This is a genomic window from Buchnera aphidicola (Protaphis terricola), assembly GCF_964059145.1.
Lineage (GTDB): Bacteria > Pseudomonadota > Gammaproteobacteria > Enterobacterales > Enterobacteriaceae > Buchnera > Buchnera aphidicola_BP.
In genome coordinates this window covers 115,343-173,013 of sequence record NZ_OZ060405.1, presented here as the reverse complement: position 1 = coordinate 173,013, position 57,671 = coordinate 115,343, and the positions used below count along the sequence as shown (strand labels likewise).

Annotated in this window: 52 protein-coding genes (2 of these 52 running past the window's edge); 16 read left to right on the top strand and 36 right to left on the bottom strand. The window is 22.8% G+C overall.

The window, feature by feature from the left end; translation table 11 throughout:
* Positions 1-157 carry the beginning of a peptide chain release factor 1 gene (gene prfA, locus AB4W67_RS00825; protein WP_367682686.1) on the bottom strand. It extends 929 nt beyond the left edge of the window, so 157 of the gene's 1,086 nt are visible here — the first part of the coding sequence; it begins with the start codon at positions 155-157; the stop codon falls past the left edge of the window.
* A gap of 189 nt (positions 158-346) precedes the next feature.
* On the opposite strand from prfA, the gene ispE reads away from it, so the two are divergent.
* The gene (gene ispE, locus AB4W67_RS00820; RefSeq protein ID WP_367682685.1) at positions 347-1,225 is read left to right on the top strand and encodes a 4-(cytidine 5'-diphospho)-2-C-methyl-D-erythritol kinase; all 879 of its coding nucleotides are present in this window, start codon (positions 347-349) and stop codon (positions 1,223-1,225) included.
* Between the two features lie 28 nt (positions 1,226-1,253).
* Positions 1,254-2,201 carry a ribose-phosphate pyrophosphokinase gene (locus tag AB4W67_RS00815; RefSeq protein ID WP_367682684.1) on the top strand — a complete coding sequence of 316 codons (948 nt, stop codon included), beginning with the start codon at positions 1,254-1,256 and terminating at the stop codon, positions 2,199-2,201.
* Positions 2,202-2,252: 51 nt separating this feature from the next.
* Here the strand turns inward: AB4W67_RS00815 and AB4W67_RS00810 are convergent, their stop codons facing one another.
* From AB4W67_RS00810 to ndhC, 16 genes are all read right to left on the bottom strand, one after another.
* Positions 2,253-2,714, bottom strand: coding sequence for a CvpA family protein (locus AB4W67_RS00810; RefSeq protein WP_367682683.1), 462 nt, complete (start codon positions 2,712-2,714; stop codon positions 2,253-2,255).
* A 30-nt stretch (positions 2,715-2,744) separates the two neighbouring features.
* Positions 2,745-3,992 (bottom strand): bifunctional tetrahydrofolate synthase/dihydrofolate synthase, encoded by a 1,248-nt coding sequence (gene folC, locus AB4W67_RS00805; RefSeq protein ID WP_367682682.1) that lies wholly within the window; start codon positions 3,990-3,992, stop codon positions 2,745-2,747.
* Between the two features lie 28 nt (positions 3,993-4,020).
* Complete coding sequence (locus tag AB4W67_RS00800; RefSeq protein WP_367682681.1) at positions 4,021-4,965, bottom strand: TerC family protein; 945 nt, start codon at positions 4,963-4,965, stop codon at positions 4,021-4,023.
* 113 nt (positions 4,966-5,078) lie between these two features.
* On the bottom strand, positions 5,079-6,533 hold the full coding sequence (locus tag AB4W67_RS00795; protein WP_367682680.1) for an NADH-quinone oxidoreductase subunit N: 1,455 nt from the start codon (positions 6,531-6,533) through the stop codon (positions 5,079-5,081).
* A 6-nt stretch (positions 6,534-6,539) separates the two neighbouring features.
* A complete protein-coding gene (locus AB4W67_RS00790) occupies positions 6,540-8,060 on the bottom strand; it encodes a NuoM family protein (RefSeq protein WP_367682679.1) in 1,521 nt (506 codons plus the stop codon).
* A gap of 73 nt (positions 8,061-8,133) precedes the next feature.
* Positions 8,134-9,966: an NADH-quinone oxidoreductase subunit L gene (nuoL, locus tag AB4W67_RS00785; RefSeq protein ID WP_367682678.1), complete on the bottom strand. Its 1,833-nt coding sequence runs from the start codon at positions 9,964-9,966 to the stop codon at positions 8,134-8,136.
* A complete protein-coding gene (nuoK, locus tag AB4W67_RS00780; RefSeq protein ID WP_367682677.1) occupies positions 9,963-10,265 on the bottom strand; it encodes an NADH-quinone oxidoreductase subunit NuoK in 303 nt (100 codons plus the stop codon). Before nuoK ends, nuoL begins: the two co-directional genes overlap by 4 nt.
* A gap of 35 nt (positions 10,266-10,300) precedes the next feature.
* Positions 10,301-10,807, bottom strand: coding sequence for an NADH-quinone oxidoreductase subunit J (gene nuoJ / locus AB4W67_RS00775; RefSeq protein ID WP_367682676.1), 507 nt, complete (start codon positions 10,805-10,807; stop codon positions 10,301-10,303).
* A 16-nt stretch (positions 10,808-10,823) separates the two neighbouring features.
* Positions 10,824-11,366, bottom strand: coding sequence for an NADH-quinone oxidoreductase subunit NuoI (gene nuoI / locus AB4W67_RS00770; protein ID WP_367682675.1), 543 nt, complete (start codon positions 11,364-11,366; stop codon positions 10,824-10,826).
* 24 nt (positions 11,367-11,390) lie between these two features.
* On the bottom strand, positions 11,391-12,359 hold the full coding sequence (gene nuoH / locus AB4W67_RS00765) for an NADH-quinone oxidoreductase subunit NuoH (protein WP_367682674.1): 969 nt from the start codon (positions 12,357-12,359) through the stop codon (positions 11,391-11,393).
* Entirely contained in the window at positions 12,356-15,079 is a 2,724-nt protein-coding gene (nuoG, locus tag AB4W67_RS00760) for an NADH-quinone oxidoreductase subunit NuoG (RefSeq protein ID WP_367682673.1), read from the bottom strand. The genes nuoH and nuoG overlap by 4 nt, the downstream gene beginning before the upstream one ends.
* A 62-nt stretch (positions 15,080-15,141) precedes the next feature.
* A complete protein-coding gene (gene nuoF / locus AB4W67_RS00755) occupies positions 15,142-16,488 on the bottom strand; it encodes an NADH-quinone oxidoreductase subunit NuoF (protein ID WP_367682672.1) in 1,347 nt (448 codons plus the stop codon).
* Positions 16,485-16,976 carry an NADH-quinone oxidoreductase subunit NuoE gene (gene nuoE, locus AB4W67_RS00750; RefSeq protein ID WP_367682793.1) on the bottom strand — a complete coding sequence of 164 codons (492 nt, stop codon included), beginning with the start codon at positions 16,974-16,976 and terminating at the stop codon, positions 16,485-16,487. The genes nuoF and nuoE overlap by 4 nt, the downstream gene beginning before the upstream one ends.
* Positions 16,977-16,995: 19 nt before the next feature.
* Positions 16,996-18,792 carry an NADH-quinone oxidoreductase subunit C/D gene (gene nuoC, locus AB4W67_RS00745; RefSeq protein ID WP_367682671.1) on the bottom strand — a complete coding sequence of 599 codons (1,797 nt, stop codon included), beginning with the start codon at positions 18,790-18,792 and terminating at the stop codon, positions 16,996-16,998.
* Between the two features lie 105 nt (positions 18,793-18,897).
* On the bottom strand, positions 18,898-19,584 hold the full coding sequence (locus tag AB4W67_RS00740; RefSeq protein WP_367682670.1) for an NADH-quinone oxidoreductase subunit B: 687 nt from the start codon (positions 19,582-19,584) through the stop codon (positions 18,898-18,900).
* A 28-nt stretch (positions 19,585-19,612) separates the two neighbouring features.
* Complete coding sequence (gene ndhC / locus AB4W67_RS00735; protein WP_367682669.1) at positions 19,613-19,990, bottom strand: NADH-quinone oxidoreductase subunit A; 378 nt, start codon at positions 19,988-19,990, stop codon at positions 19,613-19,615.
* Positions 19,991-20,231: 241 nt separating this feature from the next.
* On the opposite strand from ndhC, the gene dnaK reads away from it, so the two are divergent.
* A complete protein-coding gene (gene dnaK / locus AB4W67_RS00730; RefSeq protein ID WP_367682668.1) occupies positions 20,232-22,214 on the top strand; it encodes a molecular chaperone DnaK in 1,983 nt (660 codons plus the stop codon).
* 101 nt (positions 22,215-22,315) lie between these two features.
* Positions 22,316-23,452: a molecular chaperone DnaJ gene (gene dnaJ, locus AB4W67_RS00725; RefSeq protein ID WP_367682667.1), complete on the top strand. Its 1,137-nt coding sequence runs from the start codon at positions 22,316-22,318 to the stop codon at positions 23,450-23,452.
* 57 nt (positions 23,453-23,509) lie between these two features.
* Here dnaJ and rpsT read toward each other — a convergent pair whose 3' ends face one another.
* A complete protein-coding gene (rpsT, locus tag AB4W67_RS00720; protein WP_367682666.1) occupies positions 23,510-23,779 on the bottom strand; it encodes a 30S ribosomal protein S20 in 270 nt (89 codons plus the stop codon).
* 196 nt (positions 23,780-23,975) lie between these two features.
* Here rpsT and ribF point away from each other — a divergent pair, with 196 nt between their 5' ends.
* The 8 genes from ribF to folA all read left to right on the top strand — a co-directional run bounded on the left by ribF (position 23,976) and on the right by folA (position 35,180).
* Positions 23,976-24,935: a bifunctional riboflavin kinase/FAD synthetase gene (gene ribF / locus AB4W67_RS00715; RefSeq protein ID WP_367682665.1), complete on the top strand. Its 960-nt coding sequence runs from the start codon at positions 23,976-23,978 to the stop codon at positions 24,933-24,935.
* Positions 24,936-24,939: 4 nt separating this feature from the next.
* Positions 24,940-27,753: an isoleucine--tRNA ligase gene (gene ileS, locus AB4W67_RS00710; protein WP_367682664.1), complete on the top strand. Its 2,814-nt coding sequence runs from the start codon at positions 24,940-24,942 to the stop codon at positions 27,751-27,753.
* A complete protein-coding gene (gene lspA / locus AB4W67_RS00705; RefSeq protein ID WP_367682663.1) occupies positions 27,750-28,211 on the top strand; it encodes a signal peptidase II in 462 nt (153 codons plus the stop codon). The genes ileS and lspA overlap by 4 nt, the downstream gene beginning before the upstream one ends.
* Before the next feature lie 72 nt (positions 28,212-28,283).
* Positions 28,284-29,216, top strand: coding sequence for a 4-hydroxy-3-methylbut-2-enyl diphosphate reductase (ispH, locus tag AB4W67_RS00700; protein ID WP_367682662.1), 933 nt, complete (start codon positions 28,284-28,286; stop codon positions 29,214-29,216).
* 18 nt (positions 29,217-29,234) lie between these two features.
* On the top strand, positions 29,235-30,053 hold the full coding sequence (gene dapB / locus AB4W67_RS00695; protein ID WP_367682661.1) for a 4-hydroxy-tetrahydrodipicolinate reductase: 819 nt from the start codon (positions 29,235-29,237) through the stop codon (positions 30,051-30,053).
* Positions 30,054-30,241: 188 nt separating this feature from the next.
* A complete protein-coding gene (gene carA / locus AB4W67_RS00690; RefSeq protein WP_367682660.1) occupies positions 30,242-31,378 on the top strand; it encodes a glutamine-hydrolyzing carbamoyl-phosphate synthase small subunit in 1,137 nt (378 codons plus the stop codon).
* A 13-nt stretch (positions 31,379-31,391) separates the two neighbouring features.
* Positions 31,392-34,619 carry a carbamoyl-phosphate synthase large subunit gene (gene carB, locus AB4W67_RS00685; RefSeq protein ID WP_367682659.1) on the top strand — a complete coding sequence of 1,076 codons (3,228 nt, stop codon included), beginning with the start codon at positions 31,392-31,394 and terminating at the stop codon, positions 34,617-34,619.
* 66 nt (positions 34,620-34,685) lie between these two features.
* The gene (gene folA, locus AB4W67_RS00680) at positions 34,686-35,180 is read left to right on the top strand and encodes a type 3 dihydrofolate reductase (RefSeq protein ID WP_367682658.1); all 495 of its coding nucleotides are present in this window, start codon (positions 34,686-34,688) and stop codon (positions 35,178-35,180) included.
* A gap of 17 nt (positions 35,181-35,197) precedes the next feature.
* Here the strand turns inward: folA and AB4W67_RS00675 are convergent, their stop codons facing one another.
* The 3 genes from AB4W67_RS00675 to AB4W67_RS00665 all read right to left on the bottom strand — a co-directional run bounded on the left by AB4W67_RS00675 (position 35,198) and on the right by AB4W67_RS00665 (position 38,259).
* Positions 35,198-36,019, bottom strand: coding sequence for a symmetrical bis(5'-nucleosyl)-tetraphosphatase (locus AB4W67_RS00675; RefSeq protein ID WP_367682657.1), 822 nt, complete (start codon positions 36,017-36,019; stop codon positions 35,198-35,200).
* A gap of 8 nt (positions 36,020-36,027) precedes the next feature.
* A complete protein-coding gene (gene rsmA / locus AB4W67_RS00670; protein WP_367682656.1) occupies positions 36,028-36,846 on the bottom strand; it encodes a 16S rRNA (adenine(1518)-N(6)/adenine(1519)-N(6))-dimethyltransferase RsmA in 819 nt (272 codons plus the stop codon).
* 105 nt (positions 36,847-36,951) lie between these two features.
* Complete coding sequence (locus tag AB4W67_RS00665; RefSeq protein ID WP_367682792.1) at positions 36,952-38,259, bottom strand: peptidylprolyl isomerase; 1,308 nt, start codon at positions 38,257-38,259, stop codon at positions 36,952-36,954.
* A gap of 205 nt (positions 38,260-38,464) precedes the next feature.
* Here AB4W67_RS00665 and AB4W67_RS00660 point away from each other — a divergent pair, with 205 nt between their 5' ends.
* Positions 38,465-39,223 (top strand): DedA family protein, encoded by a 759-nt coding sequence (locus AB4W67_RS00660; RefSeq protein ID WP_367682655.1) that lies wholly within the window; start codon positions 38,465-38,467, stop codon positions 39,221-39,223.
* 51 nt (positions 39,224-39,274) lie between these two features.
* Here the strand turns inward: AB4W67_RS00660 and rplY are convergent, their stop codons facing one another.
* Complete coding sequence (rplY, locus tag AB4W67_RS00655) at positions 39,275-39,559, bottom strand: 50S ribosomal protein L25 (RefSeq protein ID WP_367682654.1); 285 nt, start codon at positions 39,557-39,559, stop codon at positions 39,275-39,277.
* A 42-nt stretch (positions 39,560-39,601) separates the two neighbouring features.
* A complete protein-coding gene (gene nfo / locus AB4W67_RS00650) occupies positions 39,602-40,441 on the bottom strand; it encodes a deoxyribonuclease IV (protein WP_367682653.1) in 840 nt (279 codons plus the stop codon).
* A 511-nt stretch (positions 40,442-40,952) separates the two neighbouring features.
* On the opposite strand from nfo, the gene glyQ reads away from it, so the two are divergent.
* Both glyQ and glyS read left to right on the top strand, forming a co-directional pair.
* Complete coding sequence (gene glyQ / locus AB4W67_RS00645; RefSeq protein ID WP_367682652.1) at positions 40,953-41,831, top strand: glycine--tRNA ligase subunit alpha; 879 nt, start codon at positions 40,953-40,955, stop codon at positions 41,829-41,831.
* 34 nt (positions 41,832-41,865) lie between these two features.
* The gene (gene glyS, locus AB4W67_RS00640; RefSeq protein ID WP_367682651.1) at positions 41,866-43,932 is read left to right on the top strand and encodes a glycine--tRNA ligase subunit beta; all 2,067 of its coding nucleotides are present in this window, start codon (positions 41,866-41,868) and stop codon (positions 43,930-43,932) included.
* Positions 43,933-43,970: 38 nt separating this feature from the next.
* Here glyS and yajC read toward each other — a convergent pair whose 3' ends face one another.
* The 12 genes from yajC to ydiK form a co-directional block, all read right to left on the bottom strand.
* On the bottom strand, positions 43,971-44,315 hold the full coding sequence (gene yajC, locus AB4W67_RS00635; RefSeq protein ID WP_367682650.1) for a preprotein translocase subunit YajC: 345 nt from the start codon (positions 44,313-44,315) through the stop codon (positions 43,971-43,973).
* Positions 44,316-44,348: 33 nt separating this feature from the next.
* Positions 44,349-45,452, bottom strand: coding sequence for a tRNA guanosine(34) transglycosylase Tgt (gene tgt / locus AB4W67_RS00630; RefSeq protein WP_367682649.1), 1,104 nt, complete (start codon positions 45,450-45,452; stop codon positions 44,349-44,351).
* A 46-nt stretch (positions 45,453-45,498) separates the two neighbouring features.
* On the bottom strand, positions 45,499-46,572 hold the full coding sequence (queA, locus tag AB4W67_RS00625) for a tRNA preQ1(34) S-adenosylmethionine ribosyltransferase-isomerase QueA (protein WP_367682648.1): 1,074 nt from the start codon (positions 46,570-46,572) through the stop codon (positions 45,499-45,501).
* 30 nt (positions 46,573-46,602) lie between these two features.
* Positions 46,603-46,905 carry an integration host factor subunit alpha gene (locus tag AB4W67_RS00620; RefSeq protein WP_367682647.1) on the bottom strand — a complete coding sequence of 101 codons (303 nt, stop codon included), beginning with the start codon at positions 46,903-46,905 and terminating at the stop codon, positions 46,603-46,605.
* Between the two features lie 4 nt (positions 46,906-46,909).
* Positions 46,910-49,321, bottom strand: coding sequence for a phenylalanine--tRNA ligase subunit beta (gene pheT / locus AB4W67_RS00615; RefSeq protein WP_367682646.1), 2,412 nt, complete (start codon positions 49,319-49,321; stop codon positions 46,910-46,912).
* A 9-nt stretch (positions 49,322-49,330) separates the two neighbouring features.
* Positions 49,331-50,323, bottom strand: a complete 993-nt coding sequence (pheS, locus tag AB4W67_RS00610; protein ID WP_367682645.1) for a phenylalanine--tRNA ligase subunit alpha — start codon at positions 50,321-50,323, stop codon at positions 49,331-49,333.
* Between the two features lie 201 nt (positions 50,324-50,524).
* Entirely contained in the window at positions 50,525-50,884 is a 360-nt protein-coding gene (gene rplT / locus AB4W67_RS00605) for a 50S ribosomal protein L20 (protein ID WP_367682644.1), read from the bottom strand.
* A gap of 41 nt (positions 50,885-50,925) precedes the next feature.
* Complete coding sequence (gene rpmI, locus AB4W67_RS00600; RefSeq protein WP_367682643.1) at positions 50,926-51,123, bottom strand: 50S ribosomal protein L35; 198 nt, start codon at positions 51,121-51,123, stop codon at positions 50,926-50,928.
* A gap of 54 nt (positions 51,124-51,177) precedes the next feature.
* Complete coding sequence (gene infC, locus AB4W67_RS00595) at positions 51,178-51,717, bottom strand: translation initiation factor IF-3 (RefSeq protein WP_367682791.1); 540 nt, start codon at positions 51,715-51,717, stop codon at positions 51,178-51,180.
* A gap of 3 nt (positions 51,718-51,720) precedes the next feature.
* Complete coding sequence (gene thrS, locus AB4W67_RS00590) at positions 51,721-53,652, bottom strand: threonine--tRNA ligase (RefSeq protein WP_367682642.1); 1,932 nt, start codon at positions 53,650-53,652, stop codon at positions 51,721-51,723.
* Positions 53,653-53,772: 120 nt separating this feature from the next.
* The gene (locus tag AB4W67_RS00585; RefSeq protein WP_367682641.1) at positions 53,773-54,822 is read right to left on the bottom strand and encodes a 3-deoxy-7-phosphoheptulonate synthase; all 1,050 of its coding nucleotides are present in this window, start codon (positions 54,820-54,822) and stop codon (positions 53,773-53,775) included.
* Positions 54,823-55,193: 371 nt separating this feature from the next.
* Positions 55,194-56,288: an AI-2E family transporter YdiK gene (gene ydiK, locus AB4W67_RS00580; RefSeq protein ID WP_367682640.1), complete on the bottom strand. Its 1,095-nt coding sequence runs from the start codon at positions 56,286-56,288 to the stop codon at positions 55,194-55,196.
* Between the two features lie 215 nt (positions 56,289-56,503).
* Between ydiK and AB4W67_RS00575 the strand changes: the two genes are divergently transcribed.
* Positions 56,504-56,893, top strand: a complete 390-nt coding sequence (locus AB4W67_RS00575; protein WP_367682639.1) for an iron-sulfur cluster assembly accessory protein — start codon at positions 56,504-56,506, stop codon at positions 56,891-56,893.
* A gap of 11 nt (positions 56,894-56,904) precedes the next feature.
* Here the strand turns inward: AB4W67_RS00575 and tyrS are convergent, their stop codons facing one another.
* On the bottom strand, positions 56,905-57,671 hold the 3' portion of the coding sequence (gene tyrS, locus AB4W67_RS00570) for a tyrosine--tRNA ligase (protein ID WP_367682638.1). It continues 508 nt past the right edge of the window; only the last 767 of its 1,275 coding nucleotides appear in the window; the start codon falls outside the window, past its right edge; its stop codon occupies positions 56,905-56,907.

Sequence of the window (57,671 nt, the reverse complement as noted above, 5' to 3'; positions counted from 1 at the left end):
TAAAATATTTAATAACTTCAGAAAGCTGTAAATATTCTTTAGATAAATTTTTCAACTTATTTTGATCTGATATTGTATCTTTTTGCGTAAGTAATACTTCAATTTCTTGGTATCTATATTTTAAAGATTTTAATTTACTAATAATAGAAGAATTCATATAATATTATCCTTTTTTAAATAAAAAAATATAGCTTAAATAATATTTTTTATTAATAATAAATACTACTATAAAAGTAAAATAATAATATATTTATAAATTTATAATAAAATGATTATATCATTTTAAAATTTTCTTAATAAATATAAATATTAACATAAAAAATAATTTTTAAAATAAATAATAAAAATGAAATATATATGGCCTTCTCCTGCAAAAATTAACTTATTTTTGTATATTACAGGTATTCGTAAAGATGGATATCATTATATACAAAGCTTATTTCAATTTCTTAATTATGGTGATACATTAGAAATCATTCCAAATAAAACAGGAAACATCAAATTATTTAGTAAAAAAAAATCTATTTCCAATACAAATAATATTATTATTCAAGCAGCACATTTATTAAAATCAAAAGCATTATATTATAAAAAAATGCATTGTACTACTTTAGGTGCTAAAATATTTTTAAATAAAAAAATACCAATAGGAAGTGGATTAGGGGGGGGTTCTTCTAATGCAGCTACAACACTAATTGTATTAAATAAATTATGGAAAACAAAATTTACATTAAAACAATTAGCTCAATTTAGTTTAAAAATAGGATCTGATATTCCAGCTTTTATTATGGGTAGAACATCAATTATTGAAGGAATAGGAGAAATATTGCATCCAATTGAAAATAAAAAAAAATGGTATTTAATTATATATCCTAATATTAAAATATTAACAAAACATATATTTTATAATTCATTTTTTATAAAAAAACATCCAAAAAAATCAATTGAATTATTATTAAAAACTCCATTTAGTAATGATTTTGAAAATATAGTTAGTAAAAAATTTATAAAAATTAAAAAACTAATCTCTATTTTATCTTATTATGCACCTACTCGAATGACTGGAACAGGATCCTGTGTTTTTTCAGAATTCAACGATAAAGTATCTGCTCAAAAAATATTTTCTTTGCTCCCTAAAAATATACAAGGATTTATTACTAAAAGTGTTAATACTTCTCCATTGCATAATATTTTTTATAAAAAAAAATATACATATTTTCAATGAAAAAAATTATTTTTAATACAAGGTTTATATGTCAGATATGAAATTATTTGCTGGGAATTCTATTCCAAAGCTAGCAAAATTTATCGCTCATAGACTTTACACGAATTTAGGAAATGCATCTGTAGGCCGATTTAGCGATGGTGAAATTAGTGTTCAGATTAATGAAAATGTTAGGGGAAGTGATGTATTTATTATCCAATCTACTTGTTCTCCAACAAATGATAATATAATGGAATTAGTTGTAATGATAGATGCTTTAAGAAGAGCTTCAGCAGGAAGAATTACAGCCGTAATACCTTATTTTGGATACTCACGTCAAGATAGACGTGTAAGATCCGCACGGGTACCTATAACAGCTAAAGTTGTAGCTGATTTTTTATCCAGTATTGGTGTAGATCGTGTATTAACGGTTGATCTTCATGCTGAGCAAATTCAAGGTTTTTTTGATGTTCCTGTAGATAATGTATTTGGTAGTTTAATACTTTTAGAAGATATGTTACAAAGAGAGCTAAAAAATCCTATTGTTGTTTCTCCAGATATAGGAGGAGTAATAAGAGCAAGAGCTATTGCTAAACTTTTATATGATACTGATATGGCTATTATAGATAAAAGAAGACCACGACCAAATATTTCTCAAGTAATGCACATTATTGGAGATGTTGAAAATCGAGATTGTATTTTAGTTGATGATATGATTGATACTGGAGGGACTCTTTGTAAAGCTGCAGAAGCTCTTAAAGAAAGAGGAGCAAAAAGAGTATTTGCATATGCTACACATCCTATTTTTTCAGGTGAAGCACCAGAAAATTTAAAATGCTCTGTTATTGATGAAGTTGTAGTATGTGATACAATTCCATTACAAAAAAAAATTAAATTATTACCAAATGTCCGAACTCTTACATTAGCTGGAATGCTAGCAGAAGCTATAAGACGTATTAGCAATGAGGAATCTATTTCTGCAATGTTTGAACATTAAAATTACTGATTCTAAGCACACTATACCCTTAAAGCTAATGTGCTTAGCAATTTAAAAATATTTTAAAATATTAAAATTATTATTTAAAAGTAATAATATTAGCATATGAATTAAAAAGGATTTTTTAAATAAATTTAAATAAAAAATATGATTACACTGATCAATAAAAAATAAAAAAATAACTATTAATATTAATCCACGAAATAAACCAAAAAGACCTCCTAAAATAATATTAGCATATGATAATTTAAATTTTTTAATTATTTTTTTTACTAAAATATTTAAAATAATTCTTAATATAAATAAAAAAATAATATTCAAAATTATTAAAATTTTTTTATTTTTTAAAAATATAAAAGAATTAAATACACTAAAATATTTATAGTTAATGAAAAAACTCATTAAAAAAAACCAAAAAAAAATTAATATCAATTCTTTTAAAAAACCTCTATAAATACCTAAAAATATAGAAAAAAAGATAATTATAAAAAAAATAATATCTATTAAAATCATAATTTTCCTAAAAAACAATATTCTATTATATTATTCAAGTTCTCTTTTTTTAATAAAAATAAATTCTGAAACAGTTATAAAAGAACCAAAAACTAAAACCATATCTTTTTTAGTTATTCGATTTTTTAATTTATTCCAAGCACTATAAATATTATTAAAAAAAAATGTTTTATGGTTAGGTAAACTATGTTTTAATTGATTAAAATTTGCACTACGATTAGTTGGTAAAAGAAAAGTATACCAGAAGTAAATTTGATTTTTTAATAAATTAACAATAGATGAAATATCTTTATCTTTTAATGAACTAAATAATGCATATATATTACCTTCTATATTCATTTTACTAATTTTTTTTGAAAGATATAAAGCAGCATGTGAATTATGAGCTACATCAAGAACAATATGAGGAAAAAAAGAAATAACTTGAAATCTACCTGGTAATTTTAATGTAGCTATAGAATATCGAAGAATTTTTTCATTAATTTTAAAACCTGAATAAAAACATGCAGTTAAAGCAATAGCTGTATTTAAAATTGGTATATGAGGAAAAGGTAAATTATATAACTGTATTTTAGGGTGAATTAAATTCCATGTATTATTATATTCTTGCAAATACCAATCTTTATCAATTATTTTTAATATTGTTTTCTTTTTTTTTGCTTCTTCATATATAGAATACGGAATGTCTTTTTCTCCAATTACAGAAATTTTATTTTTTCTAAAAATTCCCGACTTTTCACGAGCAATACTAAATCGATCTGAACCTAATATTGAAACATGATCAATTCCTATATTAGTAATTACAGATATATCTGAATCTATAATATTTGTAGCATCTAATCTTCCTCCTAATCCAACTTCTAATATAATAATATCTAATGAATAATGTTTAAATAAAAATAAAGCTGAAAGTGTAATAAATTCAAAGTAACTTAAAGAATAATTAGATTTTGCAAAGTATACATTAATAAATGCATTAACATACTCTAACTCACTTAAATATAATCCATTTATTCTAATACGTTCTATAAAATTTAAAAGATGCGGAGATGTATATAAACCTACTTTATAACCAGAATCTAGAAATATTTTTTCTAACATAAAACATGTTGTTCCTTTTCCATTAGTTCCCCCTATAGTAAAAAAAAAAGTTTTCAAATTTAATACATCTAATTTTTTTGCAATATATTGAATATCGAATAAATTAATTCGATTTTTTTTTTTTAATTTTTCTAAATAATTAATCCACATAGAAAAAGAAAAATTTTTTTTAAGCATATTACCAACTTATTTAAAATTAAAAAGTTTATTTTTTTTTATTAAAAAAAATAATATTTATTATAAATGCAATAACTAAAATAATTAATACAATAATAAAAGTTAATGTAGTTGAAATAGTAATAAATTTTTCGAATAATATTTTAATTCCAATAAACATTAAAATTAATGATAAAGCATATTCTAATATAGGAAATTTATTTATAATAGGAGCTATAAATAAATACATAAATCTTAAACCTAAAACTGAAAAAATATTGGATGATAAAATAATAAATAAATTATTAGTAACAGAAAAAATTGCTGGAATACTATCAGCTGAAAATATAATGTCACTAAGTTCTATAAAAATTAAAGCAATAAATAAAGGTGTACAAAATATTTTACCATTTATTTTTACAAAAAAATCTTTACAATCAGTATGGTTAGTAACCCTTAATATTTTATAAATCCAAGATAAATGAATATTTTTTTTATTCTTATCTTTTTTAGTTGACATAAACAACATTTTAAAACTAATTAATATAAATAATATACCAAAAAAATATAACATCCAATGCCAATGAGAAAATAAAAAAGATCCAAAAAAAGAAAATATAAAACGCAGTATTAAAGCTCCTAATAAACCATATAATAAAACTTTTTTTTGATAAATAACTGGTATGTTCAATGATTTAAAAACTATAAACCACGCAAAAATATTATCTATAGAAAGTGTAATTTCCAATAAATAACTAGTCAAAAAACAAATAATATTTTTATTAGCTAAATTAACACCACGAATATTATAAATAAATATCCAAAATACTAAAATAAAAAGAAAAAAAATAAAAAAATAACTAAAAAACCAACGATATAAATAAAAAAATTGTTTTACTTTACTCATAAAAATATATTTACTAAAAATAGATATAGTGATTATTAAAAAAAAAATACCCCAAAAACATAATGGAGTCAAAAAAAAATGAATCATTAAATGTCTCCTTATTTTATTAAATAAATTGATTTTTTTAAGGAAAACTATTAATAAAGCTTATTTATTTAATATGTATAAATAAATAATATTTTTTATATATAATTATTTAATTAAATCAACAATTTTATTAAATAAATTAATGGATCTGGATATAATCCAAATATGAATAACATTAAACTTGATAAAAAAACTAAAACTCTAGATGGAATATAAATAGAAATATTAGATATAATGTTATTATTAAATGATTTATTTGTTTTTCTTAAGTATAAATTAATAATAAATCTAAAATAACCATAAAAACCTAATATACTACCTAATATAAAAAATAAACTATTTAACCATAAATGATTTTTTAATATAATAGATAAAATATAAAATTTACCAATAAAACCTAATGTCATAGGAATACCAGCTAAAGATAATAAAACAAAAGTAAGCATTATACTTAAAATAGGTTGAGACCAAAACAATCCTCTATATGAATCAATTAAATCAATATCATTAGATGAACTAGAAAATAATTGAATAATTCCAAAATATGATATATTAATAAATAAATAATTAAATAAATAAATTGCTACTATTTCCAAGGAAAAAATATAATCGTTTTTTAAATTAAGTAAAACTATTAATAAATAACCTAATTGTGATATTGATGAATATCCAAAAAATCTTTTAATATTTTTTTGAAAAATAGCCATTAAATTACCAAAAAATATAGAAAAAGCACTAACTAATGATATTATTAAATATAACGTTGTATTATTTATAATAGAATTATGTGAAAATATATGTAATAAAAAACTAAAAAGAGCTACTTTACTGGAAACAGAAAAAAATGACAAAACTGAAGAAGGTGTTCCTTGGTAAATATCAGACGTCCATAAATGAAATGGTACAAGAGACAACTTAAAAAAAATTGAAACTAATAACATTGATATTCCAAATAAAATTACTAGTTTTTCATTACTAGATATCATCATATAAATATCATTTAAAAATGAAAAACTAATACTTCCAGAAATAGCATATATCCATGCTATTCCAAGCAATAAAAACGAAGATGATGTAGCAGATAAAATAAGATATTTAAAAGATGCTTCTAAAGCATAACGAAAATAATTTGAATAAGCAATTAAACCAAAAAATGGTAATGAAATTAATTCAATACTAATAAATATTGATGACATATGATTAGAAATAGTTAAAAAAATTGAACCCAATGTTGAAAGAAGAATTAGTAAATAAAATTCTTCTTTATTAAAAGGATATTTCAATAACCATGGATATGAAAAAATACAAGCTGAAATACTAGAAATTAAAATTATACTAATATATAAAATCGAAAATTTATTTATATGAACTAAACTAGTTACATCAATAGGAACAATTGAAATTAAAAAATACAATGAAAAAAGTGAAAAACTTAATCCAAATATACTAAATATAGTAATCAAAAAATGATTTCGATTATAAGAAATAGATAACATAACTATTACTACAGTAAATATTAAAATTAACAAAGGGGATAAAGCGGTTAATTCTTGTAGATTTATTATCATTATTTTTCATAACCTTATCTTTAGAATGGAATTAAAAAATTCTTCTTTAAAATAATATATAAAACGTATAGTATCATAAGAAATATTTAATATTTTCTGAGGCATCAAACCTAAAAAAATTAACGCAAAAGCTAATATTGTTAAAATCCAAATTTCTTTAATATTTGAAAATATTATTAAATTATAATTTCTAGTTGAACCATAGTATATTCTTTGTATCATATATAAAGAATACAAAGAAGAAAAAACAATGCTTATTGTAATAATAACGGATATCAATGGGTATGTTTGAAAAACTCCAAATAAAATTAAAAATTCACCAATAAAATTACCTGTTCCTGGAAATCCTAAATTTGATAAAGAGAAAAATAAAGAAAATCCAGGAATCCAGTAAATATTTGACCATAAACCACCCATTTCTAAAATATTTTGAGTTTTAAAATATTTATAAATTAAACCTGATATAATACATAAAGCAGCTGTAGATATACTACTAGATATTATTTGTATTACTAAACCTTGTAAAGAAATTATATTATTACTATAAATAGAAATTAATATTAAACCCATATGAGAAATAGAAGCATATGCAATTAAACGTTTTATATTTGTTTGAGAAAACGCAACAAATGAACCATAAAATATACTAAATAAACCTAAAAAAATTGCAATAGGAGTTATTTTTTCTACTGTATTTGGAAAAATTGTTATACCATAACGTAAAATAGCATAAGGAGCAATTTTTAATAAAGAACCAATAATATCTACTGAACCACAATATAAAGATTCTGAATAAAAATTAGGTAACCATCCATGAAAGGGAATAATTGGCATTTTTATAATAAAAGATATAAAAAAACCTAACATAATAATATATTCTATTTTAGGATCAATTGAACTAAAAATTAGTAAATTATAATTAAATGTTAAAATATTAGTATTTTTATAATAATTTAAAACAAGTAATAAAATTGATGCTAACATTATTAAACCTGATATTTGACCATATATAAAAAATTTATTTGCAGAATATATAGATTTTTCTTTATTTTGACCCCATAAAGCAATTAAAAAATACATTGGAATTAAAATAATTTCCCAAAAAAAGAAAAATAAAAATAAATCAAATGAAATAAAAATACCAACTATTCCAGTTAAAACTAACATAAAATTAAAATAAAAAAATCCTTCATTTTTTTTAACTTCATTCCATGAACATAATATAGAAATAATACTTAAAAAATAAGTTAAAAATAACATTATGATTGAAAAACTATCAATAGATAAATGAAATTCAATTCCAAATCTAGATATCCAAGGTAATATTAATTGATAATTCCAATGAGGATAATGATTTATTTGACTTAAATTAACATTTCCATAAAACCATATTTTAATAGTAATTAAAAACATTAATATTATACTAATTAAAGAAATCCAACGTGAAAAACATTTTTTCAATTTAAAAGAAAAAAAAGCAATAAAACTACTAACAAATGGAATAATAATTAATAAAGAAAGAAACATCAGATATATCCCTATGATTTATAAATAATTCTTTAATTTAAAATAATTTAAATAATTAACTAATTAAAAATTTTTATAAAAATAAAATCAAGATAAAAAATAAATTAATACCTAATAGAATTGATTCTACATACCATTTAATATTTCCATTAACAGTGATTAATAAATAAAAATTAATTTTTTTAATAACATTAATAACAATATTAATAATTTTAGTAAATGGATCACAAAATAAAATATTAGAGATATATAAATATGAATTTATAAAAAATAAATTATATAATTTATCAAAATAAAATCCGTTTAATAAGAAATAATATATAGATCTAAAAATTTTAAATTTTAATATTTTAATGATAATATTTGTATTTTTAATCCATAAATAATATGAAAAAAATATACCTAAAAGTGATATTAAACTAGATATAAATTCAAATAAAATTTTATTTATATAAGTATGTTTTAAAGTAGGAAATACATAAAATAATGGAGGTATAATATAAATACCAAGAACAGTAGAAAATACTGATAAAACTAATAATGGTAAATTATGTGTTAATTTTTTTTTATAATTAAAAATAGAAAAATTAGAATGTTTAAATAAAATAAAAATCATTCTAAATGTATACAAAGATGTTAAAAAAGAACCAAATAAACCTAATATAAAAAAACTAATATTACCACTATATAAAACACTAAGTAAAATATTACCTTTACTATAAAATCCCGATGTTAATAATGGAAAAGATATTAAAGAACTACTTCCAATAATAAAACTAGTATATAAAATCGGACACTTTACTCCTATTCTAGATATTTTAAATATATTTTTTTCATTATTACAAGATATAATTAAAGAACCAGCAGATAAAAATAATAAAGCTTTAAAAACCGCATGTATAATTAAATGTATAATTGCAGAAGACCATCCCTGAGAACCTAAAGATAAAAACATATACCCTATTTGACTCATAGTAGAATACGCAAGGATACGTTTGATATCTGTTTGTACTAATGCAGATAAACAAGAAAATAATATTGTTAAAATACCAATACAACTTATCAAGTATAATATTTTTGGAGATAATATAAATAAATAATGTGTTCTAACTATTAAATAAACACCAACCGTTACCATTGTTGCAGCATGAATTAAAGCTGAAACAGGAGTTGGACCAACCATAGCATCTGATAACCAAGTTTGTAATGGAATTTGAGCTGATTTACCAAGTACACCAATAAATAAAAAAAGTGTTAAAAAATTAATATTATAATCATCTACATATAAAAAATTTGTTAAAAGATGAATTTTTTGAAAGTTAAAAGTTCCATATTTTTGATATATTAAAAACATTGAAATAATTAAAAATATATCTGAAACACGTGTTAAAATAAAAGCTTTTAAAGCACATTTACTATTATTAACAATATTATAATAAAATCCAATTAATAAATAAGAACATAAACTTACACCTTCCCATCCAATATACATAAATAAAAAATTATCTGCTAATACTAATAAAGACATACTTGCTATAAATAAATTAGTATAAGCAAAAAAACGAGAATACCCTTCTTTATTTTTCATATACCAAATAGAAAAAATATGTATTAAAAAACCAACACCTGTAATTACACCTAACATACTTAAAGACAATATATCTAAAAATAAATTACAATCTATTTTAAAATTATCAATACTTAGCCAACACCATAATTTTTGAATACAAAAACTATCAGGACGACCAATGAAAAAAATACTATAAAAAATAACAATAATAAAAGATAAAAATATTGATATTGTCCCTATATTAGAAATAATTTTTTGAGAAAGTTTTCCCTGCATAAAAGATAAAATAAAAAAACTAATTAATGGAAATAAAATTATTAAAAAAATAATATTCATCCACTCATCTCACTTAAAACGTTTATATTTAATGTTTTTCGAGTTCTATATAATTGAAGCAATAATGCTAATGCAATACTAGCTTCAGAAGCAGCTAATGTAATTGTAAGCATATACATAATTTGACCATCTGGTTGTTTCCAATAAGAACCAACTGTAACCAATGCCAATGCAACAGCATTCATCATAATTTCTAAGCTAATTAATATAAAAAGAACATTTCGACGAACTATAAGAGATGTCAAACCTAAAGTAAATAATATTAATGATAAAAATAAACAATGAAATAAAGAAATCATAAGTTATAATCCTTATCAACTAAAAATAATTATAGTTATTTTTTTTGATTTAATTTTTTTTCTGTACCGATATGAAAAACTACAACTAAAGCTGATAATAAAAGAAATGAAGAAAGCTCAATTAACAATAAATAAGGTCCAAATAAACTAATACCTATATTTTTTATATTAAATTCAGAAAAATAAATCTGTTTATTTTTAAGAAAAAAAATTACATACGTCATTAGAACTAATAAAGAAAAAGATAAAATGCTAGGTATAATCCAAAATATAGGACGTAAATATTTTTTTTCTTTCATTTCATCTTTATCATTAAAATTTAATGTCATAATTATAAAAACAAATAAAACTATAATTGCTCCTGCATATATAATAACTTCTAAAGCTCCTGCAAAAAACGCTCCAATAGTAAAAAAAATACCTGAAATTGATAAAAGCGAAATAATTAAATATAGTAAAGAATAAACTGCGCTTTTTTGAATAATTACTAAAAATGTAGAAATAATTGCTATACAAGAAAAGATATAAAAAACGCAATTCATTTAATAATCCTTCTTTTTATGGTAGTAAAGTCTTTATATTAATAGGTGAAGATTCTATATCTAAATCACCTGTTTTTTTGCCATTAATAAGAACACCAGAGAAATGATAAAAATTATAATCAGGATATTTACCAGGACCAGAAATTAATAAATCTTCTTTTTCATAAACTAAATTATTTCTTTTAAAATCTGATAGTTCAAAATCTGAAGTTAATTGAATAGCAGCAGTAGGACATGATTCTTCACATAACCCACAAAATATACAACGTGATAAGTTAATTCTAAAAAATTCCGGATACCAACGATGATCAATTTTTTCAGATTTCTGCAAAGAAATACAATCTACAGGACAAACTACTGAACATAAATTACATGCAACACATCGTTCATCTCCATCTAAATTTCGTGTTAATATAATTCGACCACGATATCTAGGAGATAAATAAGTTTTTTCTTCTGGATATAATCTAGTTTCAGATTTTGAAAATATATTAATAAAAATCATCCAAATACTTTTAATTTGTAAAAAAAAACCAATAATAATTTTTTTTAAATTCATAAAATCAATCTCAATTAATATAAACTAAATCAATATAAAAAAAGCTGTTATAAGTAAATTTAATAATGTTAATGGTAAACATATTTTCCATCCAAATGATAATATTTGGTCATATCTAGGTCTAGGCAAAGTAGCTCTAATTAAAATAAATAAAACAATAAAAAACATCATTTTTAAAAAAAACCAAAAAAAACTAGCTCCCCAAAAACCAAACCATCCACCAAAAAATATAGCTGTTATTAATCCTGAAACAGTAACAATCGAAATATATTCTCCAATAAAAAAGAATCCAAATTTCATACCAGAATATTCAATATGATAACCATCAGCTAACTCTTGTTCAGATTCTGGTTGGTCAAATGGATGTCTATGACAAAGAGCTAAACTGGCTATAAAAAAACATAAAAATCCGAAAAATTGTGGAATAATATTCCATATTTCTTTTTGGCTATTTATAATATCAATAATTTTTAAAGATCGTGATTGAGCAACTACACCCATTAATGATAAACCTAAAAATACTTCATAACTCAATGTTTGAGCAGAAGCTCTAATCGCTCCTAACAAAGCGTATTTATTATTACTAGACCAACCTGCAAATAATATTGAATAAACAGATAATCCTGCCATCATTAAAAAAAATAAAATTCCTATATTTAAATTAATTATTATATAATTTGGAATAAAAGGAATAATAGGAATAACAAATAATAAAGAAACAAAAGATATTATTGGAGATAAAATAAAAATTATTTTTTTACTAAACTTTGGAACCCAATCCTCTTTAAATAAAATTTTAATCATATCGGCAAATAATTGTAAACTTCCAAAATAACCTACTCTATTCGGGCCATATCTATTTTGAAAAAACGCTAATAATCTACGTTCAAATACACTTAACATAGCCGAAAAAAATACAATAAAAATAACAAAAAAAACTATGATCAAAAATTCTAAAAATGTTTCTAATATATCGATTTTAAATAATTTCATTTAATATATTCCTTTATATGTTTTATTTTTTCACCAACTAAGGAAATAGGAAATCCCTTCCTTCCTATAGGTAATCCAATTTGTTTCGAAGTTAAATATTTAGATAAACATATTTTTAAACGAAAATTCTCATTTAAATAACTAAATTCTATTATAGAATTATCTTTTAAATTCATTTCCATTCCATCAATTCGACTAATTAAAATATATGGTAAAGGTATATTTTTTTTAATAATAGATGAGTATTGAGTTAACTCTTCATTTCCAAAAATATGATAATATGGAATTATAGACCAATATTTTTTTTCTATTGTATATTTAACGTTAAAATATACATTCATATTTTTTTTATTATCTTTAAATAAAAATACTCCTGAATCTCCAGCAATTAATTCTCTTCCGATTTCTACTTGAAATTTATTCCATGCTTGAGGTGAATTCCAACCAGGAAACCATGCAAAAGGAATATATGCAAGAGATTTATTAGGACTATTATAACCTTCCATAGAAAAAGAAAACATAGTATTAACATCTGTAGGTTGTGATGATTCATGAATATTTATATTTGATTTTAAAGCAGTTCTTCCACTGTATCTATTAGGTGATCGAGCAATTTTTTGATTATTTATTCGAAAATTAGAATTAGGTAAGAATGTTTTTATTTTTTTTAAAATAGGATATTTTTTACCATATGAAATAATTACATCGTCTAAATTTGACCAAGATATTTTTTTATTTAAAAGTTTGCATTGAATAAAATGCAACCATTTCCAACTTTCATAAAGACAATTATTTTCATCAAAAAACATAGGGTCATAAACTTTGAAAAAACGTTGAGCTCTTCCTTCAAAATTTATTATTGTACCGGAACTTTCGAAAAAATTCATACAAGGTAAGTTAATTTTAGAATTTTTATAAGTCTTAGTATATTGATGATCTATTGATAAAGTATTTTCTTTGTTTTTAAATAAAAAATCACAATCATGTTTTGAAAGATAACGATATACATCGTATTCCATAAATATTACAGCATCAGCTTCTTTTTTATTTAATTTTTGAAATGCTTTTTCTATAGAAAAACCGCTCATTATACCTAACCCTAGAGTATTTGCACTAGGAGTAGCAAAAGTAAGAGCAACATGATTGTTTTTTTTTCTTTTAATCGATATAGCTATGTTAATAGATGTTTGTATAATAGATTTACTAAAAGAATGCATACCAGAAATAATTAATACTTTTTTTGCATTAATTAAATCCTGTGCTATTAGAGACGATTTTTTAGATAAATGATCATTTAAACTTAAAACTTTTGAAGAATTTATATCTAAATTATGTATGATTGAACAACCAAAAGCTATTTGTTCATCAACTGATCCAAAATAAGACCATTTAGCAATATCATCTAATTTAGTTTCATGTGTGTAAATAATATATAAAGAGTTTTTAAAATTTTCTGAAATATGAGAAACAACAGAAGAATTCCAGTTTGGTATTCTATTTAATTCTGCTATTTTTTTTGCTTTGTTTTTAATAGCTTGTCTAACTGACAATGCGATTCTAGGTGATGTTTGTGTTAAATCTTCACCTAAAATTAAAATTACATCATAATCTTCAATTTCTTTTAAAGATGGAATATAAAATTCGTTACTATTTAAAACATCTAAAATTAATTTTACACAAGCTTCTTCTTTATTAGACATTCCATGGGAAAAATTTATCTCTCCTACTAACTCTTTTAATGCAAAGTTATTTTCTATACTAGATCGAATTGAACCTATTCCAATTACTCGTTTATAACATTTTATAAAATTTACACTTTCTTGAATTGCTTGAGAAAAATTTAATATATTAAATTCATGATTACTTGTCTTTATAGATGGATGTCTAGGACGTTGCTTTAAATTATTATGTGAGTAACCAAAACGACCTAAATCACAAATAAAATAATTATTTATATTTTGATGATATCTGTTTTCTATTCGACGTATTTCACTATATCTTTCTCCTGCAATAATATTACAGCCAACACTACAACTATGACATATACTAGGTGCATATTGAAGATCCCATTTTCGATTATATTTTTTATTTGTTTTATCAGTAAATACACCAGTAGGACATATTTCCACTAAATTACCAGAATGCTCATTTTCTAAAACACCATCTTCTATGCGACCAAAATAAATATTATTATTAGCACTGTAAACATTTAAGTCACTTCCATCCGCGTAGTCTTTATAGTATCGAACACAACGATAGCATCCAATACAACGATTCATTTCATGTTTAATAAAAGATCCCAAATATTGATTTATATATGTTCGCTTTTGAAATCTATAATTTCGATTATAATGTTTATTCATTACTGTCATATCTTGTAAATGACAATTTCCACCTTCTTCACATACTGGACAATCATGTGGGTGATTAATTAATAAAAGCTCTAATATATTTTTTCTAAATTCTTTCGATATACTATCATTAGTAGAAATAATAGAACCATCTATAATAGGAGTCATACAAGATATAATTATTTTTCCTTGAGAATCTGAAAAATTATCATATTGTGTTACAGCACATTGTCTACAAGCACCAATGCTACCAAGTTTGGGATGCCAACAAAAATAAGGAATATCCAAACCTACTGAAAGACAAGCATGTAATAGATTATCAGATTTATTTACATGATACATTTTTTTATTTATATAAATTTTTGACATAATATCGAAATTCCAAAAATTTTTTTTAAAAAAATAAATTGATATGTAACAAATATCTATAATTAAATATTTAAATTAAATTTATTATATTGAATACCAATAATATTTTTACTAAAACTATCTTTTTTTAAACTAATACCATTTTCAAATTCTGAACGAAAATATTTTATAGCACTTTGTAATGGTTCAATTGCACCTGGTGCATGAGCACAAAATGTTTTTCCAGGACCTAAAGAAAAACATAATTTTTCTAAAATTTTTATATCTCTATATCTTCCTTCTTTTTTCTTTAAACTATTTAATATCTTTACAATCCAAGGCAATCCTTCTCTACAAGGTGTACATAAACCACATGACTCACGAGCAAAAAATTTTTCTATATTATATACTAGTGATACCATATTTATTTTATTATCAACAGCCATAGAAAGAGCTGTTCCTAGACGACTACCTGCCTTTAAAATAGTCGAAAAATCCATAGATAAATCTAAATGTTTCTCAAGTAAAAAATCTGTACCTGCTCCTCCTGGCTGCCATGCTTTCAAAAATAAACCTGGTTTCATTCCTAATGCATAATCTTCTAAAATTTCACGTGCAGTTATACCGAAAGGTAATTCCCATACACCAGGATTATTAACGTTTCCTGAAAAACCCATTAATTTAGTTCCGTTATCAAAACTTTTAGATAAATTTTTATACCAACTGCTACCATTTAATACAATAGATGGAACGTTTGATAAAGTTTCAACATTATTCACACAAGTAGGTCTGCCCCATAATCCAAAAACTGCTGGAAATGGAGGTTTAGATCTTGGATTTGCTCTTCTCCCCTCTAATGAATTAATTAAAGCAGTTTCTTCACCACAAATATAACGTCCTGCTCCAGTGTGTAAAAGCAAACTAAAATTAAAACCACTATTTAAAATATTATAACCAATATAACCATAATTTATTGCTTCATCTATAGCTTTTTTTAAAATATATTCGCCTTTAACATATTCTCCTCTTAAAAAAATATAACCTTGATTTGCTTGTATCGCAAAAGCTGCTATTAAAATACCTTCAATTAATTGATGAGGTAACTGTTCTATTAAAAATCTATCCTTATAAGTACCTGGTTCCATTTCATCAGCATTACACAATAAATAACGATTTTTATTAATATTATCGATATCAGGCATTAAACTCCATTTTAAACCTGTTGAAAAACCAGCACCCCCCCTTCCCTTTAAACCTGCATCTTTTACTAAATCAATAATATCTTTAGGAAGCATATTTTTTAGAGCTTTTTTAAAAGCAATATAACCATTTTTATTAGAATACTCATTAATCCAAATAGTCTCCCGGCTATTATGCATTCTCCAGGTTAAGGGGTGTGTTTCTTCTTTACATATAATTTTTTTTTTCATTTATATGATTCCAGTAAATTTAAAATAGATTCTGGAGTTACTTTAGAATATAAATTGTCATTAATCATTATAGTTGGACTTTTATCACAATTCCCTAAACAACACACTGGTAATAAGGTAAATCTTTTATCTAGAGTAGTATTTCCTATTTTTATTAATAAATGCTGCTCTAAAAATTTTTGTATTTTTTTATAACCTGTTAAATAGCAAACAACACTATCACAAAAACGAATTATATTTCGACCTACAGGTTGTCGATAAATTTGACTATAAAAAGTTGCAACACTTTCTATATCACTTGGACTAATATTAAGTATTTTAGAAATTTCAATAATAGCTTGATCAGAAACCCATCCACGTTTTTTTTGTACGATTTTTAATGCTTCTATTGAAATAGCTCTATAATTTTCATAATATTTTTTTTGATATTCGATCTCATTAATTTCAGAAGAACTTAATACAAATTTTGTAGAAATCTCTTTTAATATTCTTTTTTTTTATACATAATTATCTATCCACGTCAGACATAACAAAATCTATACTACCTAAATACACAATTAAATCTGATATTAAACTACCACGTATTACTGAAGGTATTTGTTGTAAATGTGGAAAACTTGGAGTTCTTATTCTTGTTCTATAACTCATTGTTCCACCATCACTAATCAAATAATAACTATTAATTCCTTTAGTTGCTTCAATCATTTGAAAACTTTCATTTATTGGAAGAACTGGCCCCCATGATATTTGTAAAAAATGATTAATCATACTATCAATATCTTGCAATACATTTTCTTTAGGTGGAGGAGTAGTTAATGGGTGATCAGCTTTAAAAGGTCCTTCTGGCATATTATTTAAACATTGATTTAAAATTAATAAACTTTGATATACTTCTTCTACTTTAATCATCACTCTTGAATAACAATCACTAATTCCATTACCAATAGGTATTTCAAAATCATAGTTTTCGTAACCAGAATAAGGACGCGATTTTCTTACATCAAAATCTATACCAGTAGCACGTAATCCAGATCCTGTTACACCCCATTCTAAAGCTTCTTTTTTAGAATATTGAGCAATACTTTTAGAACGATTAATTAAAATAGGATTTTTTAAAGCTACATCTAAATAATATTTTATTCTTTTTGGCATCCATTCAAGAAATTCCTTTAATAAATTTTGCCATCCTTTTGGAAGATCATTAGCTACTCCACCAATACGAAACCAAGCCGGATGCATTCTTGCACCAGTAATCGCTTCAATAATATCATAAATTTTTTGACGATCGGTAAATGCTAAAAAAATAGGTGTCATACATCCTACATCTTGAATAAAAGTAGAAATATATAGTAAATGACTATTAATTCGAAATAATTCTGATAGCATCACTCGAATTACTTTAACTTTTTCTGGAACAGAAATACCAGCTAATTTTTCAACTGCCAAAATATATGGCATTTCATTAACACAACCACCTAAATATTCAATACGATCTGTATATGGAATATAACTATGCCATGATTGTCTTTCTGCCATTTTTTCTGCACCACGATGGTGATATCCTATATCAGGTACACAATCAATAATATTTTCACCATCTAATTGTAAAACAATTCTAAATGCTCCATGTGCTGATGGATGATTAGGTCCTAGATTTAAAAACATAAAATCTACATTATTATTACTTCTTTTCATTCCCCATGATTCAGGTTTAAATTTTAAAGCTTCCATCTCTATATCTTCTTTTTCTTCATTTAAGAAAAAAGCTTTAAATTCAGTAGCTCTAGCTGGAAAATCTTTTCTTAAAGGATGTCCTTTCCATGTTTTTGGCATAATAATTCGTTCTAAATGTGAATGATTTTTAAAAAAAATACCAAACATATCCCAAGTTTCTCTTTCATACCAATTTGCATTAGGAAATAACCCAGTACATGTTGATATAATTAAATCATTTTTCAGTAAAGGTACTTTAATCATAAAATCAACATTATATTTTATAGATATTAAATGATAAAAAACTGAAAAATCAGCTTTGGGTAAATTTTCTCGATTTATTCGAAATCGTTCATCTACCCCATGTAAATCAAAAAGCATATTATAAGAATATGAAGAATTTAATAAAAATTTCATAACCTGTAATAAAAAATTTTTATTAATCCAAATTATTGGAAAACCTATCTTAGTTTTTTGAAATATATAAAAATCTTGACCAAATTTATTAATCAGTTGATTAAAAATTAAATTATTTAAATTTTTTTTATAACTATTTTGATTTAATGTATTATTTTTATTCACATCTATCATAGATTTCTCATTTACGACTGATTTTTCTTATTATGACTGATTTTAGAAAAATTTTGAATTGATTTTAAAACTTTTATTTTTTAAAATAATATATTTATTAGATATTTAAATATTTTCTGTAGTTGGAAGATTAATAACAGATATTCTTTGACTTCTTTTTTTTAATTTTTCTGATGATGTTTTTTTACGATATACTCCTTGCTCTCCTATCACCCAAGATAATGGTCTTCTTTCGTTGCTAATTGAATCTTGAAGCAAAGTTAAAGCATGTATATAAGCTTCTGGTCTAGGAGGACAACCAGGAATATAAATATCTACAGGTAAAAACTTATCTACTCCTTGAACAACAGAATAAATATCATACATACCACCAGAATTAGCACATGCGCCCATAGAAATAACCCATTTTGGTTCTAACATCTGATCATACAATCTTTGAATTACAGGAGCCATTTTAATAAATGGTGTCCCTGCAATAACCATTACATCAGCTTGTCGTGGAGAAGCTCGTAAAACTTCAGATCCAAAACGAGCTATGTCATGTACAGAAGTAAATGCCGTAACCATTTCTACATAACAACAAGATAAACCGAAATTATAAGGCCAAAGAGAGTTTTTACGCCCCCAGTTAACCAATTTATGCAATAATTTCTTAACTTTTCCTATAAAAATATTATTTTTATAATAGTTTTCTAGGGGATCAGTAACAGAACTAATTGTTTCTTTTGGATATTTTTTATTAGAATTTTTAAACTCAGCACGAGTTAATGTATAATTGACTTTTCTTTGCATTAAATTACATCCTAATTATTAATGAATTTTAATATTTTGAAACCCAATTTAAAGCTTTAATACGGATCAAATAAAATAAAGATAGTAAAATAAAAAAAATAAAAATAAAAGATTCAATAAATCCAACCCATCCTGTTTCTAATATACTAACAGACCATACATATAGATAAAGAGCTTCAACATCAAATATTACAAAAAACATTGCAATTAAATAGAATTTAACAGAAAAACGTAAATATGTATCCCCTACAGGGGAAATACCTGATTCAAAAGGAGTATGTTTATATCTTGATGATGATTTTGATCCTAAAATTGAGCTTAAAAACAACATAAAAAAACAAAAAAACAAAGAAAAAAAAATAAAATAAAAAAAAGATAATAATTCTTTCATATCTAAATTCAACATAAAAACTCCAAAAATATCAACTCTCTTTAATAAAACTAAATATTTTTTATTATAAGTATTAAAATTTTTAATGTATATGAAAAATATAAAATAATAGATTATGTTTATAAATAAATTTTTTAATATTTTTTGTTCAATATATATTTTTTTTAACCTAGACCTTGATGACTTAAAAAAAGACCCCATCTAATAATCAAAACAGTGATATATAAAAAAATGAAAATACAATCCTATGTAGCTAATGAAAGCCAAAAAAAATGGCCGCATAAAGGTTGAAAACCCAATTTATCAAAATAGGAGAAAATCAATGGGTAAAATTATTGGTATCGATTTGGGAACAACCAACTCTTGTGTTGCCATTATGGATGGCAACAAACCTCGTGTATTAGAAAATGCAGAAGGAGATCGTACTACACCTTCTATTATTGCATATTCTCAGGAAGGTGAAGTATTAGTAGGACAGCCAGCTAAACGTCAAGCTATTACTAATCCAAAAAATACTTTATTTGCTATAAAACGTTTAATTGGACGAAAATTTCAAGATGAAGAGGTTCAACGTGATATCAAAATTATGCCATATGATATCATTAACTCTGATAATGGAGATGCATGGATCAACGTAAAAGGTAAAAAAATAGCTCCTCCTCAAATTTCTGCAGAAGTTTTAAAAAAAATGAAAAAAACTGCAGAAGATTATTTAGGTGAAACTATTAAAGAAGCTGTTATTACAGTACCCGCATATTTTAATGATGCACAACGACAAGCAACTAAAGATGCAGGAAGAATTGCTGGTTTAGAAGTAAAAAGAATTATTAATGAACCTACAGCTGCAGCACTAGCTTATGGTTTAGATAAAGGACAAGGTAATAGAACCATAGCTGTTTATGATTTAGGAGGAGGTACTTTTGATATATCCATTATTGAAATAGATGATGTTGATAAAGAAAAAACTTTTGAAGTACTTTCAACAAATGGCGATACTCATCTTGGAGGAGAAGATTTTGATAGTAGACTTATTAACTATTTAGTAAACGAATTTAAAAAAGAACAAGGTATTGATTTACGAAACGATTCATTAGCAATGCAAAGATTAAAAGAATCAGCAGAAAAAGCTAAAATTGAATTATCATCAGCTCAACAAACAGATGTAAATTTACCATATATTACAGCAGATTCCAATGGTCCTAAACATTTAAATATAAAAGTTACTCGTTCAAAATTAGAATCTTTAGTTGAAGATTTAGTATTACGTTCTATTGAACCACTTAAAGTTGCTTTAAAAGATGCAGGATTATCAATTTCAAACATACATGATGTTATATTAGTAGGTGGTCAAACAAGAATGCCTATGGTTCAGGCAAAAGTTGCAGATTTTTTTGGAAAAGAACCTAGAAAAGATGTAAATCCAGATGAAGCAGTAGCAGTAGGTGCTGCAGTACAAGGGGGGGTTCTTTCAGGTGATGTAAAAGATGTATTATTACTTGATGTAACTCCTCTATCATTAGGAATTGAAACAATGGGTGGTATAATGACACCACTAATTAATAAAAATACTACAATTCCTACAAAACATAGTCAAGTTTTTTCAACAGCAGAAGATAATCAATCTGCAGTTACTATACATGTATTACAAGGTGAAAGAAAAAGAGCTTTAGATAATAAATCTTTAGGTCAATTTAATTTAGATGGAATTGAACCTGCACCAAGAGGAACAGCACAAATAGAAGTAACATTTGATATTGATTCTGACGGAATCTTACATGTTTCTGCAAAAGATAAAAAAACAGGAAAAGAGCAAAAAATTACTATTAAAGCTTCTTCAGGACTAAATGAAGCAGAAATCAAAAAAATGATTAATGATGCAGAAAAAAATGCTGAATCAGATCGAAAATTTGAAGAATTAATTCAAATACGAAATCAAGGTGATCAATTAATTCATAGTACAAAAAAACAATTAAATGAAAAATTGACAAAAATTCCAATTAAAGATCAAGAAAAAATAAAATCAGCTTTAAATGAACTGGAAATATCATTAAAAGGAGAAAATAAAGCTGATATTGAAAAAAATATACAAAATCTTTTAAAAATTTCATCTAAGTTAACAGAAATTCATCAACAAAAACCAGACGATAATTCAAGCAATAAAAATCAATCCTCTACATCAAAAAAAGATGAAAATGTTGTAGATGCAGAATTTGAAGAAATAAAAGATTCGAAAAAATAATTATATTAAATTTAAAAAATAATTATAATAGTCTAACAACTAACACGGGCGTAGAAAAAATCTACGCCCGTGTAATTATTTGAAATGTAGGAAGAGTGATAATGGGAAAAAAAGATTACTATAAAGTTCTAGGAGTTTCAAAAACAGCCGAAGAACGTGAAATTAAAAAAGCATATAAACGATTAGCAATGAAATATCATCCTGATCGAAATCAGGGAGATAAAAATGCTGAAAATATATTTAAAGAAATAAAAGAAGCATATGAAGTATTAATTGATGAAGAAAAACGACATGCATATGACCAATACGGACATGCAGCTTTTGAAAATGGTCAAAATCAAAATTCTACATATAACACCTTTACTAGCTCTTCAGATTTTAGTGATATTTTTGGAGATGTTTTTGGTGATATTTTTGGAGGTAGTAGAAATCAAAGAGTTAAAAAAGGTGCTGATTTATGTTATAATATGAATATTTCTTTAGAAGAAGCAGTTAAAGGTATTATCAAGGAAATACAAATTCCAACATTTCAAAAATGTAAAACTTGTTATGGATCTGGAACTAAAACAGGAAGTAAACCTCGTAAATGCTCTACCTGTCATGGAAAAGGACAAATACATATAAGAAAAGGATTTTTTACAGTTCAACAATCTTGTCCTACATGTCATGAAAAAGGAACTATAATTCATGATCCATGTCACATATGTCGTGGTCAAGGTAGAGTTAAAACTAATAAAATATTATCAGTAAAAATTCCACCTGGAATTGATACAAACGACAGAATTAGATTAAATAATGAAGGAGAAGCTGGTATTAACGGTGCTCAATCAGGAGATTTATATATTCAAATTACAGTAAATAAACATCCTATTTTTGAACGAGAAGAAAACAACCTTTATTGTGAAGTTCCAATAAATTTTACCATGGCAGCTTTAGGCGGAGAAATTACAGTTCCCACTTTAGATGGTCGAGTGAAACTAAAAATACCATCTGAAACACAATCAGGAAAACTTTTTCGTATTCGAGGAAGAGGTGTTAAATCTGTTCAAAATAGAAGACAAGGTGATTTATTATGTCGTGTAGTTGTGGAAACACCAATTAACCTAAATGAACAGCAAAAATATCTTTTAAATGAATTAGGAAAAAGTTTAAATGGATTTAAAGGAGAAAAAAATACACCTCGATCAAAAAGATTTTTTGATGGAGTAAAAAGATTTTTTGATGAATTAACTAAATAAAATTTTATAAAGTATTGCTTCTTAATAAAAATTAGAGGCAATACTATTATATAAAATTTAATTATAATTTAATTTTTTGATTTTTAGTGATAAAATAGATTTATGCCTTGCAGCTTTATTTTTATGTATTATTCCTTTTGTTGAATATTTATCAATAATAGGCTGCATATTTTTAAAAGCATCCTCTGCTTTTTTTTTATCTCCAGAAGTAATAGCTAATCTAACTTTTTTTATAAAATTTCGAACCTTTGAACGTTGACTTACATTTTTTTTTCGACGTTGTTCAGACGTTATAGAATATTTTTTTGCTGCTTTAATATTTGCCAATGTTCACTCCTAAATAATTATTTTAAAATTGAGATATATTTAAGAAATATTGAGATATATTTAAGAAATACAAATAAAAAACAAAAAAATTAATAAATATGATAAATTAATTATTAAATTATTATATATTAAGTAAAATATAAAACAAATTAAATATAAAATTTTTTATTTAACATTTTTATAGGTTAATTTTAAAATGAAGATTATACGAGGTATCTATCATTTAAAAAAAATCAACTCTAATTCTGTCGTAAGTATTGGAAATTTTGATGGAGTTCATTTAGGACATCAAAAATTACTTTCAACAGTATATAAAATAGGAACAGAAAATAATATGTTAAAAATCATTATCCTATTTGAACCTCAACCATTAGAGTTTTTTAATAATAAAAATCCTCCTAAAAGAATTACAAAATTTTTTCAAAAAATTAAATATATTGAATTATATAAAATTGATATTGTTATATGTATTAAATTTAATAAATTTTTTTCTAATCTTAATCCAAAAGAATTTGTTAAAAAAATATTAATTAAAAAATTAAATATAAAATTTATTATATCTGGAGAAGATTTTAAATTCGGCTCCAAAAGAAATGGAAATATTTCTTTTCTTGAAAAAATTAGTAAAAAATATAATTTTAGTATTATTAAAATAAAATCAATATATAAAAATAATATTAAAGTTAGTAGTACCAATATCAGAAAATATTTATTAAAAAATGATATCGAATCAGCTAAATTGTTACTTGGTAGAAGATTTAGTATTATTGGTCGTGTAATTTATGGAAAACAAATTGGTAGAAAATTAGGTTTTCCTACAGCAAATATAAAACTGAATAATAATATTTCTATAAATAATGGAGTATATGCAGTTAAAGTAAATTATTTCTTAGAAAAAAAAATATATCTAGGAATATGTAATATAGGAATTAAACCAAGTTTTAATAATATAAAAATTAATAAATTACTCGAAGTACATTTATTTAATACAGATATTGATTTATATGAAAAAAAAATAGAAATTTTTCTATATAAAAAAATAAGAAATGAATATTTTTTTACATCACAAGAAAAATTAAAAAAACAAATTTTTGAAGATGTTAAAATCGTAAAACAATATTTTAATATTTTAGATCAAAATTTATTAATAAGATAAAATTATGAATGATTATAAAAAAACTTTAAATTTACCTTATACAAAATTTTCTATGCGAGCTAATTTAATTCAAAAAGAACCTGATATCTTAAAAAAATGGTATGAAGATAAACTTTACCAAGAAATTAGAAACAAGAAAAAAAATCAAAAAATTTTTTTTCTACATGATGGACCACCATATGCCAATGGAAATATTCACATTGGACATGCAGTCAATAAAATTCTAAAAGATATCATAATTAAATCAAAAAATTTATCTGGTTTTGATGCTCCATATATACCTTCATGGGATTGTCACGGATTACCTATTGAGCAAAAAGTTGAAGAAAAATTAGGTCTATATAAAAAATCAATTAATACATTTAAATTTCAAGAAGAATGTCGAAAATATGCAAATCAACAAGTAAAAAAACAAAAAAAAGATTTTATTAGATTAGGAGTTATAGGAGATTGGGATAACTCTCATCTTACGATGAACTATAAAAATGAAGCTAATATAATAAAAACACTCTCTAAAATTATTAAAAATAAATATTTATATCAAGATTTCAAACCAATATACTGGTGTTTAACATGTGAATCATCTTTATCTGATGCAGAAATTGAATATTTAAATAAAAAATCAGATGCAATTTTTGTTTTAATGGAGATTCATTCAAAATATTTAAAAAAAATATTAAATATTAATACATTAAATAATAAAAAAATATATTTACCTATTTGGACAACTACTCCATGGACCCTTCCATCTAGTAGAGCAATTACTGTACATCCAGATTTTCAATACGATTTAATTGAAACTGAAATGTATAATTTAATTATAGCAAAAAATCTAGTAAAAAAAACAATTAAGATTTTAAAAATAAAAAATTGGAAAAATTTAACTTCTTTAATAGGTAAAAAATTAGAAAATATTAAAGTTTTACATCCATTTTTAAATAAAATTTTATTACCTGTAATATTAGGAAAACATATTACTCTTGATGTAGGTACAGGATCTGTTCATACAGCACCAGATCATGGTTTAGATGATTATATTATTTGCCAAAAATATAATATTAAAACAGTGCATTTAATAGATCATAAAGGTTATTTTAAAAAAAACATACATCCAGAGTTAAATGATATTAATATTATTGAAGCTAATAAAAAAATTATTCAACTATTAACTCATAATAATCATTTATTACATCACGAAATTTTAAAACATAGCTATCCACATTGCTGGCGACATAAAACCCCAATTATATTTAGAGCAACCCCGCAATGGTTTATTGATATTAATAAAAATAATTTAAAAAAGAAAATAATTAATGAAATTAATAAAGTTTTATGGATACCTAAATGGGGAAAATCTCGACTAAAAGAGATGATTAAAAATAGACCTGATTGGTGTATATCAAGACAAAGACAGTGGGGAGTTCCAATGTCAATTTTTATACATAAAAAAACAGGACAAATACACCCTAAAAATCATTTAATTATGGAAAAAATAATTAAAAAAATAGAAAAAGAAGGTATTCAAGCTTGGTGGAATATTAATTTATCAGAAATATTGGAAAAAGAACATGATATATATCATCAAATCTTTGATATATTAGATGTATGGTTTGAATCAGGAAACACACATACATCAATTGAATATAAAAATAAAAAAAATAAAAAAAATTATGCAGATATGTTTTTAGAAGGTTCAGATCAACATAGAGGTTGGTTTATGTCATCTTTAATAATATCAATGCTAATTAATAAAAAAGCACCATATTCTCAAGTTTTAACACATGGCTTTGTAGTTGATAAAAAAGGCCAAAAAATGTCTAAATCGATTGGTAATACTATTAGTCCCAATGATATAATAAATAAATTAGGTGCAGATATTTTAAGACTTTGGGTTGCTTCATCAAATTACACTAATGATATTGTTATTTCTAATGAAATTTTAAAACGAACATCAGATATTTATCGAAGAATAAGAAACACTACACGTTTTATGTTAGCAAATATAAACGATTTTAATCCAAATAAGGATATTATTTCTAAAGAAAATATGATTTTTTTAGATAAATGGGCTGTTGCTCAAACAAAAATAGTACAAGAAGAAATTATTAAATTTTATAATGAATATAATTTTCATGCAATTATAAAAAAATTAATGTACTTTTGTTCTATTGATATGGGTTCTTTCTATCTAGATATTATTAAAGATAGACAATATACTTTAAAAAAAAATAGCTTAGAAAGAAGAAGCTGTCAAACTGCAATATATTATATAATTAATGCACTTGTACGTTGGATATCACCTATATTATCATTTACTGCTCATGAAATATGGAATTATTTACCTGGAATCAATTCAAAATACGTATTTACAGAAGAATGGTTTGATCAACTATTTGATTTAGACGCCACAAATATTTTAAATCATCAATTTTGGCAAGAACTAATTAAAATTAAAAATGAAGTAAATAAATTTATAGAAGAAGAAATACAAAATAAAAAAATTAACAACTCATTAGAATCATCTATTACACTATATGTAAAACCTGAAATAAAAAATAAATTAAATATTTTAAAAAATGAATTAAAATTTGTGTTTTTGACATCTGAAGTAATTCTAAAAAAATACGAAATAGCACCAAAAAATACAAAAAAAAGCACATTAAAACCAGAATTTAAATTTTTATTAAAAAAAACTAAAAATGAAAAATGTCCAAGATGCTGGCATTATAATATTGTTTTTACTAAAAATAATTATGAAATATGTGAACGTTGTATTCTAAATACAAAAGGGGATGGTGAAAAACGAACTTTTATATGAAAAAAATATATAAAAATTATTATTATATTATCATTATTCTGATAATAACATTAGATGTTTTTTCTAAATATTGGATTTTGAATTATTTATATTTGTATGAAAATAAAAAAATTTTATCAATATTGAATTTATTTCATGTGCATAATTATGGTATAGCATTTAGTATTTTATCAAATAAAACATTATGGAATAGATTTTTTTTATCACTAATAAATATAATTATTATATTATTAATATTCAAAGAACTTATAAACCTAAAAATAAAATATAAAAAATTATCTTATTGTTTTATTATTTCAGGAGCAATAGGTAATTTAATAGATCGTCTATATTATGGATTTGTCATAGATTTTATCGATATACATATTAAAAATTGGCATTTTCCAACATTTAATATATCTGATTTTAGTATATTTATTGGGATAATTATATACATAAAAAGATATATAAAATTTTAAAAAAATAATTTAATATACTGACAATAAAAAAAATATATTTTTTAAACGTAAATATTTTTAGAGAATTCTAATATGCATATTGTATTAGCTAATCCAAGAGGATTTTGTGCAGGTGTTAAAAGAGCCATTTCCATTGTAGAAAATGCTTTAAAATTTTATAAAAAAGTTATTTATATCAAACATGAATTAGTACACAATAAATATATTATTGAAAAATTACGTAAAAAAAAAGTTATATTTGTTGAAAAAATTTCAGATATCCCTAATTATTCAATCGTTGTTTTTTCTGCGCATGGAGTATCAAAAAAAACTAAAGAAGAAGCTATAAAAAAAAAATTAATTATTTTAAATGCAACTTGCCCACTAGTAACAAAAGTGCACAAAGAAGTTGAAAATTCAAGTAAAAAAGGTATAGAAACTATTTTTATTGGTCATAAAAATCATCCTGAAGTAATTGGAACATTGGGTCATTATAATAATAAAGATAGTAAAATACATCTAATTCAATCAATTAAAGATATAAAAAAAATATCAGTTAAAAACAATAGAAAATTAAATTACTTTACACAAACAACATTATCTATTAAAAACACTCAAAATATTATTAAATCTTTAAAAAAAAAATTTCCATATATTTCTGGCCCCAAAAAAGAAGATATATGTTATGCAACAACTAATCGACAAAATGCCATTCTTAAATTATCAAAAATTTCTAATATAATATTTGTAATTGGTTCAAAAAATTCTTCTAATACTAATCGTTTAACAGAAATAGGAAAAGAAACAGGAATATATACAAAACAAATTGAATCATTTTTAGAGATTAAAAAAAAATGGATAAAAAATAAAAAATATATTGGTATTACTGCAGGAGCATCAGCACCTGAATTTTTAGTAAAACAAGTAGTAAAGTACTTGCAAAAAATAGGTGCTATAACAATAAAAGAAATGCCAGGAACTAAAGAAGAAATTACTTTTAATATTCCTAAAAACTTATTTTTATAATTAAACTAAGAAATTATTATGAATAAAAAAATAACTCGAATCGCAATTAGCGGTCCCTTAGGTAGAATGGGAAAAATATTAATTAAAGAAATACAAAAAAATAAAAAAATTTGTTTAACATCTACGATAGCAAGAAAAAATAATCCATTTATTAATCAGGATGTTGGAGAAGTAATAGGTATAGGTAAAATAGGAGTATTAATTCAAGATAGAATAGATATAAAAAAAAATAATTTCGATGTATTAATTGATTTTACAAATCCAAAAAGCACATTGAAACATTTAAAATACTGTAATATATTTAAAAAAAATATGATTATTGGTACAACTGGATTTACATATGAAGAAAATAAAATAATTACTTCATATTCAAAAAATATTTCTATATTAAAATCTGCAAATTTTAGTATAGGAATAAACTTAATTTTTGAACTAGTAAAAAAAACTGCTCAGATAATAGGTAATACTTCAGATATAGATATTATAGAATTTCATCATCGTAATAAAATTGATATTCCTTCAGGAACTGCTTTAACTATTGGAGAAAAAATAGCAAAAATCATGAAATTAAATTTAGATCAAGATTCATTATATTATAAAAAAGGAATAGGAAAATCTAGAAAGTTGAAAAAAATTGGATTTTCTAGTATAAGATCAGGGAATATAATTGGTAAACATTCTGTTATTTTTACAAATCCAAAAGAAGAAATTAAAATTACTCATACAGCTTTTAATAGAAAATGCTTTGCTCAAGGAGCAATTCAAACTGCTATTTGGATTTCTTCAAAAAACCAAGGAATATTCAGTATGAAAGATTTTTTAAAAAGTATATTATAAAAATTTTTAAAATCTCAATATAAAATTATTTATTACTTTAAAAAAATAGAAATAAATGAATATATAAAATATTAATGATGATAATAGACAAAAATATTAATTTTAGTTAAAATAAAATCTAATTTTTTCAAAATATTTTAATATTATTTAAATTTAACCAAAATTGAAAAAATTTTTTGGAGGATGCTTTGGGCCAATCAGCAGTATTAGTTTTAGAAGATGGCACTAAATTTTGTGGACGTTATATCGGAGTTAAAGGAATAACTGTAGGAGAAATTGTTTTTAATACATCAATAACTGGGTACCAAGAAATTATTACCGACCCTTCTTATTCAAATCAAATTGTAACATTAACACACCCTCATATTGGAAATATCGGAACTAATCATAATGATGAGGAATCATCTAAAATACATATACGTGGTTTAATTATTCGTGATATTTCACCAATATCAAGTAATTACCGAAGTGAAAAAAATTTTTCTTCTTACTTAAAAGAAAATAATATAATAGCAATATCAGATATTGATACAAGAAAATTAACACGTATTTTACGAATGAAAGGATCTCAAAATGGATGCATTATTACAGATACTAAAGAAAATTATTTTATAGCACATGAAAAAGCAAAAAAATGTTTAAGTTTACAAGGATTAGATTTAGCTAAAAAAGTAACTACTAAAAAAATTTATAATTGGAACAAAGGTAGTTTTACTTTGCATAAAAAACATAATCTTCAAAAAAAAAATTTATTTCATATTATTGTATATGATTTTGGTGTAAAACGAAATATATTACGTATGCTAGTAGATAGGGGATGTTATCTAACTGTAGTACCTGCTACTACAAATATAAAAACAGTATTAAATTTAGCTCCTGATGGAATTTTTTTATCAAATGGACCAGGGGATCCAAGACCTTGTAATTATGCAATTAAAACTATTCAATATTTTTTAAAAATTAATCTTCCAATATTTGGGATATGCTTAGGACATCAACTTCTTGCATTAGCTAGTGGAGCTAATATTATTAAAATGAAATTTGGCCATCATGGTGCTAATCATCCAGTAAAAGAATTAAAAACAAACCGAGTAATGATTACTTCTCAAAACCATAGTTTTACAGTTGATATCAAAAATATACCAAATAATATTTCTATAACACATACTTCTCTATTTGATGGTACTTTACAAGGACTACGTTTAAAAAATAAGCTTGCTTTTAGTTTTCAGGGACATCCAGAAGCTAGTCCTGGGCCACACGATGCTTCTTCTTTATTTGATCATTTTATAAAATTACTTAATCAATCAAAATTCAGTAATTAGTTAGGAAAAAAAAATGCCTAAATCTACTGATATAAAATCCATTTTAATTCTTGGGGCAGGTCCTATTATTATTGGACAAGCATGTGAATTTGATTATTCAGGCGCGCAAGCATGCAAAGCGCTTTATGAAGAGGGTTATAAAGTTATCCTTGTTAACTCTAATCCAGCTACTATCATGACTGACCCATATATGGCTCATGCTACATATATTGAACCTATCCACTGGAAAATAGTAAAAAAAATTATAATTAAAGAAAAACCAGATGCACTATTACCTACAATGGGCGGCCAAACAGCATTAAATTGTGCTTTAGAACTAAATCATAGAGGAATATTAAAGAAATTTAATGTAAAAATTATTGGTGCTACAATTGATGCAATCAATAAAGCAGAAAATAGAAAATTATTCGAATTTTCAATGAAGAAACTCAATCTAAACACAGCAAAATGTGGAATTGCAAATAATATTAAAGAAGCTCAAATAGTTTTAAAAAATGTAGGATTCCCATGTATTATTCGACCTTCTTTTACTATGGGTGGAAACGGTGGGGGGATTGCTTACAACCAAGAAGAATTTGAAGAAATTTGTGAAAGAGGTTTGAAGTTATCTCCTACCAATGAATTACTAATTGATGAATCATTAATTGGTTGGAAAGAATATGAAATGGAAGTTGTAAGAGATAAAAATAATAATTGTATTATTGTATGTTCAATTGAAAATTTAGACCCAATGGGAATTCATACAGGAGATTCAATTACTATAGCACCAGCTCAAACTTTAACTGATAAAGAATATCAAGTTATGAGAAATGCATCTATAAAAATTTTACAAGAAATTGGAGTAGAAACAGGAGGTTCTAATGTACAATTCGCAATTAACCCTAAAAATGGTCGAATGATTGTAATTGAAATGAATCCAAGAGTATCACGTTCTTCTGCATTAGCATCTAAAGCTACAGGGTTTCCAATAGCAAAAATAGCTGCTAAATTAGCAGTAGGATATACATTAGATGAATTAGCTAATGATATTACAGGTAATGGTACAACAGCATCATTTGAGCCATCAATAGATTATATAGTTACAAAAATACCTAGATTTAATTTTGAAAAATTCCCAGGATGTAATGATAGATTAACTACTCAAATGAAATCTATCGGAGAAGTAATGGCTATAGGAAGAACTTTTCAAGAATCAATACAAAAAGCCATTAGAGGATTAGAAATTGGACTTAGTGGATTTGACTCTAAAATACCTAAACTTGATCCAAAATATTTAATAAAAATTAGACGTGAATTAAAAGAAGCTGGTGCTGAAAGAATTTGGTATATTGGAGATGCTTTTAGATTAGGTATGTCTATAGATAATGTATTTGAATTAACATCTATTGATCCATGGTTTCTTGTACAAATTCAAGAAATTATATATTTAGAAGAAAAAATTAAAAATTATAGTTTAATGGAATTAAATTATAAATTTTTATATTTTATTAAAAGAAAAGGTTTTTCAGACTTACGCATATCAATTTTAACTAATACAAAAGAAAAAGATATACGTAATCTAAGATATCAATTAAATTTACATCCTGTTTATAAAAGAATTGATACATGTTCAGCTGAATTTTCTACTGAAACGGCGTATATGTATTCTACTTGGGAAGATGAATGTGAATCTCAACCAATTAAAAATGAAAAAAAAATTATTATAATAGGAGGTGGTCCTAATAGAATTGGACAAGGTATAGAATTTGACTATTGTTGTGTACATGCAGCACAAGCATTAAGAAAAGATGGTTTTGAAGCAATTATGATAAATTGTAATCCAGAAACTGTATCTACTGATTATGATACTTCGGATCGACTATATTTTGAACCAATTACATTAGAAAATGTTTTAGAAATAGTAAGAATTGAAAAACCTAAAGGAGTTATTATTCAATATGGTGGACAAACACCTTTAAAATTAGCAAAAGAATTTGAAAAAGAAAAAATACCAATTATTGGAACAAAACCAGATTCTATTGATCAAGCAGAAGATAGAAATAGATTTCAAAAAATTGTAAAAAAATTAAATTTAAAACAACCTTTAAATTCAATAGTTTTCAAATTAGAAGAAGCTCATCAAAAAGCATTAAAAATTGGTTATCCTATTATGGTTCGACCATCTTATGTTTTAGGTGGAAGATCTATGGAAATTGTTTATAAACCATCTGAGCTAAGTAGCTACTTTAAAACTACAATAAATAAAAAAAATAATAATCCAATTTTATTAGATCAATATTTAAATTATGCAACTGAAGTAGATGTAGATGCAATATGTGACGGAGAAACAGTATTAATTGGTGGTATTATGGAACATATCGAACAAGCTGGAGTTCATTCTGGAGATTCAGCATGCTCTTTACCAGCATATACACTGACAAAAAAAACTCAAGATAATATTAGAGAACAAGTAAAAAAATTAGCTTTAGAGTTATCTGTTAAAGGACTTATGAATGTACAATTTGCAATTAAAAATAATGATATATACATTATTGAAGTAAATCCAAGAGCATCTCGAACTGTTCCATTTGTATCAAAAGCTACAGGATTAGCACTTGCAAAAATCTCTGCACGTGTCATGTATGGTAAAACATTAAAACAACAAGGTTATACAAAAGAAATTATTCCATCATATTTTTCAGTTAAAGAAGCAGTACTTCCTTTTGATAAATTTCAAGAAGTAGATCCTATACTAGGACCAGAAATGAGATCTACAGGTGAAGTAATGGGTATTGGAAAAAGTTTTTCAGAAGCATTTTCAAAAGCAATGCTAAGTGCACATACAAATATGAAAAAGTCTGGTCGTGTATTACTATCAGTTAGAGATAATGATAAAAAAAATATTGTAGATTTAGCTATTAAATTGAAAAAATTTGGTTTTAAAATCGATGCAACTAAGGGGACATCTATAGCCCTGAAAAAATCTGGAATTATTTCTAGACTAGTAAATAAAGTACATGAAGGTAGACCACATATACAAGACCGTCTAAAAAATGGAGAATATGCATATATTATTAATACAACATCTTGTCATCAAGGAATTAGAGATTCAAAATTAATTTGTCGTAGTGCATTACAATATAAAGTACATTATGACACAACAATTAATGGCGCATTTGCAACAGTTATGGCATTAAATGAAAATCCTACAAAAAATATAATATCATTACAAAAACTTCATAAAAAAATAAATTTATTTTAAATTAAAAACAACATATTTAATAAATATGTTGTAAAAAAATTACAATTTTTTAAAAATATAAACAATATGAACATTAGTTTAATTGCTGCTATTTCCAATAATCTTATTATTGGTAATCATAATCAAATACCATGGAACCTTCCAAAAGATTTAAAATGGTTTAGAAAAAATACAATATATAAAAATATTATTATGGGTCGTTTAACTTGGGAATCTATTAAAAATCCATTACCCATGCGTACTAATATAGTCATAAGTCATAAAAAAATTAATAAAAAAAATATTATATGGGCTAATTCAATTCACAATGCAATTATTTCCGCACATTTAAAAAATAAAAAAAATGAAGAAATTATGGTAATTGGAGGAGAAAAAATATATAAACAAATGTTATTTTATGCTAATAAATTATACCTAACCCATGTTAATTGTAATATTTCTGGAGATACATATTTTCCTAAATATACAATGTTCAAAAAATGGAAAACAATATTTAAAAAAGAAATTAAAAAAGATAGTAAGCATGCTTATGATTTTCTTTTGGAAATATTAATAAGATAATATTTGATATTAAATTTTTATATATTTTTTTGATAAGGTTGGAAAAAACATTTCTTATCTTCCCATCTTAACATAAATAATTCTCCACCCCAACAACAACCATTATCTAATGGAAAAAATTTAAAAGGAACTTTTGTTCCTTTTAAAGAAGACCAGTGTCCGAAAATAATAGAATATTCATTTATAGTCTTTTTTAATGTAAGAAACCATGGTAATAACAATTTATCTTTAATTAAATCAGGAGATTGTTTATATATTAAGTTTAATTTTCCATTAGGATAACAATATCTTATGCGTGTAAAAACATTAATAATATATTTTAATCGATTATTTTTTTGAGAATTAAAATCCAAATAATCTACTTTGTTATTTAAAATTGATTTTAAAAATAAACAATAATCACTACTTGATAAAATATTTTTAATTTCTAATGCATATTTTTTTGTTGTTTCGATATTCCAATTCGGGCTAATACCTGCATGTACCATAATAATTTTCTCTTTTTCATCAATTCTTAAAAAAGATTGAGCACGAAGCCAATTAATTAATTTATCACTATCTTTAGCATTTAAAATGCTATCAAAAAAATTTTTCTTTTTATTTTTCTTAATACCAGAATATACTGCAATTAAATTTAAATCATGATTTCCAAGAACTACTTTTATTCTATCTCTAATAGAGTATAAATATCTTAATACTTCTAAAGAATTTGGACCCCTAGAAACTAAATCTCCTGCAATCCATAAATAATCTGTTTTAGTATTAAAACCTGATTTTTTTAAAAGTAACTTAAATTCTTTATAACAACCATGAATATCACTAATGAAATATCTGCTCATAATTTTTATTACTTAAAAAGTATATGTTTTAAATTTATATTATTTTTTACTATATAATTAGATAACTTACAATATTTTGATATAGAAATATTTTCTGGTCTTAGTTTTAAATCAATGCCTAATTCAATTAAAATTTTTTCAGAAAATATTTTACCTAAACTATTACGTAACATTTTTCTTCTTTTTCGAAAAGCGATATTAGTAATATCACTTAAAACATTAATGTCAAAAGTAAAATAAGGCGAATACTTAGTATATGGAATCAAATTAACAAATACAGAATCAACTTTAGGTCTAGGTTTAAAACATTTTGAAGGAACATATAATATTTTTTTTATACTACAATAATATTGAGCTATAATACTTAACCGACAATATGACTTATTTCCTGGAGCAGCTATTAAACGTTCTGCTACTTCTTTTTGTAACATAAAATTCATATCTTTAATTATTTTATTTTTTTTAAATAAAGATAATATTAAAGGTGTAGAAATATTATATGGTAAATTACCAAAAATTCGAATTAATTCATTTTTTTGACTTAATAATTTAAAATAATTAAATTTTAAAGCATCTTCACAAAATACTATTAACTTAGAATAAAATGAATATTTTTTTAACCTTATTAATAGATTTTTATCAATTTCAATAACAATTAATTTATCTATTATATTACAAATAGGTTGAGTTAATGCGGCCAAACCAGGTCCAATTTCAACTAATTTTTGATTTAATTTTGGATTAATAAATCTAATTATTTTTTGAATTACATTGTAATCTACAAGAAAATTTTGACTAAATTTTTTTAAAGAGATATATTGTTTCATTTATTTTATAAATTAATTAAAATATTTAAAATATTTTATTACAAAAAATATTAAATATAAAATTTATTTTCTTTTAAATATTATTAATAATAAAAAATAAAAATTTTAAAAAATATCTATATAAGATGTATCTTTTAATTCTTGAATCCAACTTTTTTTTACTTTTTTTATTTCATCTTTTAGTAAAATTTGATAAATTTTTTCTTTTTCTAATTTCCATGTTTGATCTACTTTACGTTTTCCTAATAATTTAATTATATGCCACCCAATACTAGATTTAATTGGCTTACTAATTTCATTAATATTTAAATTAATTAAAATATTTTTAAAAGAATAATTTAATAATCGTTTTGATAACCATCCTAAATCGCCTTTTTTATGAATCGAATACATATCATGAGAGAAATTTTTGACAGCATATTCAAAACTATAACGTTTTAATTTCATAGCATGATATATTTTAAAAATATTTTTTTTAGCCTCTATTTCTTTTAATATAATTGAAGGACGTATTAAAATATGCTGAATATGAAATTCAGTTTCTATTTTTTCTATATGATTATTTTTAATATCATTAACTTTTAAAATATAAAAACCTTTTTTTCCTAAAATCGGTCCTAATATCTGATTTTTTTTAAAAATATATAATTTATCAAAAAATAACTTTCTTAAATTTTTTAAAAAATCTAAAGGTATATTTTCTATTAAAAAAATATCTTTATTTTTTTTAAAATAATTATAAAAATAATCAAAATTAGAATTTTTAATTTTATTAAAAAGATTATTCATTAAAATTTTTTGATTGAAAATTATTTTTTTATCTATATTATTTTTAAAAGGTAAAATAATGCATTTTAAGTCAATTTTTTTTAATTCATTTGTTTTATTTATTATTTTTTTTAATAAAAAATATATTTTTTTTTCAGAAACATGCACACGATTTTTCAATATATAATCTTGTACTATCTTAATTTTTAATGAATTTTTAATATTTGTTAAATAATCTTGATAACTAAAAAAACTATTAGTATTATTCAATATAATATTATTTTTTAATTCTTCTACAGTAATATGATTTTTAAAAGCAATATTTTGAAGAATAGCATTTACTTGATAATCAGTTACTACAATATTTAATTTATTTGCTTCTTCTAAAATTAAATGATCTATAATTAATTTTTGAAGCATTTTATCTTTTAAAAAATTTATTTTAAAAGGTGTTTTAAAATTATTTTTTTCTTGTTTTAAATAAAAAAGCATTTGATTCAAATCTTTATTTAATATAACTTGATTATTTACAACTGCAATAATTTTATCAACTTCAAAAGTTCTAGCAAAACAAACTGAAAAAAAACTTAATAACATATGTAAAATTAAAATTAAATAAACTCTCATTTTTTTATTCTTCTTTATTTAAAAAAAATTAATATAAATAAATTTCGGTACAATCTTGAATTTTTTATTCTTCAAATTTGAAATATATATTTTTTAAAAATTTTAAAAACATTTTCTTGAGATTATTATAAAAAAAATATAAAGTATAAAGTTAAAAATAAAATAATTAATAATATAAAATTAAAATAAAACTAATTAAAACTAATATTAAAAATGGATATTTATGGAATACTGGTTAATAAATTTAATAATAAATTCTTTAATGTATTCAATGCTTATAGTAGGTATAGTATCTTTTTTAGAGTCTCTTGCATTAATTGGATTATTACTTCCTGGAATAGTATTGATGACAACATTAGGTACATTTATTGGTAATGGAAAAATACCTTTCTATCCTGCTTGGCTTTCAGGAATAATTGGATGTTTACTAGGAGATTGGGTATCATATTATCTTGGATTATACTTTAAAAAAAGTTTATATAATCTTAATTTTTTAAAAAAACACTATTCAATACTTGAAAAAACTAAATTATTATTATATAAACATAGTTTTTTAACAATTTTAGTTGGACGTTTTATAGGCCCAACAAGACCTTTAATACCTATGGTTTCTGGTATGCTAAAACTACCATTAAAAAACTTTATATTACCTAGCATTATAGGATGTATATTATGGCCACCAATATATTTTTTTCCAGGAATTATTACAGGCGTTACAATTAATATACCTACTGATTCTAATAATAATTATTTCAAATGGTTTTTATTAAGTATTGCTATTTTATTTTGGATTGGAATCTGGTCGACATCGAAATGGTGGAAAATAAAAAATATAAAAAATAAAAATCATATGAATATTCTTCAAAAAAATATTGGTTATATAGCATTTATATTTTTAATATTTGGATTAATTGGTTTAATATTAATACAATTCCATCCTACAATGTTAATTTTTAGAAAAGTATTATCAAAAATATTATAATTACTCAATATAGTAAATCTATATTTATTATAGTATACCTGAAAAATATTTTTAAACATATAAAAAATCAATATGTAATAATTTTAATTTAAATACATGCCGCTGAACTGAATGTACTTTAACTTTATATTCTTTATCTTTAACTAACAATAATAATGTTTCTTTATAAAAATCTATTTTTTTTTGTAAATTAAAAACAGAATTATGATTGAGAATTAAAGATAAAGGTTTTTTATTTACACCATATAAAATAGCTGGTAATTTATTTTTTATTCGTAATTTTCTACTAAAACTTGTTCCTTTATGTTTTCTAATTTCCGCATGAATAATTAACACAATATATTCCTTCTAAAAATAAAATACATATTAAAATAAAATTTATTTCAATGATTTTAACCAAGCGATTTCTTTATCCCATATATTAGGATTACTAGTTTCTAAGATCATAGGAATATTAATAAAATTATTATTTCTAAGAATCCATTTAAAAACATATTTACCAATATAACCTAAACCTAAACTTTCATGTCGATCAATACGACTATTTAGCATTTTTTTTGAATCATTTAAATGAAAACCTTTTAAATATTTTAATTCTATTAAATTTAAAAACTGATCAAAAGTATTTTGACAATCTTTTTCTGTTCGTAAATCATAACCTGCAGCAAATAAATGACAAGTATCAAGACAAATTCCAATTCTTGATTTATTATCTATATTGCTTAAAATTTTAAATAAATGTTCAAAAGAATAACCAACATTTGTACCTTGTCCAGCAGTATTTTCTATTAAAAGTATTATATTTTTTGTTTTTTCTAAAGCCAAATTAATTGATTTAGAAATTCTTAATAAACAAGAATTTTCTGAAATTTTTTTTAAATGACTACCTGGATGAAAATTTAAAAAAGATAACCCTAATTGATTACAACGATTAATTTCATCAATAAATGCTGTACGAGATTTTTTTAATAAATCATCATCAGGATGACCTAAATTAATTAAATAACTACCATGTGGTAAAATTTTGTCAAAAAGAAAATTATATTTAATACAAGCTTTTCGAAAATTATTTATATTTATTTGACTTAAAGGTGCAACATTCCATTGAAGTTGATTTTTAATAAATAACGAAAAAGCTGTAGATTTTAATTGGAACGCCCGAATTACTGAGTTTTCTAAACCTCCTGAAGCACTAACATGTGCACCAATATATCTCATTATACTTTCCATATTAAAAAATTAATTTTTTATTTATTAAATATTAAATATTTATATATTTTAATAATATAATACTGATAAAAAATATTTTAATCAATTAAATTAAAATAATATATTTATATTTATTTTTTTAAAAAACTCATTAATAATTAAATTATTTTAATTTTAAATCAAACCTAATATACTACTAATATTTTTTATTATTTTATATTTTTAAAATTAAAACGTTTTTAATACTATTTATTTTCAAAATCTATACTAAATATATATTGTCTTATATATTGAGCAAATAATAGAATTCTCTTTCTTTTTTTTTTATATCATTATATTCTTTTAAAAAAATAGAAATTTTTTAATTATAATATAATAACTTAACTTTTTAATAATTTTCAGAATATTTTATATTTACCTTTAAATATTAAATTTTTTATATAATTTTCTTCTAATATATAGATTATAAATCGCATTATATATAATATATAGACAAATCATATTTTTAATAAAGGTAAAAATGAAAAACTATCACAACACTTTTTATAATTTAATTCAAATTTTAAAAAAATATTGGATAAAAAAAGAATGCACTATCTATGAACCATTAGATTTACCAATGGGTGCAGGTACTTTTCATAATATAACATTTTTTGGAACAATTGGTCATCATCCTATTAAAGCTGCTTATGTTCAATGTTGTCGTAGACCTACAGACGGAAGATATGCTAAAAATCCAAATCGTTTACAAAATTACTATCAATTTCAAGTAATTATTAAACCACCTATAAAAAATATTCAAAATATATATTTAGAGTCACTGAATTTACTAAGAATTAACGAAAAAGATAACGATATACGTTTTATAGAAGATAATTGGGAAAATCCTACTCTAGGTGCATGGGGTGTTGGATGGGAGGTTTGGCTTAACGGAATGGAAATTACTCAATTTACTTATTTTCAACAAGTTGGTGGAATTGAATGTAATCCTGTTACTGTAGAAATTACATATGGTCTAGAAAGAATAGCTATGCATATTCAAAACAAATCTAATGTATATGATTTAATTTGGAATAAAAATAAATTCAATACAATTACTTATGGTGATATTTTTATACAAAATGAAATTGAACAATCAAAATACAATTTTGAATGTTCAAATATTAATTTATTATTCGAATATTTTGAAAAATATACTTTTGAAGCAAAATATTTAATTAATTTAAAAAAACCATTATTATTAGTTGCATATGAAAAAATATTACAAGCTAATCATATCTTTAACTTATTAGATGCAAGAAAATCAATCTCTAATAGTGAAAGACAAAATTATATTTTAAAAATTAGACAACTAACTAAAATACTTGCAAAAAAATATCTAGATTCAAGAAAAGATTAAAATTTTTTTATAATAAAATATAAAAGGAACATTAATGAAAAAAATTTTTTTAGTTGAAATAGGAACAGAAGAATTACCTGCAAAAATATTATATCAATTAATTACTTTATTTCATCAAAATACTATAGAAGAATTAAAATCATATGATATTCAATACAAAAAAATTGATTTTTTTGCTACTCCTAGAAGATTAGCATTAAAAATTTTTGATATTGATACACATCAAAAAATAAAAAAAATTCTTAAAAAAGGACCTTCTATACAAGATGCTTTTGATAAAAATGGAATACCAACTAAAGCTGCAAATTCTTGGGCTCAGCATTTAGGAATCCAAATAAAACAAGCCGATTATTTAAAAAATAAAAAAGGTCAATGGCTGATATATTATATTAAACAAAAACAAGAAAGCATAATAAAACTCCTTCCTAAAATAATAGAAATATCATTAAAAAAAATAAATATTAAAAATTTAATGCGATGGGAAATTAATAATAATAAATTTTTTCGACCTATTAGAAATATTTTAATGATATTAGATAATAAAATTATTAATAATAAAATTTTTAATCTTAAAACTCAAAAAAAACTTCATAATCATATTGCTTATAAAGAAAAAAAAATATGTCTTGATAATGCTAAAGATTATCCTCTTATTTTATTTAAACATAATCAAATAATAGCTAATTATAATGAACGAAAAGAAAAAATAAAAAAAGAAATACAAAAAATTGCAAAAATGATAAATGGGTATATAAAATTAAATATATTACTTTTAGAAGAAGTAAATTCAATGGTAGAATCTCCTATGAGTATTTTAGCTAGCTTTAAAAAAAAATATATTAAATATATACCTAGTAAAATTTTAATTTATATTATAGAAAAACAACAAAAATGTTTTCCAATCTATAATAATAAAAAGGAAATTCTACCTTATTTTATATTTACTACTAATGTTATTTTAAAAAATACTAAAAGAGTTATATTAGATAATGAAAGAGTTATGGAATCTAGACTAGCTGATATAATATTTTTTTTAAATAAAGATAATCAAATAAAATTATTAGATTATCTTCCATTATTAAAAAATGTTTTATTTTATAAAAATTTAGGAACTTTATATGATAAAACAATGCGATTAAAATCACTTGTTAATATAATATCTTACAATAATAAAAAAGATTTAATAAGAGCAGTAATATTATCAAAATGCGATCTAATTACAGATATGGTATGTGAATTTCCAGAATTACAAGGAATTATAGGAATGTATTATGCTATAAATAATCAAGAAAAATATAATATTGCTATATCTATTAAAGAACAATACTTGCCATCTTTTTCAGGAGATAAACTACCATCAACTATGCTTGGTTCAATATTATCTATTATTGATAAAATTGATACATTATCCGGTATGTTTTTAATTAATGAAATACCATTATCAAATCGAGATCCATTTGCTTTAAGAAGATCTGCAATTGGTATAATACGTATTATTTTACATCAAAAAATATCTTTAGACTTAAATATATTAATTATGCATAGTCTTAAAAAATATAATAAAAATACACTAAATCATATATTAGTCTATAATAAAATTATAGCTTTTTTAAAATCAAGATTAATGTTTTTTTATGAAAAAAAAGGATATAATATAAAAATTATTCAATCAGTATTAAATACTACATTTACAGATATTTTAGATATAAATCAAAGAATTAAGGCACTATCAAAATTTCAAAAAACAAAACAATCTGAATCAATTTTTACAACAATAAAACGAATATCTAATATATTAAAAAATAATTATAAAAATATAAATAACAATAAAATAAACATTAACCTTATACAAACAAAAGAAGAAAAAAAATTTTTTGAAGAAATAAAAATTTTTAATTACAATATAAAAAAATTATTTAAAGAAAAAAATTATGAATTAATTTTATCTGAATTTAAAAAAATTAAATATCCTGTAAATGAATTTTTTAAAAAAGTCAGAATAAATGATTGCAACCCTGAAATAAAAAATAATAGATTAATTTTATTAAAAAAAATAGAAAAAATTTTTTTTAATATCGCTGATTTTTCTTATTTATATTAAATAAAAAATAATAAAAATTTAAACTAATTAAAAATATTTTAGTTAATTTTTCTTAAAGAATCTAAAGTATTTTTAGGAAGCAATGCAGATATAAAATCTTTTTTAATTAAAACTTCACTAGTTTTATTTAACTCTAATAAAATATATCCATTTTCTGTAATATATTTAACACGGCCTAAAAAACCACTATTTGTCATAACTTCATCACCTATAGAAATATTATTCATAAGGTTTTTTCGTTCTTTTTCTTTTTTTTGTTGAGGGCGAAAAAGCATAAAATAAAAAATTAACAAAAAAATTACTAACATGATAACTAAAGAATAAGAATTACCTTCTATTGATTGATTCACTGCTGCATTTGCATTTTCTATTAAAAAATTCATTTATTGTATTCCTAATATATAATTAATATAGATTTATTTTTTTTGATTATAAAAATTTAAAACAAAATCATCAAATTTATTTTTTTTTATTGCATTTCTTATATTTAACATTAATGTTTGATAATAATATAAATTATGTATAGTATTTAAACGAATACCTAAAACTTCATTGCAAGAATCTAAGTGATGTAAATAAGAACGACTATAATTTTTACAAGTATAACAAAGACAATTTTTATCTAATACAGATAAATCTTTTTTATATTTAGAATTTCTAATTTTTATTATACCATTAGTTACAAATAAATGTCCATTTCTTGCATTTCGTGTAGGAATCACACAATCAAACATATCAATTCCACGAGAAACTCCTTCTACTAAATCTTCTGGTTTTCCTACACCCATTAGATATCTAGGTTTATTAATAGGTATCTTCGGTACAATATAATCTAATATATTATACATTTCAGTTTTAGATTCTCCAACTGCTAAACCGCCCAAGGCATATCCATCAAAATTTAATTCAATTAATTTTTTTAAAGAAATATCACGTAAAACTGGATATATTCCTCCATGAATAATCCCAAATAAAAGATGTGTATTTTTTTTATTTAAATCAAAATATAAACGACATTTTTTTGACCAATTTAATGATCTTTTCATAGAATTTTTTGTTTTTTGCCAATCCTTTGTATATGGGATACATTGATCAAAAATCATAATAATATTTGAACCTAAATTTAATTGTATCTTTATTGAAAGTTCAGGTGTTAAAAAAAAATTTTTTCCATTCACAGGGTTTTTAAATAAAACGCCTTCTTCATTAACTTTACAAAATCTTGAAAGACTAAATACTTGAAAGCCACCAGAATCTGTTAAAATAGGTCCATTCCAATTCATAAAGTTATGTAAATTACCATGTAATTTAATAATATCAAAACCTGGTCTTAAATATAAATGTAAAGCATTGGATAAAATAATTTCACTACCAGTATTTTTAATTTCTTCTGTACTAAGAGTTTTTACTGTTCCATATGTTCCTACAGGCATAAACAGAGGAGTTTCTATAATTTTATTATTAAAATGAAAAACTCCATATCTTGATTTTTTATCTTGATTTATAAGCTGAAATTTCATTTTTTTTCCATAAAATAAGTTTAATTTTATTTTTTAATAAAAAATTTTAATTTTTTATCTTTTCATAAGGAGCTAAATTATTATATGTTATATACATTGCATCTCCATAACTAAAAAAACGATATTTTTTCCTAATAGCTTCTTCATATGCATTAATAGTATTTTTATGACCTAAAAATGAAGAAACTAACATCATTAACGTTGATTTAGGAAAATGAAAATTAGTGATTAATGCATCAACAACATTATGTTTATAACCAGGATATATAAATATATTAGTATTTTGTGAATAATTTTTTTCATTATCCCATGAATGCGAATGATATACACTTTCTAAAGCACGCAATGTTGTAGTTCCTACAGCTATAATACGACCGCCTCTTTTTTTACATAATTTAATTTTATTAATTAATTCTGAAGATATATAAACCCATTCAGAATGCATAATATGTTTTTCTATTTGAAGAGTTTTAATAGGTGTAAATGTAGCACTACCTATATGCAAAGTAATAAATTCTATATCCACTCCTTTTTTAGATAGTTTTTGTAATAAAGGAATATCAAAATGTAAACCTGCAGTAGGCGCTGCAATAGAACCTAAATTTCTTTTATATATAGTTTGATATAATTTTTCATCGATTTTTATACTATGTCTTTTAATATAAGGGGGTAATGGTATAGATCCAAACTGATTGAAAATATTAATAATTGAACTTTTATAATTATCAAATTTAATTTCATAAAATGGTTTTTGATAATTAATTATAGAAGCTTTAATATTATTATTTTTCCCAAAAAAAATACTTGAATTAATTTTAACTGGGTTTGATGATTTAATATACACAAGTAAATGATTATTTTTTAATATTTTTTCAAGTAAAATTTCAACTTTTCCTCCACTTTCTTTTAAACCAAATAAACGAGCAGGAATTACTTCTGTATCATTAAAAATAATTAAATCACCAGAATTAATTTCATTTATAATATTAAAAAAAAAAGTATGAGTCATTTTACCTGTATCACCATTAACAATAAGTAAACGACATCTACTACGTATTAATGAAGGATAAAAAGCTATTAATGATTTTGGAATTTCTAAATAAAAATTACTAATATGCATGTTATTAATTCTTTAAAAATAAAATAAATATTAATATTTATTTTTTATAAAACAATTTGAAATACGATTTTTTAATTTTCGACCTGCTTTAAAAACAACAACTCGTCTTTTTGAAATTATTACTTTCTTTCCTGTTTTTGGATTTCTTCCTGGACGTTCTTTTTTGTTTATTAATTTAAAGTTACCGAAACCAGATAATTTAACATTTTCTCCTTTTTCTAAAGATTTTACTATTTCTTCAAAAAAAAAATATACAAATGCTTTTGAAATACGCTTATTTAAATTAAATTTTTCAAATAAATTTTCTGAAATTTTAGATTTTGTTAATACCATAAATTTATTTCCTTAAAATAATTTTAAATTTTTTTATTAGTATTTTTATACAATAATCAAGCATTAAATTAATTTCATTTTCTTTTAAAGTTTTTTTATTATCTTGAAAAATAAAACTAATTCCTAAACTTTTTTTATTAAAGAATTTATCACATGAATAAACATCAAATAAATTAATTTTTACTTTTTTATTTAAAAAACAATTTTTACATACTTGAATAATCTCAGAATATGAAATATTTTCTGATATTAATATTGAAATATCGCGTCGACTACTAGGAAATTTAGAATATTCTTTTACTTTAAAATCTTCAGTATTTTTTAAATTAAAAATTTTATCAATTAATAATTCAAATAAAAAAGTATTAGCATTTAAATCTAGTTTTTTCTCTAAAAATGGATGTATTTTACCAATGCTGCCAATAAATTTATTATTAAAAAAAATTTTTGCACTTTGTCCAGGATGTAAACCCTTTACTTCTTCACTTTTCATTTCCCAATTATTTATACCACATATTAAATTTAAAATAGATTCTAAATCACCTTTTAAATCATAAAAATCTACTTTTCTTTGTTTTGAAAACCAAGTTTCTTGATGATCGAAACCACTAATTACTCCACCTAAAAACATTTCTTGATTTACTCCAAGATTTTTTTGATTATCCATTGAAAAACATAAACCATGTTCAAATAAGCGAACACTATCTTGTTTTTTGTTTTTTTTATTATAAGAAAGAGTTTTTAAAAGACCTGGCCACAATGATATACGCATACAAGCGTAATCTTTTGAAATAGGATTAGAAATAAACAATTCTTTATTATTTACTGATAAAATATCATTTTGTAAGATAGGATTAATAAATGGATAAGTTATTATTTCATAATAACTTCGATGAATAAGAAAAGTTAATAATCGATCTAATATATAATTTTTTCGAAAAATATTTGATTTTTTAAAAAAATTTAAATTAAAATCTTCCTTTAATAAGTTTAATGGTACATTGTTATAACCATATATTCGAAGTATATCAGCTATTACATCTTCTTCTATTAAAATATCAAACCTCCAAGAAGGTGGAATAACATTCCAATATTGTTCTTTAAATTCTACTTGATATTCTAAACGAAATAAAATGTCTGAAATTAATTTATTATCAATTAAAAATCCTATTATTTTATTAATATTCTTATGAAATAATTTAATTTTTTTTCTATTATTTATATAATAACTATTTTCTTCTTTAATAATAGGACCAGCATTTCCACCGCATATTTTAAGAATTAAATCTGTTGCATATTCCATTGCATATTTTTGCAAAGTAATATCAATTCCATAATTATAATAATTAAGAACTTTATTTGAACCTAGTTTTTTAATAATTTTTGAAATAAATTTTTTATCTATAAAATATGAATTTAAAAAAATATTCTTAGTATCCTTATCAATGTCTAATAAATAAGAATTAATATTCCCTGGAATAAATAATATTTTTGTTTTATCAGTAAACATTAAAATATCTTGATCTAATACTATTTTAGAATTATCTTTTAATATTAAAATTTCCTTATCTTTAGCTGTCTTAATTTTAATATAATTATCTATTCTATCTGAATTTATTACATTTAAAGGCTGTCCAATTTCAAGTAAAATATAATTAATAATATTTGTTATTATATTCTCCGTTAACATTTCACACATAAATAATTTTTTTTTCATCCAAAATGGAGTTGGAGCATTAATATCAATATTTTGAATAATTCTTCCAAAAAAATTAATATATTTTCTATTTGTATCAATATATACTGGAAATTTATCCGGAATATTTACAGAAACATTTTTTTCTTTTACTTGAATTGTATTTAAATGATTTAAAACTGCTATATTTCGAGATATCCCTAAAATACTTAAACCATCTGGTCTATTTGGTGTAATATTTACTTTAATAATATTATCTTCTAATAAAAAATAATTATTAACATTAACTCCTATAGGAGTTTTTTCAGGAAACTCAATAATCTTATTATTAGAATTAAATAAACCTAATTCTGAAAATGAACATAACATTCCTTCAGATGTATAACCACGTATTTTTTTTAAATTAATTTTTATATTATTTGGCAAATGACTACCAACAGTAGCTACTGCAACTTTTATTTTATTACGACAATTAGAAGCTCCACATATAATATTTAAAAATTTATTTTTTCCTATATCTACTTTAACAATCTTTAAATTATTTAATATAGGATGTAAAATACAATTTATTATTTTCCCAACTACTACTCCTTGAAATAAAGGGGTAATTTTATCAATAGATTCAATTTCTATACCAGAATTAATAATTTGATCACTTAATTGATTAATATCAATATTAGGATTAATCCATTCACGCAACCATTTTTCACTAAATTTCATTTTATCTCACTAAATATTATATTTAAATTGTTTTATAAATCTTAAATCATTTTCAAAAAAAGAACGAATATCAGAAATTCCATAACGTAACATCGTTATTCTTTCTACTCCTAAACCAAATGCACATGCAGAATATATATTAGAATTAATATTAACATTTTTTAAAACTAATGGATGTACCATTCCGCAACCTAAAACTTCTAACCATGTTTTATTATTAGTCATAATATCAACTTCAGCAGAAGGAACAGTAAATGGAAAGTAAGAAGGACGAAACCTAATAGATATTTTATTACTAAAAAAATCATGTATAAAATTATATATAATCCATTTTAAATGAGTGAAGTTAATATTTTTTTCAACTATCAAACCTTCAACTTGATGAAACATAGGTGTATGTGTAGCATCATAATCATTTCTATACACTTTTCCTGGAAATATAAATCTCATCGGCGGTTTATTTTTCTTCATAATATGAATTTGCATACTAGAAGTTTGTGTTCTTAGTAATCGATTTTCACCTAACCAAAATGTATCTTGATCATTACGAGATGGATGATTTTTAGGTATATTTAATGCATCAAAATTATGATATTCATCTTCAATTTCAAAACCCGAAATTGATTGAAAACCTAATTTATAAAAAAAATCTTTTATATAATTAATACTATATCGAATAGGATGAATTGAACCATATTCAATTTTTCGACCTGGTAAAGATATATCAATTTTTTCATTTTGAATTCGTGTTTTTAAAATATACTTATATAATTCATTTTTTCTTATATTAATTTGATAGATTGTTTTTTTTTTGATTGTATTAATAATAAGAATATATTTTTTTTTTTCTTCTAAAGAAAAATTTTTTAAGTCTTTTATATAATTATTAAAAACTCCATTTTTTCCTAAATATTTAATCTTAATTGAATCTAACATTTTTATGTTGTTAGATTTTTTAATTTCATTTTGAATAACATTCCATAATTTTTCTAACATTAACATAGTATACTTTTTCTCTATATTTTATTACAATTTATATAATCAAAATGTTAAAAAGCTTCCATAAAGGAAGCTTGTTTTATTGAATTTTTTATATGTATAAACAATATAAACATATTATAATTAATGTACTTTTTAAAAAAATCTAAAATTTTTTAAATTAAAGGGGAAATATAATCCCCCTTTTTAGTTTACTAAAAATTATTATATAGCTAATGCATCTTTTGATTTTTTAATTAAAATATTTAATGCATTATTATCAAAAATTGCAATATCAGACAATATTTTACGATTAATATTAATAGAAGATTTTTTTAATCCATATATAAATTTGCTATATGAAATTTTACTCTGACGTACTGCAGCGTTTATTCTTGTTATCCATAATTGTCGAAATTGTCTTTTTCGTTGACGTCTATCACGATAAGCATATTGACCAGCTTTTATAACTGCTTGACATGCAACTCTATAAACACGTGAACGAGCTCCATAATAACCTTTTGCTTGTTTTAAAACTTTTTTATGACGAGCATGCGCAGTTACACCGCGTTTTACACGAGCCATTAATATAATCTCCTTTATATATATAACAAGTAAAAATAAATTTATATATACGGTAAAAATAATTTTACTTGATTCATATCTCCTTTAGATACTAAAACCTTAGGACGAAGATGACGCTTTTTACTCGTTGTTTTTTTAGTTAATATATGACGTAAATTTGATTGTTTATGTTTAAATTTACCAGATGCAGTTTTTTTAAAACGTTTTGATGCGCTTTTTAAAGTTTTAATTTTTGGCATATAAAATTTCTTTTAAATTATATATTTTTTAAAAATATATTCAGTTATAAATGATTATTTTTTTTTAGGCGCCAATATCATTATCATTTGACGACCTTCAACTTTAGATGGAAATGATTCAACTGTTGCTAATTTAATTAAATCATTTTTTACCCTATTTAATACATTTATCCCTATTTTTTGGTGCGCCATTTCACGGCCTCTGAATCTTAAGGTAATTTTAACTTTATCACCATCTTCTAAAAAACGAACTAGATTACGCAATTTAACTTGATAATCTCCTTCATCAGTTCCTGGACGAAATTTAATTTCTTTAACTTGAATTACTTTTTGTTTCTTTTTTTGTTCTTTAGAAGATTTACTTTTTTCATAAAGAAATTTTCCATAATCCATAATACGACAAACTGGAGGTTCTGCATTAGGACTAATTTCTACTAAATCTAAACCTAAATCTTCAGATTTTTTTAACGCCTCACGTAAACTAACTATTCCTATTTGATCGCCATTCAAACCTGAAAGACGAACTTTATTTGCACGAATTTCATTATTAATACGATTCGGCCTTATTAATTGAGTTTTTTTTCCGACTTTAATACCTTATCCCTCCATTTGAAAAAAACTACGACTATATATTTCTTTTTGTAATTTTTTAATAAATATATCAATATCCATAATTCCAATATTTTTTTTATTTCTATTTCTAACAGAAACTGTATTCGAATATTCTTCTTTTTTACCACAGATTAATATATATGGAATTTGACTAAGAGTGTGTTCTCTAATTTTAAGACCAATTTTCTCATTTCTTAAGTCTGATTTAACACGAATTTTAAAAAGACTAAGTTTTTTAACAACATTTTTTACATATTTAATATTTACATTAGTAATACTTAAAACTATTACTTGTACTGGCGATAACCATGTAGGAAATTTACCACTACACTCTTCAATTAAAATACCAATAAATCGTTCAATTGAACCTAGTATAGCTCGATGAATTATTATAGGAACAGTTTTTTTATTGTTTTCATTAATAAAAAATGCATTTAAACGAATTGGCAAATAAAAATCAAGTTGAATTGTTCCACACTGCCAACTTCGATCTAAAGAATCTTTTAAAATAAATTCAATTTTTGGACCATAAAAAGCACCTTCTCCTACTTGATGTTCAAAATTTATATTATTTTTAATTAAAACATCAGATAAATCTTTTTCTGCTTTATCCCAAATTAGATCAGTACCAATACGTTTTTTAGGTCGAGTAGAAAATTTTACCATAATTTGCTTAAAATTAAATATACTATATACATCATATATCATCTTAATACAATTATTTATTTCATTATGTATTTGATCTGAAGTACAAAAAATATGAGCATCATCTTGAGTAAAATTACGTACTCTCATAATACCATGTAAAGCCCCTGAAAATTCATTTCGATGACAACTTCCAAATTCGGCCATGCGAATAGGTAAATCTCGATAAGATTTTAATCCAATATTAAAAATTTGAACATGCCCAGGGCAATTCATAGGTTTAATACAGTATTCTCTATTTTCTGAAGATGTAGTAAAAATAGCATCTTTATAATTATCCCAATGTCCACTTTTTCCCCATATCGATTTATCTATTAACAACGGTGTTTTAACTTCTTTATATCGATATTCTTTTAATTTTTCTCGAATAAAATTTTCTAATTCATGAAAAACAATCCAACCATTATGATGCCAAAATATCATACCAGGAGATTCATCTTGCATATGATATAATTTTAAAAATTTATTAATTTTTCTATGATCTCTTTTTTCTAACTCAGTAATATAATCTAAATATTCAGTTAAATCTTTTTGGTTTAACCATGCAGTTCCATAAATACGTTGTAACATTTTATTTGTTTTAATACCTTTCCAATATACACCTCCAATTTTTTGTAATTTAAAATATTTACAAAATTTTATATTAAAAACCTGCATTCCAAAATCAAGATCTAAGTAATCTTCATGATAATATAAAGAAATAATATCTTCTTTAGAAAAATTGTTTTTTATTAAATCAATCTTATATGTTTCTGATCTTTTTTCAAACTCTTTTAATGCTGTTTGAAAAGAAACTTTTTTATTGAAAATAACATATTTCTTTTTTAAAAGATATTTCATTTTTTTTTCTATTAAAATAAGATCTTTTTCTAAAATTCCATTTTCTAAATCTATATCACAATAAAATCCATTTTTTATAATATTACTTTCTACAATTTTACATAATGGCCATATTGATTTAATTGAATAGTTTAAAAGTTGTATACATGAATATCTAATAAAGTTTAAAGCATTAGAATCTGTTTTTTTAATAAATGATATACAAGCATTATTTTTAATTAAAGTATTTAAATTTGAAAAACTATCATTAATAGTAATAGAAATAATAGATTTAATTATATTAGGAGAAATTTTTTGCTTTAAAACTTCTTCTAATGAAATAGAATGCTTATAAATTTTTTCACTTCCATCGCAAAATTTTATTACAGGCATTCTAATAAATCCTTAGTTTAAAAATATTTTTTCATGAATAATTCTTTTTAATTACATATTTTTTAATATATTTATCTAATCAAAATATGCTAGTCAAAAAAATTTTGACTAGCATATAAGTTATTTAAAACGAGTATCTACTGCATCTGCTAATTGTTGAATAATTAAAACACTATCTTTCCAATTTAAACAAGCATCAGTAATTGATTTTCCATATATTAATGGTTGATTTTTTAATACTTTTTGAAAACCTTCTTCTAAAAAACTTTCAATCATTACACCAAAAATACTTGTTGATCCTTTAGAAATTTGACTTGAAACAGATGTAGCAACATCTTTTTGACGTATATGCTCTTTTAAACAATTTCCATGACTAAAATCAATCATTAAATATTCTGATAAATGAAATTCACGTAAATTTTTTATTGCTAAATTAATATCTTTAGCATGATAATTTGGAGTTTTACCACCCCTCATAATAATATGTCCATACGGATTTCCACTAGTATGATTGATAGTCATTTGTCCATCTTTGTTAGGAGCAAAAAATAAATGACGAGCCCTAGCAGCTCTAATGGCATCAATAGCAATACGTATATTTCCATCAGTTCCATTTTTAAAACCTACTGGACATGATAATGCAGATGCCATTTCTCTATGAATTTGACTTTCTGTAGTTCGAGCGCCAATTGCACCCCAACTAATTAAATCAGCAATAAATTGACCTACTACTATATCTAAAAATTCTGTTGCAGCAGGCATACCTAATTGATTAATATCTAATAATAATTTACGTGCAACAGAAAGTCCATGATTTACTTGAAAACTACCATCTAAATTTGGATCTGAAATTAATCCTTTCCAACCTACGACAGTCCTTGGTTTTTCAAAATATGTACGCATTATAATTTCAAGACGATCTTTATATTTTTTACGTAGTTCACATAATCGATGAGCATATTCCACTGCAGCTAAAGGATCATGAACAGAACATGGACCTATTACAACAAGTAAACGTGAATCTTGTCCAGTCATAATACTAGCTATATCTTGTCTAGTTTTAATAACGTTATCCATAATTTCTGAAGTTATAGCATACTTTTTTGCTAATTCAGCTGGAGTTATTAATGGATCAATTCGTATTGTGCGTAATTCATCTGTTTTTTTCATTTTACTCTCTAAATGAATTTTTTTATCTTAAAAAAAATAGCAAGATGTAATAAAAAATCATAAAAACTAATTAAATCATTAATCTATTTTAAATAAGTTTTTAATAATACTAAAAAATCTTATAAAAAAAAGATATATAATAATATATTTGATTATAATAAAAGAAACTTAAAAGAAAAAAATAATAGTAATAAAATTTTAAAATAATATAATTATAAAAAATTATCAGTATTGTATTGATAAAAAATATTCAATATAATTAAATTATTTTTATAATATCACAATTTATTTTTATATTCGTTTAATTCAATATTTTATATTTAAATAAAAATTTAAAAATAAAAAATTATATTATTCTAATAATATGACAACTAATTAATTTTTGATTTTATATTTACATCATTTAAAAATGCATTTATAGAAATTCCATGTATCCAAGCTATTGTTAAACGATATAATATTATTAACACTACTGGTCCAATAAATAATCCAATTATTCCAAAAATTAATAAACCACCTATAACACCTGATAAAATTAAAAAAGTTGGTAAATCAGAACCTATACGTATAAAAAAAGGACGGAGTATATTATCTAATATAAATACAAATAAACTCCAAATTAATAATAATGTACCCCATGTATTATTATCATTCCAATAAAGCCATATAATTGACGGTATTAAAATAGGCAATGGACCTAATTGTACAAGACAAGAAAAAACAATTAAAAGCATTAATAACGTCCAATATGGAACATTTAAAATCAACAAGCCTATTCCAGATAAAAAAGCTTGAATTAAAGCAGTAACTAAAACTCCTAAGACAACAGATCTAATTGCACGAACAGTAAGTGAAATAATAGCGTCTCCATTTTCAGAACTGATACGAGATGCAAACTGATGAATAATATAACTAATTTTTTCACCATTCCAATATAGTAAAGTACTAAATACTAATGTTAAAGTTAAATGTATAATAAATAACCCAAAATTTTTAGCTTGCAATATAATAAACTGAGTTGTACGACCCATATACGGTCTAATTTCTTTAATTAATTCAGCTCCATTACTATCTAATAATGTATGATAACTAATAAAAATTTTTTTACCGATTAAAGGTATATCTTGAAGCCAAATCAATTCTGGAAATTCTAAAGTATTTGAACTGCACCAATGAATAATTGGGATACTAGTTGTAATTAAACTATTTATTAAAAGAACAATAGGAATAATAATAAATAATAATAAAATAGTAATCATACTTATTACTGCTATAATACGTTTACCACCTAAAAATTTTTGTATTTTTAATAAAATAGGCCAAGTTGTAATAACAATAGTACTAGCCCATAAAAAACCAAGGATAAAAGGTTTTATTATTAAAAAACTTGTAATACTAATAGCAATAATAAATATTAGTGATAAAATAAACTGCGATAAATCCATTTTTTCTTTTGGATTTTGCATATAATTGTTTCACCTCAATCATTTCTATAAATATATTTATATTATAAATGATTCATACTAAATAATTAAAAATTTTTATAAAAAATCATCATAATATTTAATTTTTTCAAAAATAAAAGATAAAAAAATATTTTATATATTATTTATATTTAATAAATGTTATTTTAATTATATGAAACAATAAATATTTTATTTAAATTAAAATAAGGAAAAAAATGAATAAAAAACAAGTAAATACTTATTTATTTAATATATCTTCATGGAATGGTATTAAAATTACTCAAAATGCAATCAAACAAATATTATTTTTAATTAATTCAAATATAGAAAATAAAGGAATTAAAATTGGAATAAAAAAATCTGGATGTGCAGGTTTTCGATATATAATGGAATTAATTAATAATCAAACAAGAATAGATAAAAAAAATAATATATTTTTTTATTATGATAAAATTTTAATAAAAATTTATAAAAAAGATATTCCATTTTTAGATGGTATAGAAATTGATTTTGTAGAAAATAATATTAATAAAATATTTAAATTTTATAATCCTAAATTAAAAAAATTTTGTGGATGTGGAGAAAGTTTTTCACTTAATAAATAATTTTTAACTATTTATTTCCAATGTATAAGACAATGATGTTTTTTACCTCTTGAAAGTAAAGTAAACTCACAAAATATTTTATCATTATCACAAAAAATATAATTTTTATTTGTAATTTTATTAGAATTAATAGAAATAGAATTAGATATAATCATATTTTTTGCTTGTGTTCTAGATTGTGCTAATGAACATAAAACTAATGCCTCTTGTAAATCCTTAATTTTATATACTTCAATAGAAGGTATACCATCTTTTTTTAATTGTTGAAAATCAGACTTTTTTATTTTATTAATATTTTTTAAAAATAAAATATTAGTGATTCTTTCAGCTGCTGATAAATTTTTTTTACCATGTACTAATTGAGTCATATATTTTGATAAAAATAATTTATCATGAATAATTTGATTATTTTTATATTTATTTTTTTCTCTAATCTGTATTTCATTACAATTTAAAAAAGTAAATAATCTTAAAAAATCATAAACATAAATATCTTCAATATTATTCCAAAATTGATAAAATTTATAAGGAGTAGTTTTTTGAGGGTCAAGCCAGATAGTTCCAGATTCAGTTTTTCCAAATTTCATACCATTAGATTGAGTAAGTAATGGCAATGTTAAACCATATACTGATTTTCTAGAAATACGATTAATTAAATGCATACCTGCAGAAATATTTCCCCATTGATCTGATCCACCAATTTGAAGAGAAACTTCTTTTTTTTTGTTTAATATAAAAAAATCATACGCCTGTAATAAATTGTATGAAAATTCTGTAA

Excerpts from the sequence above, each read along its gene's own strand:
- ispE (WP_367682685.1), top strand. The coding sequence starts at position 347 with ATGAAATATATATGGCCTTCTCCTGCAAAAATTAACTTATTTTTGTAT.
- AB4W67_RS00815 (WP_367682684.1), top strand. The coding sequence starts at position 1,254 with ATGTCAGATATGAAATTATTTGCTGGGAATTCTATTCCAAAGCTAGCA.
- AB4W67_RS00810 (WP_367682683.1), bottom strand. The coding sequence starts at position 2,714 with ATGATTTTAATAGATATTATTTTTTTTATAATTATCTTTTTTTCTATA.
- folC (WP_367682682.1), bottom strand. The coding sequence starts at position 3,992 with ATGCTTAAAAAAAATTTTTCTTTTTCTATGTGGATTAATTATTTAGAA.
- AB4W67_RS00800 (WP_367682681.1), bottom strand. The coding sequence starts at position 4,965 with ATGATTCATTTTTTTTTGACTCCATTATGTTTTTGGGGTATTTTTTTT.
- AB4W67_RS00795 (WP_367682680.1), bottom strand. The coding sequence starts at position 6,533 with ATGATAATAAATCTACAAGAATTAACCGCTTTATCCCCTTTGTTAATT.
- AB4W67_RS00790 (WP_367682679.1), bottom strand. The coding sequence starts at position 8,060 with ATGTTTCTTTCTTTATTAATTATTATTCCATTTGTTAGTAGTTTTATT.
- nuoL (WP_367682678.1), bottom strand. The coding sequence starts at position 9,966 with ATGAATATTATTTTTTTAATAATTTTATTTCCATTAATTAGTTTTTTT.
- nuoK (WP_367682677.1), bottom strand. The coding sequence starts at position 10,265 with ATGATTTCTTTATTTCATTGTTTATTTTTATCATTAATATTATTTACT.
- nuoJ (WP_367682676.1), bottom strand. The coding sequence starts at position 10,807 with ATGAATTGCGTTTTTTATATCTTTTCTTGTATAGCAATTATTTCTACA.
- nuoI (WP_367682675.1), bottom strand. The coding sequence starts at position 11,366 with ATGAATTTAAAAAAAATTATTATTGGTTTTTTTTTACAAATTAAAAGT.
- nuoH (WP_367682674.1), bottom strand. The coding sequence starts at position 12,359 with ATGAAATTATTTAAAATCGATATATTAGAAACATTTTTAGAATTTTTG.
- nuoG (WP_367682673.1), bottom strand. The coding sequence starts at position 15,079 with ATGTCAAAAATTTATATAAATAAAAAAATGTATCATGTAAATAAATCT.
- nuoF (WP_367682672.1), bottom strand. The coding sequence starts at position 16,488 with ATGAAAAAAAAAATTATATGTAAAGAAGAAACACACCCCTTAACCTGG.
- nuoC (WP_367682671.1), bottom strand. The coding sequence starts at position 18,792 with ATGATAGATGTGAATAAAAATAATACATTAAATCAAAATAGTTATAAA.
- AB4W67_RS00740 (WP_367682670.1), bottom strand. The coding sequence starts at position 19,584 with ATGCAAAGAAAAGTCAATTATACATTAACTCGTGCTGAGTTTAAAAAT.
- ndhC (WP_367682669.1), bottom strand. The coding sequence starts at position 19,990 with ATGTTGAATTTAGATATGAAAGAATTATTATCTTTTTTTTATTTTATT.
- dnaK (WP_367682668.1), top strand. The coding sequence starts at position 20,232 with ATGAAAGCCAAAAAAAATGGCCGCATAAAGGTTGAAAACCCAATTTAT.
- dnaJ (WP_367682667.1), top strand. The coding sequence starts at position 22,316 with ATGGGAAAAAAAGATTACTATAAAGTTCTAGGAGTTTCAAAAACAGCC.
- ribF (WP_367682665.1), top strand. The coding sequence starts at position 23,976 with ATGAAGATTATACGAGGTATCTATCATTTAAAAAAAATCAACTCTAAT.
- ileS (WP_367682664.1), top strand. The coding sequence starts at position 24,940 with ATGAATGATTATAAAAAAACTTTAAATTTACCTTATACAAAATTTTCT.
- lspA (WP_367682663.1), top strand. The coding sequence starts at position 27,750 with ATGAAAAAAATATATAAAAATTATTATTATATTATCATTATTCTGATA.
- ispH (WP_367682662.1), top strand. The coding sequence starts at position 28,284 with ATGCATATTGTATTAGCTAATCCAAGAGGATTTTGTGCAGGTGTTAAA.
- dapB (WP_367682661.1), top strand. The coding sequence starts at position 29,235 with ATGAATAAAAAAATAACTCGAATCGCAATTAGCGGTCCCTTAGGTAGA.
- carB (WP_367682659.1), top strand. The coding sequence starts at position 31,392 with ATGCCTAAATCTACTGATATAAAATCCATTTTAATTCTTGGGGCAGGT.
- folA (WP_367682658.1), top strand. The coding sequence starts at position 34,686 with ATGAACATTAGTTTAATTGCTGCTATTTCCAATAATCTTATTATTGGT.
- AB4W67_RS00675 (WP_367682657.1), bottom strand. The coding sequence starts at position 36,019 with ATGAGCAGATATTTCATTAGTGATATTCATGGTTGTTATAAAGAATTT.
- rsmA (WP_367682656.1), bottom strand. The coding sequence starts at position 36,846 with ATGAAACAATATATCTCTTTAAAAAAATTTAGTCAAAATTTTCTTGTA.
- AB4W67_RS00660 (WP_367682655.1), top strand. The coding sequence starts at position 38,465 with ATGGAATACTGGTTAATAAATTTAATAATAAATTCTTTAATGTATTCA.
- nfo (WP_367682653.1), bottom strand. The coding sequence starts at position 40,441 with ATGAGATATATTGGTGCACATGTTAGTGCTTCAGGAGGTTTAGAAAAC.
- glyQ (WP_367682652.1), top strand. The coding sequence starts at position 40,953 with ATGAAAAACTATCACAACACTTTTTATAATTTAATTCAAATTTTAAAA.
- glyS (WP_367682651.1), top strand. The coding sequence starts at position 41,866 with ATGAAAAAAATTTTTTTAGTTGAAATAGGAACAGAAGAATTACCTGCA.
- yajC (WP_367682650.1), bottom strand. The coding sequence starts at position 44,315 with ATGAATTTTTTAATAGAAAATGCAAATGCAGCAGTGAATCAATCAATA.
- tgt (WP_367682649.1), bottom strand. The coding sequence starts at position 45,452 with ATGAAATTTCAGCTTATAAATCAAGATAAAAAATCAAGATATGGAGTT.
- queA (WP_367682648.1), bottom strand. The coding sequence starts at position 46,572 with ATGCATATTAGTAATTTTTATTTAGAAATTCCAAAATCATTAATAGCT.
- AB4W67_RS00620 (WP_367682647.1), bottom strand. The coding sequence starts at position 46,905 with ATGGTATTAACAAAATCTAAAATTTCAGAAAATTTATTTGAAAAATTT.
- pheT (WP_367682646.1), bottom strand. The coding sequence starts at position 49,321 with ATGAAATTTAGTGAAAAATGGTTGCGTGAATGGATTAATCCTAATATT.
- pheS (WP_367682645.1), bottom strand. The coding sequence starts at position 50,323 with ATGTTAATGTTAGAAAAATTATGGAATGTTATTCAAAATGAAATTAAA.
- rplT (WP_367682644.1), bottom strand. The coding sequence starts at position 50,884 with ATGGCTCGTGTAAAACGCGGTGTAACTGCGCATGCTCGTCATAAAAAA.
- rpmI (WP_367682643.1), bottom strand. The coding sequence starts at position 51,123 with ATGCCAAAAATTAAAACTTTAAAAAGCGCATCAAAACGTTTTAAAAAA.
- thrS (WP_367682642.1), bottom strand. The coding sequence starts at position 53,652 with ATGCCTGTAATAAAATTTTGCGATGGAAGTGAAAAAATTTATAAGCAT.
- AB4W67_RS00585 (WP_367682641.1), bottom strand. The coding sequence starts at position 54,822 with ATGAAAAAAACAGATGAATTACGCACAATACGAATTGATCCATTAATA.
- ydiK (WP_367682640.1), bottom strand. The coding sequence starts at position 56,288 with ATGCAAAATCCAAAAGAAAAAATGGATTTATCGCAGTTTATTTTATCA.
- AB4W67_RS00575 (WP_367682639.1), top strand. The coding sequence starts at position 56,504 with ATGAATAAAAAACAAGTAAATACTTATTTATTTAATATATCTTCATGG.